The 55,196-nt window shown below is 64.5% G+C and carries 59 protein-coding genes and 2 pseudogenes (1 of these 61 running past the window's edge); 30 read left to right on the forward strand and 31 right to left on the reverse strand.

The genetic code is table 11. The features are described from left to right. Window positions 1–439, forward strand: a 439-nt coding sequence (locus tag B7W94_RS06405; protein ID WP_216353882.1) for an integrase core domain-containing protein, incomplete at its 5' end; no start/stop codon positions are given. Window positions 440–523: 84 nt separating this feature from the next. Next, window positions 524–619, forward strand: a complete 96-nt coding sequence (locus tag B7W94_RS06410; RefSeq protein ID WP_370651862.1) for a hypothetical protein — start codon at window positions 524–526, stop codon at window positions 617–619. A gap of 1,037 nt (window positions 620–1,656) precedes the next feature. On the opposite strand, the gene B7W94_RS06415 is transcribed toward B7W94_RS06410, so the two are convergent. The 9 genes and pseudogenes from B7W94_RS06415 to B7W94_RS06450 form a co-directional block, all read right to left on the reverse strand. Then, window positions 1,657–2,571, reverse strand: a complete 915-nt coding sequence (locus tag B7W94_RS06415) for an alpha/beta fold hydrolase (protein WP_005054941.1) — start codon at window positions 2,569–2,571, stop codon at window positions 1,657–1,659. A gap of 16 nt (window positions 2,572–2,587) precedes the next feature. Continuing rightward, complete coding sequence (locus B7W94_RS06420) at window positions 2,588–3,310, reverse strand: alpha/beta fold hydrolase (RefSeq protein ID WP_005054944.1); 723 nt, start codon at window positions 3,308–3,310, stop codon at window positions 2,588–2,590. Window positions 3,311–3,471: 161 nt separating this feature from the next. Then, on the reverse strand, window positions 3,472–4,017 hold the full coding sequence (locus B7W94_RS06425) for an IclR family transcriptional regulator (protein WP_223159176.1): 546 nt from the start codon (window positions 4,015–4,017) through the stop codon (window positions 3,472–3,474). A gap of 42 nt (window positions 4,018–4,059) precedes the next feature. Further along, a pseudogene (locus B7W94_RS18460) lies at window positions 4,060–4,212 on the reverse strand (helix-turn-helix domain-containing protein); the annotation flags it as partial. 112 nt (window positions 4,213–4,324) lie between these two features. Then, on the reverse strand, window positions 4,325–5,536 hold the full coding sequence (locus B7W94_RS06430) for an NAD(P)/FAD-dependent oxidoreductase (RefSeq protein ID WP_005054949.1): 1,212 nt from the start codon (window positions 5,534–5,536) through the stop codon (window positions 4,325–4,327). Further along, window positions 5,533–5,730, reverse strand: a complete 198-nt coding sequence (locus B7W94_RS06435; RefSeq protein WP_005054951.1) for a ferredoxin — start codon at window positions 5,728–5,730, stop codon at window positions 5,533–5,535. Before B7W94_RS06435 ends, B7W94_RS06430 begins: the two co-directional genes overlap by 4 nt. A 3-nt stretch (window positions 5,731–5,733) precedes the next feature. Further along, a complete protein-coding gene (locus B7W94_RS06440) occupies window positions 5,734–6,060 on the reverse strand; it encodes a hypothetical protein (RefSeq protein ID WP_005054953.1) in 327 nt (108 codons plus the stop codon). Continuing rightward, on the reverse strand, window positions 6,057–6,563 hold the full coding sequence (locus B7W94_RS06445) for a 3-phenylpropionate/cinnamic acid dioxygenase subunit beta (RefSeq protein WP_231868223.1): 507 nt from the start codon (window positions 6,561–6,563) through the stop codon (window positions 6,057–6,059). The genes B7W94_RS06440 and B7W94_RS06445 overlap by 4 nt, the downstream gene beginning before the upstream one ends. Before the next feature lie 77 nt (window positions 6,564–6,640). Continuing rightward, window positions 6,641–7,894, reverse strand: a complete 1,254-nt coding sequence (locus B7W94_RS06450) for an aromatic ring-hydroxylating dioxygenase subunit alpha (RefSeq protein WP_005054956.1) — start codon at window positions 7,892–7,894, stop codon at window positions 6,641–6,643. Window positions 7,895–8,018: 124 nt separating this feature from the next. Here B7W94_RS06450 and B7W94_RS06455 point away from each other — a divergent pair. Continuing rightward, window positions 8,019–9,415 (forward strand): IS3 family transposase gene (locus B7W94_RS06455; protein WP_370428832.1). Its coding sequence is split into 2 segments (ribosomal slippage): window positions 8,019–8,355 and window positions 8,355–9,415, totalling 1,398 coding nucleotides; the frame shifts between segments, so codons are not numbered across the junction. Here the strand turns inward: B7W94_RS06455 and B7W94_RS06460 are convergent. The 7 genes from B7W94_RS06460 to B7W94_RS06490 form a co-directional block, all read right to left on the reverse strand. Beyond that, entirely contained in the window at window positions 9,399–9,986 is a 588-nt protein-coding gene (locus tag B7W94_RS06460) for a DUF1788 domain-containing protein (protein WP_085605381.1), read from the reverse strand. The two genes, B7W94_RS06455 and B7W94_RS06460, sit on opposite strands and share 17 nt — an antisense overlap. After that, window positions 9,986–10,588 (reverse strand): DUF1819 family protein, encoded by a 603-nt coding sequence (locus B7W94_RS06465; RefSeq protein ID WP_085605383.1) that lies wholly within the window; start codon window positions 10,586–10,588, stop codon window positions 9,986–9,988. Before B7W94_RS06465 ends, B7W94_RS06460 begins: the two co-directional genes overlap by 1 nt. 85 nt (window positions 10,589–10,673) lie before the next feature. Beyond that, window positions 10,674–10,871, reverse strand: a complete 198-nt coding sequence (locus B7W94_RS06470) for a helix-turn-helix domain-containing protein (RefSeq protein ID WP_085605385.1) — start codon at window positions 10,869–10,871, stop codon at window positions 10,674–10,676. A gap of 112 nt (window positions 10,872–10,983) precedes the next feature. Further along, window positions 10,984–12,120, reverse strand: a complete 1,137-nt coding sequence (locus B7W94_RS06475; protein WP_085605387.1) for an alpha/beta hydrolase — start codon at window positions 12,118–12,120, stop codon at window positions 10,984–10,986. After that, complete coding sequence (locus B7W94_RS06480) at window positions 12,117–13,019, reverse strand: DUF6545 domain-containing protein (RefSeq protein ID WP_253247397.1); 903 nt, start codon at window positions 13,017–13,019, stop codon at window positions 12,117–12,119. Before B7W94_RS06480 ends, B7W94_RS06475 begins: the two co-directional genes overlap by 4 nt. Before the next feature lie 113 nt (window positions 13,020–13,132). Beyond that, on the reverse strand, window positions 13,133–13,597 hold the full coding sequence (locus B7W94_RS06485; RefSeq protein ID WP_085605391.1) for a hypothetical protein: 465 nt from the start codon (window positions 13,595–13,597) through the stop codon (window positions 13,133–13,135). 61 nt (window positions 13,598–13,658) lie between these two features. Then, window positions 13,659–14,090: a hypothetical protein gene (locus B7W94_RS06490; protein WP_085605393.1), complete on the reverse strand. Its 432-nt coding sequence runs from the start codon at window positions 14,088–14,090 to the stop codon at window positions 13,659–13,661. A gap of 387 nt (window positions 14,091–14,477) precedes the next feature. Here B7W94_RS06490 and B7W94_RS06495 point away from each other — a divergent pair, with 387 nt between their 5' ends. From B7W94_RS06495 to B7W94_RS06530, 9 genes and pseudogenes are all read left to right on the forward strand, one after another. Further along, window positions 14,478–15,560 (forward strand): ArdC-like ssDNA-binding domain-containing protein, encoded by a 1,083-nt coding sequence (locus tag B7W94_RS06495; protein WP_085605395.1) that lies wholly within the window; start codon window positions 14,478–14,480, stop codon window positions 15,558–15,560. Between the two features lie 38 nt (window positions 15,561–15,598). Then, a complete protein-coding gene (locus B7W94_RS06500; protein ID WP_139833279.1) occupies window positions 15,599–16,483 on the forward strand; it encodes a bifunctional DNA primase/polymerase in 885 nt (294 codons plus the stop codon). Beyond that, window positions 16,480–17,085: a DUF2637 domain-containing protein gene (locus B7W94_RS06505; protein WP_085605399.1), complete on the forward strand. Its 606-nt coding sequence runs from the start codon at window positions 16,480–16,482 to the stop codon at window positions 17,083–17,085. Before B7W94_RS06500 ends, B7W94_RS06505 begins: the two co-directional genes overlap by 4 nt. Beyond that, window positions 17,082–17,453 (forward strand): hypothetical protein, encoded by a 372-nt coding sequence (locus B7W94_RS17915; RefSeq protein WP_139833274.1) that lies wholly within the window; start codon window positions 17,082–17,084, stop codon window positions 17,451–17,453. Before B7W94_RS06505 ends, B7W94_RS17915 begins: the two co-directional genes overlap by 4 nt. Window positions 17,454–17,549: 96 nt before the next feature. After that, a complete protein-coding gene (locus B7W94_RS06510; RefSeq protein ID WP_085605401.1) occupies window positions 17,550–18,404 on the forward strand; it encodes a hypothetical protein in 855 nt (284 codons plus the stop codon). After that, entirely contained in the window at window positions 18,401–19,417 is a 1,017-nt protein-coding gene (locus tag B7W94_RS06515) for a ParB N-terminal domain-containing protein (RefSeq protein WP_085605402.1), read from the forward strand. Before B7W94_RS06510 ends, B7W94_RS06515 begins: the two co-directional genes overlap by 4 nt. Before the next feature lie 30 nt (window positions 19,418–19,447). Next, window positions 19,448–20,128 carry a hypothetical protein gene (locus tag B7W94_RS06520; RefSeq protein WP_085605404.1) on the forward strand — a complete coding sequence of 227 codons (681 nt, stop codon included), beginning with the start codon at window positions 19,448–19,450 and terminating at the stop codon, window positions 20,126–20,128. Window positions 20,129–20,140: 12 nt separating this feature from the next. Beyond that, window positions 20,141–21,307 (forward strand): annotated as a pseudogene (locus B7W94_RS06525) (M23 family metallopeptidase); the annotation flags it as partial. A 23-nt stretch (window positions 21,308–21,330) separates the two neighbouring features. Beyond that, complete coding sequence (locus tag B7W94_RS06530; RefSeq protein WP_085605408.1) at window positions 21,331–21,597, forward strand: DUF6112 family protein; 267 nt, start codon at window positions 21,331–21,333, stop codon at window positions 21,595–21,597. 92 nt (window positions 21,598–21,689) lie between these two features. On the opposite strand, the gene merA is transcribed toward B7W94_RS06530, so the two are convergent. Next, complete coding sequence (gene merA, locus B7W94_RS06535) at window positions 21,690–23,066, reverse strand: mercury(II) reductase (RefSeq protein ID WP_085605410.1); 1,377 nt, start codon at window positions 23,064–23,066, stop codon at window positions 21,690–21,692. Window positions 23,067–23,167: 101 nt separating this feature from the next. Here merA and B7W94_RS06540 point away from each other — a divergent pair, with 101 nt between their 5' ends. The 4 genes from B7W94_RS06540 (at window position 23,168) to B7W94_RS06555 (ending at window position 26,939) form a co-directional block, all read left to right on the forward strand. After that, window positions 23,168–23,557 carry a heavy metal-responsive transcriptional regulator gene (locus B7W94_RS06540; protein ID WP_085605464.1) on the forward strand — a complete coding sequence of 130 codons (390 nt, stop codon included), beginning with the start codon at window positions 23,168–23,170 and terminating at the stop codon, window positions 23,555–23,557. A gap of 222 nt (window positions 23,558–23,779) precedes the next feature. After that, entirely contained in the window at window positions 23,780–24,052 is a 273-nt protein-coding gene (locus tag B7W94_RS06545) for a DUF6112 family protein (protein ID WP_223160667.1), read from the forward strand. Between the two features lie 34 nt (window positions 24,053–24,086). Beyond that, window positions 24,087–25,466, forward strand: coding sequence for a conjugal transfer protein TrbL (locus B7W94_RS06550; protein WP_085605412.1), 1,380 nt, complete (start codon window positions 24,087–24,089; stop codon window positions 25,464–25,466). Window positions 25,467–25,472: 6 nt separating this feature from the next. Continuing rightward, entirely contained in the window at window positions 25,473–26,939 is a 1,467-nt protein-coding gene (locus B7W94_RS06555; protein ID WP_085605414.1) for an SCO6880 family protein, read from the forward strand. Window positions 26,940–26,948: 9 nt separating this feature from the next. Here B7W94_RS06555 and B7W94_RS06560 read toward each other — a convergent pair whose 3' ends face one another. Continuing rightward, the gene (locus B7W94_RS06560) at window positions 26,949–27,806 is read right to left on the reverse strand and encodes a DUF4062 domain-containing protein (RefSeq protein WP_085605416.1); all 858 of its coding nucleotides are present in this window, start codon (window positions 27,804–27,806) and stop codon (window positions 26,949–26,951) included. A 90-nt stretch (window positions 27,807–27,896) separates the two neighbouring features. Here B7W94_RS06560 and B7W94_RS06565 point away from each other — a divergent pair, with 90 nt between their 5' ends. Both B7W94_RS06565 and B7W94_RS06570 read left to right on the forward strand, forming a co-directional pair. Next, a complete protein-coding gene (locus B7W94_RS06565; protein WP_085605418.1) occupies window positions 27,897–28,670 on the forward strand; it encodes a hypothetical protein in 774 nt (257 codons plus the stop codon). After that, window positions 28,667–30,166, forward strand: coding sequence for an ATP-binding protein (locus B7W94_RS06570; RefSeq protein WP_085605420.1), 1,500 nt, complete (start codon window positions 28,667–28,669; stop codon window positions 30,164–30,166). Before B7W94_RS06565 ends, B7W94_RS06570 begins: the two co-directional genes overlap by 4 nt. Here the strand turns inward: B7W94_RS06570 and B7W94_RS06575 are convergent. The 3 genes from B7W94_RS06575 to B7W94_RS06580 are packed head-to-tail and all read right to left on the reverse strand — an operon-like array spanning window position 30,163 to window position 32,114. Further along, the gene (locus B7W94_RS06575) at window positions 30,163–30,939 is read right to left on the reverse strand and encodes a hypothetical protein (RefSeq protein ID WP_139833276.1); all 777 of its coding nucleotides are present in this window, start codon (window positions 30,937–30,939) and stop codon (window positions 30,163–30,165) included. The genes B7W94_RS06570 and B7W94_RS06575 overlap by 4 nt on opposite strands. 21 nt (window positions 30,940–30,960) lie before the next feature. Then, window positions 30,961–31,440 (reverse strand): hypothetical protein, encoded by a 480-nt coding sequence (locus B7W94_RS17920; RefSeq protein WP_139833277.1) that lies wholly within the window; start codon window positions 31,438–31,440, stop codon window positions 30,961–30,963. Next, window positions 31,437–32,114: a hypothetical protein gene (locus B7W94_RS06580; RefSeq protein ID WP_085605424.1), complete on the reverse strand. Its 678-nt coding sequence runs from the start codon at window positions 32,112–32,114 to the stop codon at window positions 31,437–31,439. Before B7W94_RS06580 ends, B7W94_RS17920 begins: the two co-directional genes overlap by 4 nt. Before the next feature lie 385 nt (window positions 32,115–32,499). On the opposite strand from B7W94_RS06580, the gene B7W94_RS17925 reads away from it, so the two are divergent. The 4 genes from B7W94_RS17925 to B7W94_RS06595 all read left to right on the forward strand — a co-directional run bounded on the left by B7W94_RS17925 (window position 32,500) and on the right by B7W94_RS06595 (window position 35,840). Further along, window positions 32,500–32,943, forward strand: coding sequence for a hypothetical protein (locus B7W94_RS17925; RefSeq protein WP_139833278.1), 444 nt, complete (start codon window positions 32,500–32,502; stop codon window positions 32,941–32,943). Then, the gene (locus B7W94_RS06585) at window positions 32,940–34,718 is read left to right on the forward strand and encodes a type IV secretory system conjugative DNA transfer family protein (RefSeq protein ID WP_085605426.1); all 1,779 of its coding nucleotides are present in this window, start codon (window positions 32,940–32,942) and stop codon (window positions 34,716–34,718) included. The genes B7W94_RS17925 and B7W94_RS06585 overlap by 4 nt, the downstream gene beginning before the upstream one ends. A gap of 79 nt (window positions 34,719–34,797) precedes the next feature. Continuing rightward, window positions 34,798–35,256, forward strand: coding sequence for a single-stranded DNA-binding protein (locus tag B7W94_RS06590; protein ID WP_085605428.1), 459 nt, complete (start codon window positions 34,798–34,800; stop codon window positions 35,254–35,256). A gap of 17 nt (window positions 35,257–35,273) precedes the next feature. Further along, complete coding sequence (locus B7W94_RS06595) at window positions 35,274–35,840, forward strand: hypothetical protein (protein WP_085605430.1); 567 nt, start codon at window positions 35,274–35,276, stop codon at window positions 35,838–35,840. A 38-nt stretch (window positions 35,841–35,878) separates the two neighbouring features. On the opposite strand, the gene B7W94_RS06600 is transcribed toward B7W94_RS06595, so the two are convergent. The 3 genes from B7W94_RS06600 to B7W94_RS18375 form a co-directional block, all read right to left on the reverse strand. After that, complete coding sequence (locus tag B7W94_RS06600; protein WP_085605432.1) at window positions 35,879–37,147, reverse strand: MFS transporter; 1,269 nt, start codon at window positions 37,145–37,147, stop codon at window positions 35,879–35,881. Next, window positions 37,144–38,799 (reverse strand): ABC-F family ATP-binding cassette domain-containing protein, encoded by a 1,656-nt coding sequence (locus B7W94_RS06605; RefSeq protein ID WP_085605434.1) that lies wholly within the window; start codon window positions 38,797–38,799, stop codon window positions 37,144–37,146. The genes B7W94_RS06600 and B7W94_RS06605 overlap by 4 nt, the downstream gene beginning before the upstream one ends. Before the next feature lie 281 nt (window positions 38,800–39,080). Continuing rightward, window positions 39,081–39,305: a hypothetical protein gene (locus B7W94_RS18375; protein ID WP_239464251.1), complete on the reverse strand. Its 225-nt coding sequence runs from the start codon at window positions 39,303–39,305 to the stop codon at window positions 39,081–39,083. A gap of 312 nt (window positions 39,306–39,617) precedes the next feature. Here B7W94_RS18375 and B7W94_RS06615 point away from each other — a divergent pair, with 312 nt between their 5' ends. Beyond that, on the forward strand, window positions 39,618–40,598 hold the full coding sequence (locus B7W94_RS06615; protein ID WP_085605438.1) for a DNA-processing protein DprA: 981 nt from the start codon (window positions 39,618–39,620) through the stop codon (window positions 40,596–40,598). A 3-nt stretch (window positions 40,599–40,601) separates the two neighbouring features. Here B7W94_RS06615 and B7W94_RS18465 read toward each other — a convergent pair whose 3' ends face one another. From B7W94_RS18465 to nrdH, 6 genes are all read right to left on the reverse strand, one after another. After that, window positions 40,602–40,811 carry an excisionase family DNA-binding protein gene (locus tag B7W94_RS18465; RefSeq protein WP_085605440.1) on the reverse strand — a complete coding sequence of 70 codons (210 nt, stop codon included), beginning with the start codon at window positions 40,809–40,811 and terminating at the stop codon, window positions 40,602–40,604. 55 nt (window positions 40,812–40,866) lie between these two features. Beyond that, window positions 40,867–41,970, reverse strand: a complete 1,104-nt coding sequence (locus tag B7W94_RS06625) for a tyrosine-type recombinase/integrase (RefSeq protein WP_253247398.1) — start codon at window positions 41,968–41,970, stop codon at window positions 40,867–40,869. Window positions 41,971–42,501: 531 nt separating this feature from the next. Then, a complete protein-coding gene (nrdF, locus tag B7W94_RS06630; protein ID WP_085605444.1) occupies window positions 42,502–43,482 on the reverse strand; it encodes a class 1b ribonucleoside-diphosphate reductase subunit beta in 981 nt (326 codons plus the stop codon). Between the two features lie 39 nt (window positions 43,483–43,521). Next, window positions 43,522–45,666, reverse strand: a complete 2,145-nt coding sequence (gene nrdE, locus B7W94_RS06635; protein WP_029989124.1) for a class 1b ribonucleoside-diphosphate reductase subunit alpha — start codon at window positions 45,664–45,666, stop codon at window positions 43,522–43,524. Further along, window positions 45,663–46,097, reverse strand: coding sequence for a class Ib ribonucleoside-diphosphate reductase assembly flavoprotein NrdI (nrdI, locus tag B7W94_RS06640; protein ID WP_071329095.1), 435 nt, complete (start codon window positions 46,095–46,097; stop codon window positions 45,663–45,665). The genes nrdE and nrdI overlap by 4 nt, the downstream gene beginning before the upstream one ends. A 56-nt stretch (window positions 46,098–46,153) precedes the next feature. Beyond that, window positions 46,154–46,387 carry a glutaredoxin-like protein NrdH gene (nrdH, locus tag B7W94_RS06645; protein ID WP_017202656.1) on the reverse strand — a complete coding sequence of 78 codons (234 nt, stop codon included), beginning with the start codon at window positions 46,385–46,387 and terminating at the stop codon, window positions 46,154–46,156. Window positions 46,388–46,809: 422 nt separating this feature from the next. Between nrdH and B7W94_RS06650 the strand changes: the two genes are divergently transcribed. From B7W94_RS06650 to B7W94_RS06670, 5 genes are read left to right on the forward strand one after another with little or no spacing between them, the layout of a single operon-like run. Further along, on the forward strand, window positions 46,810–47,973 hold the full coding sequence (locus B7W94_RS06650) for an MFS transporter (RefSeq protein WP_051582162.1): 1,164 nt from the start codon (window positions 46,810–46,812) through the stop codon (window positions 47,971–47,973). Beyond that, complete coding sequence (locus B7W94_RS06655; protein WP_085605445.1) at window positions 47,970–48,887, forward strand: sugar kinase; 918 nt, start codon at window positions 47,970–47,972, stop codon at window positions 48,885–48,887. The genes B7W94_RS06650 and B7W94_RS06655 overlap by 4 nt, the downstream gene beginning before the upstream one ends. A gap of 40 nt (window positions 48,888–48,927) precedes the next feature. Next, window positions 48,928–49,686, forward strand: coding sequence for an alpha/beta fold hydrolase (locus tag B7W94_RS06660; protein ID WP_085605447.1), 759 nt, complete (start codon window positions 48,928–48,930; stop codon window positions 49,684–49,686). Next, the gene (locus B7W94_RS06665; protein ID WP_025102614.1) at window positions 49,683–50,843 is read left to right on the forward strand and encodes an acyl-CoA dehydrogenase family protein; all 1,161 of its coding nucleotides are present in this window, start codon (window positions 49,683–49,685) and stop codon (window positions 50,841–50,843) included. The genes B7W94_RS06660 and B7W94_RS06665 overlap by 4 nt, the downstream gene beginning before the upstream one ends. A 55-nt stretch (window positions 50,844–50,898) precedes the next feature. Further along, complete coding sequence (locus tag B7W94_RS06670; RefSeq protein ID WP_025102615.1) at window positions 50,899–51,366, forward strand: Lrp/AsnC family transcriptional regulator; 468 nt, start codon at window positions 50,899–50,901, stop codon at window positions 51,364–51,366. A gap of 9 nt (window positions 51,367–51,375) precedes the next feature. On the opposite strand, the gene B7W94_RS06675 is transcribed toward B7W94_RS06670, so the two are convergent. Then, window positions 51,376–52,854 (reverse strand): PucR family transcriptional regulator, encoded by a 1,479-nt coding sequence (locus B7W94_RS06675; protein ID WP_253247399.1) that lies wholly within the window; start codon window positions 52,852–52,854, stop codon window positions 51,376–51,378. A gap of 160 nt (window positions 52,855–53,014) precedes the next feature. Here B7W94_RS06675 and B7W94_RS06680 point away from each other — a divergent pair, with 160 nt between their 5' ends. Both B7W94_RS06680 and B7W94_RS06685 read left to right on the forward strand, forming a co-directional pair. After that, window positions 53,015–54,499 carry a CoA-acylating methylmalonate-semialdehyde dehydrogenase gene (locus B7W94_RS06680; protein ID WP_025102617.1) on the forward strand — a complete coding sequence of 495 codons (1,485 nt, stop codon included), beginning with the start codon at window positions 53,015–53,017 and terminating at the stop codon, window positions 54,497–54,499. Window positions 54,500–54,514: 15 nt separating this feature from the next. Then, window positions 54,515–55,196, forward strand: the 5' end (the start) of a protein-coding gene (locus B7W94_RS06685; RefSeq protein WP_085605451.1) for an aspartate aminotransferase family protein. Its footprint extends 707 nt past the window's final position; 682 of the gene's 1,389 nt are visible here — the first part of the coding sequence; its start codon is at window positions 54,515–54,517; its stop codon lies off the right edge, out of view.

Raw genomic sequence — 55,196 nt, forward strand, 5'->3', positions numbered from 1 at the left:
GATCCACGCCGACCGCTGGTCCTCGTTGACCTCCAAACCGGTCGCTCMGMTGCTCGTCGACCTCGGGGTGGCCAGGTCGCACTACCGCCCGCACGTGTCGAACGACAACCCTTACAGCGAGGCGGCGTTCAAGACGCTGAAGTACGCCCCGGTCTTCCCCGAGCGCTTCGGGTCCCTGGCCGACGCCGGCGCGTTCGCCGAGCAGTTCTTCGCCTACTACAACCACGAGCACCGCCACTGCGGGATCGGGCTGCACACCCCCGCCAGCGTCCACTTCGGCACCGCCGGGCAGGTCCGCGCCCAGCGCCAGGCCACCCTGGACGCGGCCTACGCCGCCCGTCCCGAGCGCTTCGGCCACCGCCGACCCCAGGCGCCCAAGCTGCCCGAGGCCGCCTGGATCAACCAGCCCTCACAGGAGGCCCTCATACAGACCGCCTGACGGAATCTGTCTCACCCGCCTTGACACTTTCCGGAAGACCACGGCCTGCTCACTCGCACCGTCTACCCCGAGGTTCCCGCTCGCGTGGAGTACGAACTTACTGACCTCGGACACAGCGCAGCCGCCCCGTTGAAGCATCTGCGCGACTGGGTTGAACACAACGTCGGAACCGACCAGTAGCGACCCCCTCGGCGCTACATCGAGCCAGGAGTCCCGGCCTCCGCGTAATACCGCGTCAACACAGACGAGGCGTCGCGGTCGCCGTCACCGGACACGACAGAGTTCAGCAGGTACCGGTACCCGTCACCGGTCGTCATCACCCTAATTGATAACGTCACACCTAGAAGGTGCGAAGTAACCGACGCGCGAGCACAGGAGCGCTTCTGTCATTTCGAAGGCGAGACTTCGCGCGATTGGGATTCGCCGGGCCATCCTTCTTCTCTTTCGTCGAACGTCACCGCAACACCGTGTCGCTGGGGTTCGTGAAATCTTCTTCCGGAAGCGAAACCCAGGTACTGCGCCATGAGGAACTCGCCGCAGCGATGCACAGGCGTTCGACAGTTCGGTCGCACGAACCGATCGTTTGTTAACGGACGGCACTGTACGTCGATCGAAAGTCGCGCCGACACCCCCTGCGAATTCGCGTCGCGGGATAGTTTGCCAGGATCCGGCGATCAGCGTGGTGCGCATCAAGGAGGTGCGCAGCGGCCTCAGCACGAGGAGCCTGCCCGCGAGGCCGACCACCCCGCCCCTAGGAACGGTAGGAGTGCGACGTCGGGGCGAGCTGGGGGCCACCCCCCGAGACCGAAAGTAGCACCGCAGCGACGATAAGCGCCACGCCAACCAGGGTGGTCGTCAGCTCCCCGACCAACGAACCGATCCATCCGCGTTCCTGGAGGTCTCGGAACATCCTTATGCTCAGCCCGAACGTTCCGTTCGAGCTGCGAACCGATCGTCTCGATGCGTCGTGGCAGACGCCTCAGCTGTCCACCGATGACCTGGAGTTGCACGCGGCCGTCGGCGAACATCTCCCTTGAGTCCATCGCCAGACGTATGAAATGAGGAGTTCGAGCAAGGGCCCGATCGACCAAGTCGTAGTCGGCAACGAGCTGGCACAGCGTTCCCTCGAGTGACACGAAGGAAACGACTGGCGTTCTCCTCCGCTGTTGGGGACGTCGGGTCGGCTGAAATAATGGCCGGGACGATACGGTGGCGAGTCAGAGCGCCGTGATCCACCGCGCGATCTCGTCAGCGATCTCGTCGCTATTGTCTTCGACCATCAGCGAGTGGCCGTTCCCAGCGAGAAGAGGCAGTTCGGACGACCAGAAGGTGACGGCGGCGCCCTGATCGGTGAGCCAGGCCACGATGTCCTGATCCAGCTGCGAGGGGTGGTCGGTATCGGCTCCACCCGTGAAGACGAGAATCGGCTTGTTCGTGAACGCGTCGGTCGGCCCGATCCTCATTTGGCTCCCACCGATGTTCTGACGCTGATAAAGCATCCGGGCCGGGATCGGCCGAAGGGTGCGGCGGAACACCTCGATGCACTCGCGGGGGAACCGCCGGCTGGGTCCGATGGCCTTGTCGTTCACGAAGGCGCTTGTGGGTTCCCAGAAACCCATCTTCGGGATGGTCCAGTCGATGGCCGCTCCACGGATGGAGACCTCCTGGTCGGACTCCCTCACGATCTCGGGCACCGCCTGTATATTTCCAGGCGGGCCCGGAGCGACGGCTACGAGCCCGTCGATGAGATCGCCATGCGTCTCTAGGAGGCGGAAGCCAATCGGACCTGCCATCGAGTGCACGACCAGCACGACGTTCCGGCCGAGACCAGAGAGGAACACGCCCATCCCTCGGCACACGCTCTCATAGTCCAGCCGCGCAGACGCCGCACGATCATCGACGTGTTGGGCCGCCTCATAGGACAACCCCAGCCAGTCCACCACCAGCACACCGTAGCCATGCGATACGAATCGTGCCGCCCAGCCCTGTCGGCCGTCGGGCGTCTCGAGATAGTACTCGTTCGAGGCACCACCCCCGTGCACGAGGACGATCCACCGAGCAGGCGCACCCGACGGCGCCAGTTCGGTGTACGAGATCGGCGCGACGTCGTCTGGGCGTGAAATCGAATCCATAGCTTCCCCAGGCCTGTTAGGCAATGACGGCGTCGAGGGCCCGTGCGAGCCTCTCCGGATGCGTGAGCATCACCAAATGGCTTCCGTCGATCTCGATCGTGCGCGGACTATCAAGCCGCCCGGCCGCGGCCTGGTAGATCTCAGCGGGAACGGCCTGGTCCTGAGCGAGGAACACATAACTTGACGGGATGCTGCTCGCCCAGAACCGGTCGAGGCGGATCGGCTCATCGGACCAGCCTGCCGGCGCTGGGACGAGCCTCGGCTCGAGCGCGGCGAGCTGCTGCTGCTCGAACGGGGACATGTCCTGCATAGACGCGGCCCAGAGCTCAGGCGGCATGACGATGGTGTTGTCGTCGGACTGACTCGCAAGCGCCTTCGTCGCTGCGACCAACGGATCGGGGAGCACGTCGTTAATGGTCTCGCCGTCGCGCAGCACCCAGGCGTCGACGAAGACGACCCGGCCGATGCGCTCGGGCATCGCCTCAGCGACGAGTTGGATGAGCGGACCTCCGCCGCTATGACCGACGAGCACGATGTCGAGCTGGGTGAGCTCTCTTACCTGATCGATCAGATCGCGCGCCATCATGCTCATCGTGACGCCGGAGCGGTCCACGTCACCGTCTTCGAGACCGCGCAGCGTCGGCGCGATCACCTCGTGCCCCATTCTGCGCAATTCGTCGGCGACGCCGTCCCACACCCAGCCGCCTACCCATCCGCCGTGCACCAGTACGATCTGCATTGATCATCCTCTTCGCATATTTATCTGCTGAGCAGAACTTGTTCCTAACTAGAAGACACAATAGCTTGCGCGGCGCCAACAGTCCAGCATGGCTCGAGCTCTCTTCAGAACGCGCCGAACGACCCCTGCACCAGGTCGCAGGGGAAAGAGACGACGAGCCTTCAGGAGGTCAGGTCGGCCAGACGTACGGCTGCCTCATCGAGGAGTGCGACGAGGGTCTTCACCTTGCGGGGAGGCAAGCGGAACACCGGGGCAGATGCGTTGATCGCCAACCGCAGCCCGCTCGCCGAGGGAACGGCCACGGCCACCGAGGCCACGCCCTCCTCGCTCTCCTCCCGGTTCGTTGCATAGCCCTGCTTCGCGACAAGATCCAGTTGTGCGAGGAGCTCGGTCTTGGTACGGATCGACTGCGGAGTCACCTGTGAGAGTTGCTCGTCGGGGTAGAGACGGTCCAATTGTTCTCGCGGGAGCTGCGCCAGGAGAACCTTTCCCGTGGAGGTGCAATGGGCCGGCATCTCCTTGCCCAACCGTGAAGCGACTCGCACCGCCGTCGTCGGTTCCGAGACTGCGAGAAAGCGAGTGGAGTTGCCGTCGAGCGTGCCGAGGTGAACCGTCTCGCCGGCTTGGTGGCTGAGTTCCTCGAGGATCGGTTGCACGATCTGCGGGATGTCCATCTTTCTCAGCACCGAGAAGGCGATCGTGGTCAACGACGGCCCTGGCCCGTATGTCTTCGTTCGCGGGTCTTGCCGCACGAATCCTCGCCATTGAAGCATCGCGAGGATGCGATGCGCCGTTGAGGTCGCGACACCCAGGTGCTTGCTGGCGTCCGTCAGTCGAAGTTCGTTCTTCTCACCGAGCAGGAGCAGGAGTTTCAGGGCATTGTCGACCGACTCGATCGGTATTGCGGAGCCGCATCGACTCCGTCGGCTGCTCTATTTCTCTGCACAACAGAAACTGTATCGTTCCTGCCGGCCCTCAGGGCCGCCATCAAGGGCAAGGCGATCCCGTCCAGGTCTATCCGGACGCCGATTCGAGCAGCCGGCCCAGTCGTACACGAACGTCGGAAAGCGACGATCCCGCTGCGATGGACCGGCGGACTTCGACGAGAGCGCGGGGCCAATTCAGTACCACTGCCCCGTCGAATGACAGACCATTCTGAGAGTACAGAGACGCGATCCGGTCGGGTGTTCGAGGGTCCGTCACCATCTCGGGGTTGACTGCCGTCGTGCGACCGACGATGTGCAGCTTCCAGTTGAACTGGTCACTCCAGACATACTCGACAGGCAGATATGAGCGTCGGTCGTCGGGATGAGCGATGTTGTGCGCGACACAGCGCGCCTGGTCGACCGCATTCGTCCAGTGCTCAAGACGGGTGAGATCGCCGCGAACCGGATGCCGCCACCGCGCAACATCGCCGATCGCATGGATTTCCGGGGCGCCGAGTGCCGTGAGGAATTCGTCGCAGACGAGACCGTCGTCGATCTCGAGCCCTGAGTCCTCGAGCCATTCGACGTTCGGCACTGCCCCGATGCCGATGACGACGACATCACCGTGGAGCTCGGAACCGTCATCCAGGAGCACGCGGAAGTCTCCCTTCGCACCGTCGATCTGCGCGACCGTCCGTCCGAGAACCGCATGTACGCCATGCCGGGAGTGCTTCTGCGAGAAGAGGGCGCCAATCTCGTCACCGAGCCGGCGTGACATCAGGTCGCGTGTCGCCGAGACCAGGGTGACATCGACTCCGAGCCCAAGAGCGGTCGCGGCGACCTCGGCGCCGATGAAGCCCGCTCCGATGACGATGATCCTGCGATCGGGAACTAGCTCGGCGCGCAGCCGGTCTGCGTCGTCGAGTGTCCGCAGCACATGGATTCCCTCGCCTTCACCCCACGGCGACGGCCGCGCGCGGACGCCGGTCGCCACCACGAGGTCATCGAAGCCGACCCGCCGTCCATTCGCCAGCCGGAGCTCCGACAACGCACGGTCCAGACCTACCGCCGGCACACCGAGACGAAGGTCGATGTTAAGCTCGAGCGCCTCCGCCGCCGTGAGGAGCGTGACCTCGGCTGCACCTGCACCGACGAGGTATCCCTTCGACAGCGGCGGCTTGTCGTAGGGCAGCACGGGCTCGGAGCCGATGAGCACAACGTCTCCGCGATACCCCTCTGCCCGAAGCGCCTGCGCGGCCCGTACCCCCGCGATCGACGCACCGACAATCGCTGTCGTCATTCGTCTTCCACCCGGAGCGCGGAAACCGGGCAGCTGTTCGCCGCCTCGGTGACCCGTTTCCGGTCGGCCTCGTCGACCTCTGTTCTGAGCAGGATCACGACGCCGTCGTCATCGAGATCGAAATAGTCTCCCGCGGCCATGATGCAGTTGGCGTAGCCCTGACAGAGCCCGAGATCCGCTTTCACGACAGGCATGTGTCACTCCTCTCCTGCTTCTTCAGGCGTTATCTCAGGGAACATCGGTGCGAACGGTTGGGCGATCATGGCGGAGAACGTCGCCGTAGTCTGCCAGGTCAGCGCCTCGAGCTCGAGCGGATCGAGAGCGACCCACTGCCCGGATCGCGGCGACTCGATCAGGAGCCGGGAGCCGTTGCGTGTCTCCACGCGAGATACCCGGATCTCCGAGAACTCATTGGCGATCGAGATCGGAGCCCCTACCCGCTGGTCTTCGAGCCGCTGACGTTCGTCTGCTGCTGCGATGGCCGCGATGCGGTCGTCCTCTTCGCCTTCCCATTCGAGTTTCATAGGAAGATCGCCAGATTCTGTGTGCGCAAGACCGACTCGTCGACCGTGATGGTTCGGCGTGCGAGCTGCAACCCGCCGCCGACACGTCGCAGAACGTCTTCGCGGCCGGCCGAGATCACCGCGGGCTCGTGCACGTCGCCGCGACTGCGGAAAAGAAGCACCGCAGAATCGACGACGACCTCGCCCGGGACGTCGCTCTCGAAGGTGCGCACGTTCGTGACGAAGTGACGGAGCCGGGAGGGCGGATCCTCTGTCCAGGCGTGTTCCGTGAGGAAGCGGGCGACCCGCCGGCTCAGGGAGTACTTGTTCTCGTCCCAATGCGCCATGCCCGGAGACGTCGAGTACCCGGCGCCGAGCGCGGTAGTGACCTGCACGGGCATGATGTAGTGCACATCGTCGGCGATGAGGTCGAGCCAGTCCTCGTACCGCTGCTCGTCGAGGATGTATGCCTCTTCGACGAGCCACCTGTGCGTCTCCAGATGCAGGCCGTCCGAGAACGACAACGAACTCCCCACCCGCGTGGCTTTGGTCGTATGTGCTCCGAGCGGCGACTCTTTCAGTCGAACCCAGCGCGCCTCGGTCATGACAGCCCCTCCGGCATCCCCACCGACGAGATGATCAGCGCGGTCGGCTCCGTCTCGAGGTAGTCCGCCCAGCGCTCGAGCAGATGCCGCTGGTTGTACTCTCCGTAACCGACGTGGGCCACGCCCGGGCCAGAGAACGCGTCCGGTCCGAGCGGCTCCACGACGAATCTGCCGTCTTTCAGCACGCCCATCCGGCTGTTCAGCAGCAAGCGCCGCGCCATATTCCCTTTCGCGGTGTTCGTAAGGGACACCCAGTTCTCCACATCGTCCTGCTCGAACATCCCCGTGCTGCCGAAGCACATCAGGTACGCCTTGTACGACAGAGCCTTGAACTCCTCCGGTGCCGCTGCGTCGACGGCGAACCAGGAAAGCACCTCGGTCTCGTTCTCGCTGATCGGCTGCCAGGTACGGATCGAGATGAACGGGAGCACGTCGTCGCCGTCTTCCACCTTCGGCCAGTTGTGCACGAAGCTCATGTTCGGGAAGATCGAGGCCGCCGAGATCATGAAGCCGTTCTCGCCGATCACATTGAGCTGGTCCTGGGACCAGACCTCCTTCATCCGGTCGATCATCTCGTCGGGGTAGCCCACGTAGCGCAGCCGCTCCTCGAGCGTTCCCTCCGGAAGCTTGTAGGTCGTGCCTCCGCCGTTGCCCGCCCAGTACGTGTTGCCGTCTTTACGCTTCTCCGCCTTCGGTTCGCGGAAGAGGCCGATCTCGACCACCGAGGTGTGGGTCTGTGGCGTGTGGTACATGTCGCCGGCGAAGTTCTCTGCGCCGATCTTCCAGTTCGCCTTCACCCGCCAGCGCTGCGGGCCGCGGAGCTCGATGCCCGAGGAGCTCTGCTTCGTGTAGTAGTCGAGATAGAAAGCGAAATCGCCGAGGTAGTCGATCAGCGGTGGCGCATCCGGATCCATGCTGATGAAGATCAACCCGTTGTAGCTGTCGAGGCTCGGCGCCGGAAGCAGGCGGGCTCCCTTGCGATTGAAGCCAGCCTCGCCACCGTACGCCTCTTCGTGGAACGGCAGCCCCACGATTCGTCCGTCGTTGCGGTACGACCAGCCGTGATACGGGCAGCGGAAGTGCGAGGCGTTGCCCATTTCCGCCCGGCACACCTGCATTCCTCGGTGCAGGCACATGTTGAACATCGCCTTGACGGAGCCACTCTCGTCGCGCACCACGATGAACGAGTCGTCGAGCACTCGCCGCACCACGTAGTCGCCGGGCTGAGGGATCTCTGATTCGTGACCCACGAAGATCCACGCGCGACTGAACAAGCGCTCCCGCTCGAGCCCTGTGCGTCAGGATGGGGTGAGACACCAGCACTGCTGACCTTCGCACTGCACGGGGCGAGAACGGACCAATACTGAGATGACGATGACGGTTGCTGACGTCGGCACCGATGATGGGGCTATGGCTCCTCGTGCTGACCGGCCCAAGAGGCGGACGTTCACCGCCGAGTTCAAAGCGGCGATCCTGGCCGAGTACGACGCCGCGGACCGCTCTGGGCGTGGGGAGATCCTGCGCCGGGAGGGCCTGTACACCTCCCACATCATCGAGTGGCGCAAGGCCGCGGCCGCCGGCTCGCTGTCCGGGCTGGGCAGCAAGCCGCGGGACCGGCGCGAGCGGGAGCTGCAGGCGCTACGGGCCCGGGCGGAGAAGGCCGAGGCCGAGCTGGCCAAGACCAGGGCGGCGCTGGACCTGATGGGAAAAGCACACGCGCTCTTGGAGACGCTCTCCGAGAGCGCGGACAAGCCGCCGCGGTCGCCGCGGTGATCAACCCGGCCGTCGACGGGCTGGCCGAGCACGTCGGCACCGCGGCTGCGTGCGCGCTGCTGGGTCGCTCCCGCGCCAGTCACTACCGGGCCAAGAACCCGCCACCGCCACGTCCACGGACACCGCGGCCGGCACCGGCGAACAAGCTGTCCGCCGCCGAGCGGGCCCACGTGCTGGCCGTGTTGACCAGCCAGCGGTTCGCGGACAAGTCGGTCGCCCAGGTCTGGGCCACGCTGCTGGACGAGGGCACCTACCTGTGCTCGATGTCCACGATGCACCGGATCCTGCGCGAGCACGACATGGCCGGGGAACGGCGCCGGCAGGCGAGCCACCCGCCCCGGACCCGGCCCGAGCTCGTCGCGACGGCGCCGGGGCAGGTGTGGAGTTGGGACATCACAAAGCTCAAGGGGCCGGAGCGGGGCGTGTACTACGACCTGTACGTCGTGCTCGACATCTTCTCCAGGTTCGTCGTGGGCTGGACCATCGCGGCCCGCGAGGACGCCGAGATCGCCAAGAACCTGCTCGAGCACGCCATGGGCATCCATGGCGTGCCGGAGGCGATCCACGCCGACCGCGGGACCTCGATGACCTCCAAACCGGTCGCTCAGCTGCTCGTCGACCTCGGGGTGGCCAGGTCGCACTCCCGCCCGCACGTGTCGAACGACAACCCTTACAGCGAGGCGGCGTTCAAGACGCTGAAGTACGCCCCGGTCTTCCCCGAGCGCTTCGGGTCCCTGGCCGACGCCGGCGCGTTCGCCGAGCAGTTCTTCGCCTACTACAACCACGAGCACCGCCACTGCGGGATCGGGCTGCACACCCCCGCCAGCGTCCACTTCGGCACCGCCGGGCAGGTCCGCGCCCAGCGCCAGGCCACCCTGGACGCGGCCTACGCCGCCCGTCCCGAGCGCTTCGGCCACCGCCGACCCCAGGCGCCCAAGCTGCCCGAGGCCGCCTGGATCAACCAGCCCTCACAGGAGGCCCTCATACAGACCGCCTGACGGAATCTGTCTCACCCGCCTTGACACTTTCCGCTGAGCCCTGAGTGGCTGACACCTCGTATCGGCCAGGGAAAAACATCAGCATCGGCTTGTCAGATACGACGGTCTGCAGGTTGTTGAGCACGGTGTGCGAGCGCACGAACGGGAACACCTCGCCGATTCCGGTAAGGAAGAGGATCTGGAATGACTCGGCCGCCATCAGCTCCTTGATCGCAGGGGCGAGATGCATCTGCGGGTCAAGCATGTTCTGCAGCATCTTGAGGAACTCTGGCTTGTCCATCGACGGCTCAGCAGCAAGAACTCGATCCCAGACGTTGCGCTTCTTGAGCAGATCAACACACAAGTCATAAAGATTGATCTCGAAAACCTTGATCCCCAGCTCGGTGTCGAGCTTGGTCTTGATGCGCTTCTTCGCCTGCGCAACGTCAAGCGCCCACGACGGATCATAGTCGTAGATGAAGTGGGCGACCTCATTGCCGAGGCCCTCCATCTTGAGGAAGCGTTCGCTACTGAGCACCTTGAACAGGTGGTCCTCTTGCTGAGCCAGCGTGGGCTTGGATTGCAGGGGCATCAGACCGTCCTCGTCGGGAAGAAGCGGATGTCGCTCGGCGTGCGCTCGGTGAGGCACTCGGACACGCGGGCAGAGAGAAGCGCAGGCTCGATGGCGCCCTGTGTGGTCAATAGCCCGGCCTCGACCATCATCTTGAACAGCACCTGCCGGAGCTTCTTGTAGGACTGGTCCGTGACTTCTTCCAGCTCGTCATGCCACATGGCCTTGGTTCGATAGAAGGAGTCATAGTCTTCGTAAGACACGGTGCCTGCCAAGGTGAGGAAACGCTCACGGAGCACTTCCTCCGCAAACTCCCCGATGAGTTCGTAGCGACGACACGCGGCGGCCCACATCAAGTGGCCGCGCTCGGAGGCAGTGACGTCAGCGAGGATCTCAAGCTCACGGTCCGAGAGCACCGACAGACGGCTGACGGTTTCGCGCACGCGCCGGACACCCGTGCTGTGGGTTCTCGTCTGCAGGAGGTTCTCCTCCACTGCACCGTCTCGGACCTTCGCCCAGTCACGGAGTTCGCCGTATACGGGTGCCAAGACGGCGGCCTCCCGCGCGAGGAGGCCGCCAGTAGTAAACGACAGCGCGTAACGATCACCTGTGCTGTGTGGCATTGGGCCTCCTTTCAAGAATGGGCAGTAGATCAAGGTATAAGTGACCACCGACATTGATGCCGGTGGCGGCGTTTCGGGCGGGTAGTCAGGACGGTTTGGGCTCCCCTGGTGCGGCTGCACCGCCACGGCGGACCCAGTCATCGACCTCGCTCGCTTGGAACTTCCAGAGGCGCCCGATTTTGTGGGCAGGCATGCTCTTCTCAGCGATCCACGCGTAGACGGTGTCCTTGGTGACACCGAGATGGGAGGCGATGTCGTCGGCAGACAGCCACGGCTCGGTCACGTTGGTCCTCCCTCTCAGCCCAAATGGGCGGTCACTCCGATGATATCGGAGTGCTACCGAGCTGAGTAGGGTTTGTCCGAGTGTAATCCTGTGTGCGTCACCAAGACAGTGTTTAACTGGTGAGACGGCCGGAGAGCCATGCTGAGGTGGTCGCCCTCCACTTTTCGGCGTCCGAGTTCCACGCCAGCGTGTGACCCGCTTCGAAGATCTCCAGCTGCACGAGGTCTGGACGTTTCTTCGCGAGCGCACGTGATGAGCTGATGGGAGCTGAATCATCGCGAGTGCCGTGAAGGATCAGCGTAGGCGCGGCAAGATCCTCGACGCGCGCCACCCAATCGAATTCACGGATCGGGACTCGGCTCGACAGCCCCAGCGGGCGCGCGAGCGGACCAACGGTGAGCCACGGCACGGCAAACAGCCCGGCACCGCGCGGGAACCCGGCGCGCTGGCAGTTGGCTTTGATGACCTCGACCCAGTTGAGCACCGGTGAATCAAGCACGAGCCCTGCTACCAGTGGCGCATAGTCCGACCGATGCGCGATCCGCAGTGCGATCGCAGCGCCCATAGACCAACCAAACAGCACGATCCGTTCGGCTCCACGGCGAACCGCGTATCCGATCGCGGCCTCGACGTCTTCGGTTTCGGAGGCGCCGAGCGTGGATCGACCGGACCCCAAGGTGGGCCCTTCACCATCGTTGCGATAGCTCACTACGAGTGATGTGAGTCCCAATTCCGTGGCGACCTGTACCCCACGGAGCGTGCCCGCTCGGGGGCTGCCCAGACCGTGGATATGAATCGCCCAGGTCGATATGTCGCCGTTGAGCCGCCAGGCGGGCGCGTGGCCGACGGCGGTGCTGATGACGATGTCACTGGCATCGAGCCCGGCATCGGTGGGCGAAGCGAAGTAGATGCCGCTCCACGAGACTCGATCGCCTTCTCGCGGTGTGAGCCCTGGTGTCACTCCCACGAGGGCGCGCGCGACTTGGTACTGACCGCGATACTCGACTTCGTTGCCGAGTTGCGCCCATCCGCCGCGTTCAAACCAGAGATTGTAGGTGCCGGGCGCTTCGGTATCGCAAGTGCGGTCGAGCAGAAGAAGTTGGCGATCACCATTGACCTCAACGCTGCGCAAGGTCAGCTTGAAACGGCGTGGCCCGACTGGTGCTGTTAGCTTCCGCGCGATCGTCCATCCCAGGGCTGCACCAGCGGCAACGACCATAGCGCCGCCGATCGCGAGCCGCCGCTTCATGCGTGCTCCCTGCTGCTGTCGCCGCGATCCGCACGCAAACCTGTGCGCGCCACGCCCGGGTCGAGCCCCAGAAGTTGCGCCTCAGCCCGTTCCAGGAGAGCTTCTTCAGCAGGCGCCACCTCGAATGTCACGCGTGGATCGATCATGGCGTCACGAATCTCAACCACTTCGCGATGCAATCGTCCTTCAGGGTCGTCAAGACTGGCGCCGAGGGCATCGGTGCCGCTGAGCCCCGGTCGAACGCTCGTAGCCCGCTGCCAGAGCGGTTCCAGCTCCCCCGTGATCTGCGCTATCTGCGCGCGCCGTGTGCGTTCACGCAACGACCTGACAACTGGTTGCCCCGCGAACCCGGCGCACAAGAACAGGAAAGTTAGCAGCGAGAGCGGCCCGTATGCTTCGCCGAACGTGCGCATCAGTTCCAGGTGACCCGCGACGTGTGCGACATCCATTACGAGGACCACGACGGCCAAGCCTACGCCGCACGCCGAGCCAAGGAGCAGGAGGAGTGCGGGGATGCGCTGGATCCCGGTGCCGACGCGAAGTTGGCGTGCCGCCAACGCGAGCATGGCAGCGAGAACGATGCCGCAGTAGGTGAAGCCGATCATTGAGTAGGCGGCCGTCACCGGTTGGTCGCCGAGGTCAAGCATGAATGTCGCGGTCGACGCACCTCGGTCGATGAAGAAGAACAACACCGTCGTCGTGACCAGGGCAAGGATCAGCGCGGGGCGCCCGACGGCGGCTCGCACCAGCCGGGGACGATACTCACCAGCCTTCATCGCCGCGCGGCCCAGGAAGAAGAGCCCAATCATCAGGAGAACATCCGAAAGCAGAGTCGCGATGTTTGTTCCGCCGAAGACGGGATCGACAGCGAGGTAGATCGCGTCGACGTTGAGGGTCATTGCGGTGGCGATCGTGACCGATGCGTAAGTAATGCTGCGATCAGGGCGCCCGCGTCGCAGGACCAGCAGGCTCGCTACGAGTAGCCACATCAGGATCGCAACGAGCGTTTGTATCATCCGAAGACCTCGAAGTAGCGAGACTCCGCAAAAGCGGACCCTCGGATCCCTGCCGCAAGCCGGTCCGCGAGAGACTCCGCCGCAATCTCGGTGTCGGAATCAAGATCCTGCCGCCTGAGCAGACGTGCGCGAGTGTGCGGAGGAATGTCAGGCAGGAGCACGTCCGCCTCTGTGCACTCGTCGCCGTCGCAGTGACCCAAGATCATGTGTGACAGCTCGTGTAGAACAAACTGCTGGCGATGTAGGGCGGAGTCCGTGCGCGCATGGATGATGATGTCGTCTTCGTCGGTCGTGAACCAGACCGCGCAGAGTCCGTCATGATCGCCGATCTCGGTAAGCTCGACGATACGCAGGCGGCGCCCCCTGCGTTGCTGCACAACACCGTAGAGATCGTCGAAGGTGAAGACACTGCCGAGGGCAAGATCCGAGACGGCCGTCTGAACGACCTGTTCGATATTCACGTTGCGCTCACCTCCTTCGAGGGCACTTCGCGGCATCGACTCGGCTACGTGAGCGACGCCGTCATTGCTTGTCTGTGTGCGTCATTTCCTCATCCAAGAACTTGCTGATGGCTTGGAGTGCCTTCGGTGAGATATCTCCAAGTGTGCGCGCCGCGTACGACTTGACCTTCGCCGCACGCATGGAGCGCACGAGATCGAGCTGTGCACTGACCTTTTCGGGAACTACGGCGTCGTTCGCGCCGATCAAGAAGTCGGTGTCGACGTCAAAGAACGCTGCGAGCCCCGCAAAGACGGCGGGGTCTTGAACGTACCGGTGCCCGTTGACCATGTACGTCCAACGAGACCTCGACAGGTTGGTCCCTCGATCACGGAGATACGACGCGATCTGCGAGTAGGTCGGCTCGGAGCCGGTCTCGGCGATTGCAACATCGAGCAACAGCCGCAGGCGCTTCGCAAGATCCGCAGCCGCAGTCGCGCTCTCGTCGTCGGTCATGCGCGCTGACCTCCTTCGCTCGCGGTGAGAAGCATCTTCGGCAGGGTAATCCCGGCACGTTACGCATGCTCAATATAGCTGTTGAGCATGAACAAATCAAGGGTTGCGCATGCTCAACGGTCGGTGTTAGAAACGAATCCCCACACGTTTTGAGCATGCTCAACGCCCGGGACCCTCTGGACCCTTCGATCACTCCTAGGGAGGTGAACCATGCCCAGATTCTGGCTATCTACGCCTTGTCGTCCGCACTCGCGCCGGAACGAGTCGTTAGGTCGTGCGGCTGGAACATGCAATCACATCCGCAGAGTTCGTGGACTCGCTCGCCCACCTGACCGGTGTATCGCCACGCACTCCTGCGACGTGGCGCGCCGGAGAGGAGAGCACCCGATGGTGTCGACAGATGAACGCCGTGCCACCCGCGAAGCGAAGCTCGATGAGCTGCATGAGAAGCTCACCGAAGCGGTCGACAAGCTGGTGTCCGGTGAGGATTGGGCGGCTGCGCTCCGGTTCGCAGCCAGGTTTCGCAGCCGTTCGTTCAACAACACCCTGCTGATCTGGATGCAGCACGCCGCCGCATTCGAGGCAGGTCTCGTGTCCGAGCCGATGCCGTCATACGTGGCCGGGTACAAGCAATGGCAGCAGTTGGGCCGTCAGGTCGAGAAGGGGCAGCCTGGATATCAGATCCTCGCTCCGGTGACCGGTCGATTCGCCTCGCCGACGCCTGGTGATCCGACGTCGTGGCGACGACTCAACCGATTCGAGAAGCCACGACCGAGCGAGGAAGTCCGCTCGAAGATGATTGGCGTTCGTCCCGCCTACGTGTGGGACGCGGCGCAGACTTCCGGCGGCTCCCTTCCAGCTCCACCTGCACCGACATTGCTGAAGGGCGAAGCACCGGAAGGCCTCTGGGCGGGACTCGCCGAGCGAATCGAGGCGGCAGGATTTCAGCTCCTCAATGTAGAGCACGAAGGCCTGATCCACGGCGCGAACGGTGTCACTGACTACACCGAGAAGACGGTCAAAGTCCGAGAGAACATGGATCCCGCGGCGCGCGTGAAGACTCTTGCTCACGAACTCGCCCATGTGCTGATGCACGGTCCTGATCAAGATGCCGCACGGCAGCACCGGGGCGTCGGCGAAGTGGAGGCCGAGTCCGTCGCGCTGATGATTGGCGCCGCGCACGGCATGGACACCCGTGACTACACGATCCCCTATGTCACTTCGTGGGCCGCAAACGTCGACGGTAAAGAACCCGCGGAGATCGTTCGCGCGACCGGAAAACGAGTGCGCGCCACCGCTATGAAAATCCTCGACCAGCTGGACACGCAGATGATCGGCGATGGCACTCCCCCTGGGCTCGATCGCACCAACGGGCGCACCAACTCCGCCGCCGCGACGCGCACGAACACTGCGCCAGCCATCGCGAGCAGCTCGAAACACGCGGCAACGACCGACTCGCGGGGTCTGTGATGAGCGTGGCAGATTCATTCGCGCAGCTGCTCGATCGAATGGGTCGCGGGGACCCACTCGGTCGAAGCGCACTCGCGTTGGCAGCGAGCGGCATCCCGGTCTTCCCATGTGTCTCTGGCGGGAAGCGCCCAGCTGTCGCGGGAGGATTTCACGCGGCGAGTGCCGAAGCGGACCTGGTGCGGCGTTGGTGGACTGCAATGCCCACCGCAAACATCGGGATGCCGACGGGTGCCGCCTCGGGACTCGTTGTCGTCGATGTCGACGTTCATGGCACTGTCGACGGATACGAGGCGCTGGAGCGTGCGCGACGCGAAGGATTGGTAGATGGCTGTGTCGCAGCGGTGGAAACACCATCGGGCGGCCTGCACTTGTACTTCCCTGCGAGGGGCAACACGGATCAGAGGTCATGGCAGTCGGCGCGAGCGGGAATCGACTTTCGTGGCGATGGCGGCTACATCATCCTGCCGCCCTCGGTGCGGACCATTGACGGTGAAGCACGGCGCTACAAGACGTTGCGGCTCGCTCACGGAAGCGGTCATCCGCTCGACGCACAGCGCCTTCGTGATTTCTTGGATCCTCCACGGCCGTCCGCGAACCCACGCGATGCAGCCACAGAGATGGCGCCCGCTGATCTCACGCGATTGGCGAGTTGGGTATCCCGCCTCCAAGAGGGCGAGCGGAACCATGGCGTCTTCTGGGCAGCCTGCAAAATGGCGGAGAAAGACGTCCCCACAGGAGCGGCGCTCGACGCTCTCACGGCCGCGGGTGCGACTGCTGGGCTCAGCGAGCGTGAAGTGACGACGACCGTCCGCTCGGCCTATCGATCCGTGCATGGCCCGTCGCCTCAACGCTTACCCGCGGACGGCCCCATGACGCCGCCCCACCGACCGCGACCAGTCACGGATTCTCGGGCCTTGGCATGAGGAGCATTCGGGCGCGCCGATCGGCGATCATCACGGCCGTCGCGGGCACGGTCTTCATCGCTGCGGGAGCGTTCTGGCTGTCGTTTACCTCCCTGGCGGATCTCGCTGCCCGCTCGGGCATCGGTGCGGGGCAAGCATGGGCGTGGCCGCTCATTGTCGACGGCGTCATCGTCGTTTCGACCGTTGCAGTTGTTGCGCTCGCCGGGTCACGCACCGCCTGGTATCCATGGGCGCTGCTTGCGGGAGCCGCAGCCGTTTCAGTGACGGCAAACTCGATCCACGCGGTGGTCGCCGCCGATGCCGACGTTCCAAGCGTGCTCGCCGCGGCTGTCGCTGCCGTTCCGCCAGTCGTATTACTGGCGATCACGCACTTGACGGTGCTGCTCATGCGCACGCCGGAGGCCGCCGAAGAGCACACCGATGACGCGCTCCTCTCGCCCCAATCACAGGCGACCGCTTTGCGTGAAGAAGGGTGGTCAAACAAGCGCATTGCCCGCGAGCTGGAGGTGCATCCTTCGACCGTCGGGCGCTGGTTCGCGAGCGTACCTACTGAACATGAGCGGGCGCGTTCCGCACCCGACGAATCTGAGGACAAGAGATGAACGAGAACGCGGCCGACGTCGGCAACCACCCCATCGATGCGCAAACCACCGACGTCACGACGAGGCACGAAGCGGTCGAGTTGGCGAGGCTCCGCAATCAGCGCAGGGGCTCGATGCGTGATCCTGCGACATACCGAGGTCGCGGTGTCGAATGGGTACGCCCGACCGACCTTGTGGCTCGCAGCAGCGCACGCGTGGCCGGTGCGGGGATCAACTTCCAGTCCGAGCTGCATCGGCGCACGCGCGCAGCGGCACAGGACGGCACCCGACGCATCGCCGAACGTGCACGTCGCCTCCCTCCGCTGTCAGCGTTTGGGCGCGGTGCCACTCGAACGGATGCGGGCCGCAGCTCGATCGGCGCCGCCTGATCGTGAAGATCGGACATTGTCATGGGTACCTCATCTGCATCAAACCTCCCCAGCGGGGAGCGGGTGCGCACCTGCGTAGCAGGAGGTGCTCTTGTCATGACCACTCACTATTCTCCGTCGCACCCTCGCGAGGACTTCACCACGAGCGAAGGGTTGCGCACCCTGCTGCACCGGTTGCGCCAGTCGGGAGCCCGCGCCTGGAAACACGACCGCGTTGCCGCGGAACTCGCCGCGTTCGCTGCCGAGAAGTATGGGGCGCTCGCTCGCAAACACGGGCTCGACCCGTGGGAGGCCGCGTCCGCAGCCTTCGACGTGATGCGAACTCGTTCGGCGCGCGAGGCTGACGACCCCTGGGCCGTCGTCACTCGCGGCGTGCAGATCACGTGCATTGCCGAAGAGCGCGGGCAGGGGCTGCTGTGCGCGACGCACCAGGCTCGCCGCCCGCACGTCTCCGCGTTCCATGACCCTGAACGATTCGCCGACCGGGAGAATCCGCTCGCCGACTACCATCCCGCGTTCCATGTGGTCGACAACTACCTCGAAACTGATGGCGCAGACGTCAATAAACGTGACGACGTAGGAACCGCCACACAGGCGATCGAGGTCTCAATCGGGTTGTTCGCGACGTTGGGTTGGCCGGAGAGCACGACCCGCGCCGCGATCGAGCACGTGTGTGGCGCGATCGCACGGGCAGGGTCTCGGCAGAGCGCTTACGAAGTGCTGCGTCGGGACAAGCATGCTCGTGCGCTCCTCGATCTGCCCGGCGATGCGTGGTCGGCCCTGCTGCATGCATTGCTCGGACATCCCAACCCCGCGTATCGCGCGACGAGCACCGGCCGCGGCATCCTCCTTCGCATCCTTGTTGGCGAGACTCTTCCTGACCTGCTGCTCGATGACGACCTCGTGTCGATCATCGTGACGTCCGCACCCAGACACGGGAGCGGACGATGAGCACGCACGACGGGCACATTGAGCTGGAGCGAGCTGTCGACTCAATCCACGTTGGCCATCGTCACCGCAGGGATCTCGGGGAACTCGACCTCCTCGCCGCGTCGATCGAACGGGACGGGCTGCTGCAACCAATCACTGTGACGCCGGAGGGCAATCTCGTGTGTGGTGCCCGTCGGCTGGCCGCGATCAAGCGACTGGGGTGGATGCACGTCAAAGTCTGGGTGCGCTCGGGCATCTCGGGCGAGCTTGCACACCTGCTTGCTGAGCAAGACGACAACGCGCTGCACAAGTCGCTCACCCAACTGGAAAACGCCGCCCTATACCGCGAGATCAAAACGTTGATGGCTGAGGATGCCGCCCGTCGCCAAGAAGCATCACGATTTAGCACCGAGAATCAGCCGGGAAATGACGGTGCCGCAAAATTTGCGGCACCGTCAGATTCTGTCGGAGACGCGCGCGAGCAGGCCGCCGCCATGATCCCGGAGGGCGCCTCTCACACGACCCTGGAGAAGATCAACTACCTGCAGCAGATAGCGGACGACGAGAGTCAGCCCGACTCCGTGCGAGAAGGCATCGCGGCCGAGCTGGAACTCATCGGCTCAGGCGCTCCCGTGCACCCGAGCTTCCAGCGTGCTCGACAACTCGTGACCGCAGCCCAACCCGATGGTGACGTTGTGGATGTGGCAAAGCTGGCTGAGGAAGCACTTGCGCGCATCAAGAACGCTCCGAAGCCCAAACGACGACCTTCGCCAATCGCACTGACCTCGCGCGTCGACGGCGACGAGCCGTGGCCGATTCGCGCATTCGTCGTCACGTGGACGGAACTCGACGGCTGGTGGCGACACTTCGACGTCGATGAACTGGCTCGCCAACTGAGTGACGCCGAGGTCGAGATGTTCCTGCACGTTGTCGAAGCCACCGTTCAGGTCGCTGAGCAACTCCGTGCCACGCGGGACATCGATCGGGCGGACACCGAGTCGACGACCCAGGTGGGGAACCTTCGCGCCCTCTGAACCGAGACTGATGCGGCGCACCTGTCCCGTATGAAGCTTCCTACCGCTCCCCGCGCACGCCGCACTCTGATCGCCCTCATCGCGGCTCTGTCTCTGGCGATCCTTGTCGCTGGCATCGGCATCTACGGACTCGTCATCGGATCCGGCCAACCTGCTGACTCGAACGATCCTCCATCGTCAAGTGCTGCCCCGAACACAGAACCGTCTCGCGAGCCGACGTCACAGTCTCGCATCCCGACGATCCCACAGACCACCGACGCCGAGGCGTTCGCGCGCAGCGTCGCCGCGGCACTGTTCACCTGGGACACCGGCAGTGGGTTCCTGCCACTCGACTACGCGGCCGTCATCCTCGACGTCGCCGACCCGACCGGCTTCGAACAGTCGGGACTCGCCGCCGACATCGCCACCTACCTGCCCACGCAGAGCGCGTGGGCGCAGCTGCGACCGTACGCAACGACGCAGCGTTTGGAGATCACCTCAACGTTCCTGCCGGACGCCTGGGCTGACGCGCTCACACAGGCTCGCCCAGGGCAGCTCCCCGACGGCGCCGCCGCTTACACGATCGAGGGCATCCGCAATCGATCCGGCGTGTGGAACGGCGACCCGGTCACCGCAGAGCAGCCGGTCGCGTTCACGATTTTCATCGCATGCCCGCCCGATGACCCTTGCTACGTCCTACGGCTCTCGCAATTGAACAATCCGCTGCGTTAGGACGACTGACTCATGATGAAGAAGCTCGCGATCGCACTGGTCGCCTTGATGTTGCTCGCACCAACCCTTGGGCTCGTCACCATCGGACTGGTGGTGAATCCTGCTGTCATCGCGTGCCTTGCCTCGTCGGGACTCACCGTCGGAAATGTGCCGGATTCTCTCGTGGTCACGACCGCGAACGGCGAGACGTTCACCCTGAACAAGCAGCAGCTCACACACGCAGCGACGATCATCACAGTCGGATCGAGCATCGACGGCGTCACGAGGGATGCCATCCAGATTGCGCTGATGGCGGCGCTGACTGAGTCGACGCTTCGACAGCTTGCGAACACCGGCGCCTACCCCGAGTCCGGCAGCTACCCGAACGATGGGAATGGCTCCGATCACGACTCACTCGGCCTGTTCCAGATGCGATCGCAATCGGGCTGGGGCTCGGTCGCAGAGCTGATGGATCCCGAGTACCAAGCCAAAGCATTCTTCGGCGGCCCGACCGGCCCCAACTATCCCTCGCCCCGTGGTCTCCTCGACATCCCCGGCTGGCAGAGCATGGGTAAGGGGGAAGTCGCGCAAGCCGTCGAAGTGTCGGCGTACCCCGACCGGTACAACAACTACGAGCCCGTCGCCGAGACGATCCTCACGACGCTCACGCGTGGCACACCGGCAGCCACGACGACACCATCGGCCCCTGCGTCGCCTGTCGTCGACGTGGTGGAGGCCTCGCGCGTCGTGTTCCCGTTACCTGAACGAACCTGGGTGCACACCAGTGATTTCGGTCCACGAACCGATCCCCTCACAGGCGAGAGCGCCTTCCACAGCGGCACAGACTTCGCAGCGCCGGATGGGACGCCGATCCTCGCCGCGACTGACGGCGTCGTGACGGTCGCCGAGTTCTCCGGAGGCTACGGCGGCCTCATCGTGATCGAGCACCGCCTCGGCGGTGTGACGGTCGCGACCGCCTATGCGCACATGTGGCAGCACGGGATCCACGTCACCGTCGGCGAGCGCGTTATCGCGGGGCAACACATCGGCGATGTGGGGTCATCCGGGCGTTCCACGGGCCCACATCTGCACTTCGAGGTTCGACCAGGTGGAACGAACGGCGAAGCAGTGGATGCCGCGAAGTGGCTCAATGATCACGACGCTGCAGATCTCCCCGAAGCTACGGCAGGAGCCGGATGTTCCGCTCTCGGAGTTGGTCTCTGATGAACGTGTTTCCTGACTTCGGCAGCCTCAGCGGCATCGGTGATCTCAGAGTTGTGATCGGCGCGATGCTCACCATCATCCTGATCGTCGCGGTGCTCATGATCATCATCAGCGCGATCACCTGGGCCATCGCCACGTCGACGGGCAACCCTGGAGTCGCCGCGAAGGCGCGCGCCGGGGTCTTCGTCGCACTCGGCGCCGCGATCCTCGCCGGAGGCGGCGTCACGTGGGTCAACTGGCTCATCAACGTGGGCGGGCAGCTGTAGCCAATCATGGCTTTGCGCACCTGAGCCGAGCCAGGATCAGGCTGAAGTGACTCTCCGCCATTCGGTTCGCCCAAAGTCGCCTGGCCGTGAGATCAGGCGCAGCATGAGGTGGGGAGTTCGTTCCGGAAGAGGTTCGCCGTGAGGCGGATGCCTTCCGCCATGGTCAGATAAGGCGCCCAGGTGTCGGCGAGTTGCGTGACGGTGAATCCCGCCTTGATCGCGTAGGTCGCGGCGAGCATCATCTCGCCAGCAGCGTCGGCGAGTGCGTGGACGCCGAGAACTTTGCCGGAGTCAGAATCGGCGACAATCTTGATGCCGCCGCGGGTGTCATGATTGGCGATCGCTCGGGGCACATCGGACAGTCGCAAGTAGCGGCAAGCGCACCGGTATCCGGCGGCGATGGCGTCTGCTTCGGTGATCCCGGCGGAAGCGAGCTGAGGCGAGGTGAACAGGACGGAGGGGATCCCGGTGTAGTCAACCTGCTCAGAGCTACCGAGGGCGTTCCGCGCAGCGATCTTTCCGGCCATCGCGGCGACGTACACGTACTGGGGTGCATCGGTGACATCACCGGCGGCGAACACGGCCGGGTTGGTTGTCCGCTGAAGTTCGTCAACGACGACGAAGCCGCGCTCGTCGGTAGCAATGCCCGCTGCGGCAAGGTCGAGTTTTTCGGTGCGCGGTGTGCGGCCGGTGGCTACGAGTACCCGTTCACCCACAGCCACTGTCCCCCGGCCCGTCGTCACGTGCACCAAGCCGTCGATACGTGCGATGCTGGCGGCTCGGTCGCCAATGACGGTAATTCCGTCAGCCAGGAAGGCCTTGCGGAGTTCTGAGGAGAGTTCCGGTTCGGCGTGTGGGGCGAGCCGTCCGATGACGGTGACGTCCACCCCGAGCCGGGCGAAGAGTTGGGCTTGTTCCAGACCGACGAAACCTCCGCCGATCACGACAAGCGAATCGGGTAGCTCGGTCAATTCCATCGCTGTAGTTGACGTAAGGTATTCGATCTGTTCGATACCGGGGATAGCCGGGATGAGTGGTTCTGCACCGGTAGCTATGAGATACGACTTGGCACGCACCGGTCGGTCATCTACGAGCAGTGCGGATGGACTGGCGAACGCGGCGCTGCCGGGAAGGATCTCGAACCCGTACGCAGAGGCGATATCTGCGTACTTGGTTTGGCGGAGCATGCCGACCAGCTCGTCTTTTTGTTGCATCAGCGCAGCAAGGTCAACATCGCCAGCGGACGTGGAGACGCTGGGAAACGGATTGGTGATCGCGGCGTGGCGTGTGTGGGCGGCCGCGAGGAGTGTTTTCGAAGGCACACAGCCCACGTTCACGCAGGTACCGCCAAGCGTGCCGGACTCGATAGCGACGACGCTCGCACCCTCCAATCGAGCGTGGATCGCTGCGGACATTGCTGCGCCGCCAGTCCCGATCACCGCAAGGTCGAACTCTGTGTGTTGCGTCATGGCGCTTCCCCCTATCGAACCGGGCCGTACGTTCGACCACTCCTGAAAGAATGCACCTTCAAGTATGGTTGAAGGTCAAGCTGTCTACGGGAGGGGTCATCATGCGAATCGGAGAACTCGCCGAAAAGGCAAGGACTACGACGTCGACCCTCCGGTACTACGAAGAGCGCGGGCTACTCCCGCAGCCAGAGCGCACCACTACCGGGTACCGCAGCTATGGGGACGAGTCAGTTCAGAGGCTTGAATTCATTGACCGGGCACGTGCGGCAGGGCTCACCCTGGCACAAACCGCCGAGATTCTGAATGTTCGCGACTCGGGCCAGTCACCCTGCGATCACGTGCAAGGCCTCCTTGACCGTCAGCTCGTAGACATCGACGCGCAGATCGAAAAGTTGCAGGCCTTGCGCTCCAACATCGTCGAGCTTCGCGCACACGCCACGGCAACCGCATCCGAACCCTGCACGCCAGAGTCCATTTGCCGCTACCTCTGAAGGACGTTCGAAACATCGTCGCTGACAGCATGCGGTTGAGGTTGTACGACCGAGTGCCCGAGTTCGTGGCTCGGCGAGTGGACTTGGCGGATCGTGCTATGCCCCGCAGGAGATGACCTGCGCACCTGGCTCTCGACCCTGTTCCGTCACCGCCGCGGGCGGTGCTCACGCCAAGGAGCCACCGTGTTCGAACTCATCACGACCCTCACCGCAGTTCTGCCGATGAATATCGACGTAACTCCGAACGATTCCGGGTTGCCCGGGATCGGTCAGTTGCGCGTGATCGTCGGCGCCGTCATGACAATCGGGCTGATCCTGTCCGTGCTCGCACTGATCGTGTCAGCGATCGTGTGGGGATTCGGGGCGAACTCATCCAACCCACACCTCGCCTCTCGCGGCAAGCTCGGCGTACTCGTCTCCTGTGGCGCCGCGATCATCTGCGGTGCTTCCGTGACGCTGATCAACTTCTTCTGGAACGTCGGGCAGCAGGTGTGAGCTTCACGAAGCCATCAACTTCGAGAGCAATCCAATGAGTGTCTGCGATATCCCCGTCATCTCCAGTGTGTGCGATGCCGTCGGTGAAGGCGCCGCAACGTTGGTGTCTGCCCCATTCGACTGGCTGGCCGCGACGATGGGGCAAGCCGCCGGATGGCTCATCGAAGCCATGTGGACCGTCTTCGATAGCACCACCCTCGTCGACGTCCAGTCGCAGGGCTACCTCGACGTCTACAACCTGCTGTTCGGTATCGGTGTCTTCATCGTGCTGCTCTTCTTCTGCTTCCAACTCATCCTGGGACTGATCCGACGCGAACCTGCTGCGCTCTCACGCGCAGCACTCGGGGCGGCGAAGGCCGTGCTCGGTTCGTTTGTCGTCATCACGCTGACGGCAACGGCATTGGAAATCGTCGACCAACTTTCCATCGGCATCGTCCAAGCAGCGGGAGAGACCACCGAGACGATGGGCGACAAGATCGCGCTAGTCACCGCAGGCCTTACCACAATCAACATTGCTGCGCCCGGCGTCGGAGCGATCATCACGATATTCCTCGCCGGGCTCATGATCTGCGCGGTCGCGATTGTCTGGTTCTCGCTCCTCATTCGCAAGGCTCTGCTGCTCGTGGCGATCGTCCTTGCGCCAATCGCGTTTGCCGGTGCCGCATGGGATGTGACTCGCGGTTGGATCGGCAAATGGGTGGCGTTCGTCGTTGCGCTGATCGTGTCAAAGCTCGTGCTTGTTGTCGTGTTCCTCATCGCCATCACCCAGGTCTCCACGCCGATTGAGGCTGACCTTGCCGCCGTGACTGAACCGATCGCAGGCATTGTGCTGCTGTTCATCGCGGCGTTCGCGCCGTACATGGTCTATCGATTCATCTCGTTCTTGGGTTTCGATCTCTATCAGACGATGGGAAGCGAGCAGGAAGCAAAGAACGCAGTCAACCGGCCTGTGCCTGTTCCGTCAAAGCCGCAGGGGGATGGCGTCAAGAAGGTTCTGGATGGCGGTTCGGGTACCGGCGCATCACCGGCGTCGAGCAGTGCCCGAGGCTCAGCGCCCGCGGTGGGCGCGAGCAGTGGCGGCACGACGGCGAGCGCAAAAGCCGGAACCGGCGCGAGCGCGGGCGCAGGTACTGGGGCTGGAGCCGGTGCTGGGGCCGCTGCAGTTGCCGGGCCTGCCGCAGCAGCGATCATCGGAGCCGAAGTCGTCAAGGGCGCTGCCACAGCGGGTCCGAAGGCGGGACAGGCGATTGAGCGCACGGCCGAAACAGCAGCGACCGGTGCGGGCCAGGTCGGAGCTGCACCCTCCACCACGCCCGCTGCCGCCAAGGCCCCTTCGGTGCCTCAGCCATCAGCACCACGATCAGACCCCGCACCGCCGAGTACCCCTCGGCCTCGGCCGGGCATCAAGGAGTGATTGACCATGTCGAAGAATCACGACGCTCATCGCGCCGGAGACCTCGTGCCCGTCAAGTTCTCACGACTAACTCGACGCGGCGTCCTCCTTGGCCTGTCTCTCGCACAACTCGTTGTTCTTGGCCTCGGTGTCGGCACGCTGGTCTGGGCGTTCTACGCTGGCGGCGGCATCCTCATCACACTCACGTCACCCGTGTGGCTCGCATCGGCTGTAGTCGTCTGGGTCCGAGTTGCGGGCCGTGCAATCGTCGAGTGGATCCCGGTGTTCGTCTGGTGGGTGTGGAAGACCACCGCAGGACAGCTTCTCTACCGGCGACGGGTCGTCAAACCTCGCCCAGCGGGCACACTCGCGCTTCCCGGCGACATGGCTCGGCTTCGCGAATACGACGATCCGGTCACGGGAGCAGGAATGGTTCACGACCCGACCGCTGAGACTCTCACTGCGATTGTTTCTGTCTCGCATCCGGCTTTCGTGCTGCTCGACCCCGGTGAGCAGGAACGCCGGGTCAGTTCGTGGGGGCGTGTGCTCGCGACGGTCTGCCGGTCAGGTCGCATCTCAATGCTCCAAGTGCTTGAGCGCACGCTGCCTGACTCAGGGAGTGGGCTTGCCGAGTGGTGGGCTTCGCACGGCATTGCCGACGCGTCCTGGGCCTCAACCACATATGCCGAGCTGATCGACCGCGCGGGTCCCGCCGGGGAACGCCACGCGACCACGTTGTCGCTGTCGCTCGACATGCGAGCTGCCTCACGTCAGGTCCGCACCGCGGGTGGCGGAATTCGCGGAGCAGCAGCCGTGCTCCGTCAGGAGATGTCGACGCTCATCGCCGCGCTGCGCTCCGCTGATCTCTCACCGTCGTCTTGGTTGTCATCCGGTGAGATCGCGGTGATCCTGCGGTCAGCTTATGACCCTGCTGTTGCAGCAACCTTGGAACGCCACGGTGAGCTTGGGCAGTCGCTCGCAACTGCTGGGCCCGTGGCCGTCAACGAGTCTTGGTCGCGGTTGCGCACCGACTCGGCCTTCCACGCTGTGCTGTGGATCTCCGAATGGCCGCGGTCGATGGTGTACCCAGGGTTCCTCGCACCGCTACTGCTTTCCACGGGCATCCAACGCTCGTTCTCGCTGCTCTGCACACCGATGCGGTCAGATCAGGCTGCGCGCGACATTCGAAAGAAGAAGACCGAGTACATCTCTGACGCGGCCCAACGGCAGCGGATCGGTCAAATAGAAGACGCGTCGCAGACAGCAGAGTTTCACGATGTGCTGCAGCAGGAAGCCGACCTCACGGCCGGGCACGGGGTGCTCCGCTACACGGGTCTCGTCTCTGTCTCGGCGCGCACAGCCGACGACCTCGATGCCGCGGTTGCCGCCATTGAGCAGGCGGCGATCCAGGCCTCCTGCGAGACACGTCTCCTTGTCGGTCAGCAGGCCCAGGCGTTCACCGCGGCGGCGTTGCCGCTCTGTCGAGTTGTGTAACTAAGCCCGCTAACCAACGTGAAACTCGCGTTCCCGGGACTCACCGTTCTCTGTCCATCGAACTCGCAGAACATCAGGATCGCCTCCCCCCATATGGTGCATCACGTTCAAGCGACGAGTCTGGCCCGCATGGATCACTGTGGGTGAGCTGTCGTTGACAAGAAGCATGCTCGTGTTCTCACCAACGGTTTCGAAAGTGACATCGAGCGCGTCCTCCTCCCCGGAGTTTGTGATCTCAATCCAATGCCTCGTTGAGTACTGGGGCTTTCCTTGCTTGCTAACACCCTTCATCTCACGTTCCTGATGCGGCTGGGCGGATAGCTGGACACCACGCTTCGCAGCCTTCAGGGTCGGAACTCCCAAATCAAGCTGAGCGATGTCAAACTCCACCGCTTTCCAGACTTCATGCCCCAGTTGAGCGGTGGTTCCGAACTCGCCGAGCAGTCCGCGCTGACTAATCTCGGCGCGGAATTCACGGAGCCCATCAAGCTGGTTCGTGTCTACGTCATTCGGGAGTGAGGCCGTCGAAAAGTAGAGGTGTACTGGCTTTCCGCTCGCAACGGCCCTCTCGATTTCCTCAACCGTTCCGGAAACCGCATCCGAGGTTGGGGAGCCCAGTCTGCTGCCGAACAGCGCGAAGACAATGTCAGATTCATCAACGCCTTGGGAGTTTATGAACGACTGAGGGTGGCCACCCAGGACTGGCACCGAAGACGTCTCCCATCTCCACGGCAGAAGCACAATCTGCTTTGTGCTCGAATTTGCGTTGTTCCACTCATTTATCGCAGCCTCCACAGCATCGCGAGCATCGGGAATATCTGAGGGAGAAGCGATCATTACGCGAAGAACAGTTGCAGCGAAAGACATGAGATCAGGCTATCCGGCACCTCCGACATCTCACGGGTAGCCCAGGCTCACCTCCTCGGTATCCGCAGCAGAGAGCCCCTGGAGGCCGTCATGCCAACTTTCTACGATCCCGGCGCCGATGCCGGTGAAGCATCCGAGGCGTTACGCGGGCTCGCGCATGCCTCACGAAACTTCGAGAACCCGCAGGATCTCTACGGTGTCCTCGGCGACCTGCTCTCGGGAGTCCGCTCGCTGAAGCAAGTGCTCGATCAGCTCGCTACCGCTCACATCAATAATCGGTCGCGCGCTTTTGACGATCACGGTAGTCATACCGCTGGATCAGCGGACGCGCTCGCTGCCGCCGATGAATTGCATCAGGCAGCAACGTTCATCGATCAAGCTGAGGAACGACTGAACGCCGCAGCGTCAGCCGCAAGCCGAGTCGCCTGGCATGATGCACCCGCCAGAGGTACCACCCTGACCGCTCGGTGGATCAACGTCGTCTTCTTGCAAGGCCAAGAGGCCGACGAAGTACTCGACATGATCGACGCAGATGGCGCCTCTGTCGGACTCAATTACCTGAAGAGCTGGGACTACGGGGACGAGACCACGGAAGCTGCGATGGAGAACGGCTACGTCTACGACGAACCCCCAAGCGGTCCATTGGAGCACGAGCTGCGCGCGGGTGATTATCACCTCGCGTACAGCCATAGTTTTGATCATGTCGCCCTGTATCGACACCACACAGTCACTCCCGAAGACGGGCTCCCAGACGAGTCGCGCGGCCTCGGTAGCGTCCCAGGGGCGCGGGGCCCGCAGCGGGCATCCTGGTTCGAGCCAGCCAACATCACGGCGCTCAAGCAGGAGCGAGGGCTCGGGATATGAATCGGGACGAGGCCGAGCGGCTCCATAGTGCAGTACTCGTAGCTCCAGCTTCCGAGAGGCACCGAGTGCGCAGACAGCGGCGCAGAGCAGCAGCGAAGCTTCAGATTGAGCAGCAACGTGCTGAACGGCAAGAAGCCCACGCGAAGTACCTCGCCGAGGTGGCAGAGCGTCGAGGAACTACGTATCTTCCTGCTGCTGGTGAGCCCGGACCGGCTCAGCTGCGTTCTCCTGGAAGATTTCGCCTGCCCCGACATCAGGACACCTCGGCCACCCTCGCGGGCGCGTACCCGTTCCTCGCCGAGGGTGGACTCGGATCCGATGGCGTGTTCGTCGGACAGGACCTATATTCAGGCGGCTCGTTCGTCTACGACCCGTGGGTGCTGTATGCCCGTGGCATCATCACCGCCCCGAATCTCGTGCTCGCGGGCATCGTGGGGTCAGGCAAATCCAGTCTGGCAAAGAGCCTCTACACACGATCCCTCCCGTTCGGACGTCGCGTGTATGTGCCAGGTGACCCGAAAGGCGAGCACACGGCTATCGCCGAGGCTGTCGGCGGACGAGCAATCGTGCTCGGTCACGGGCTCACTACACGACTCAATCCGCTCGACGAGGGCTATCGTCCCTCCGGTATGAGCGATGAGAGCTGGGCATCCACTGTGGCGTCCCGGCGCCGTGACCTGATCGGCGCCCTCGCAGAGACAGTTCTCAATCGGCCCCTTACGCCGCTGGAACACACAGCAATCGATACGGCACTGAACGAGGTCGTGCGCAGCAATAACGTACCGATTCTTCCGATGGTCGTCGAGCGTATCCTCGCGCCTGACTCAGGTGCAGACCCCGACGGCAGGCTTGCCGAAGACGGACGACTCGTGGGGCATGCACTCCGACGGCTCGTTGCCGGGGACCTCGCCGGGCTATTCGATGGTCCGTCAACGGTAACGTTCGATCCGACGTTGCCGATGATCTCGCTAGACCTGTCTCGGGTGACGGAGAACTCGACTTTGATCTCGGTGCTCATGACGTGTTCTTCTGCGTGGATGGAGTCTGCACTGCTCGATCCCAACGGCGGCCAACGGTGGTGTATCTACGACGAGGCATGGCGGCTCATGTCCCATCCCGCGCTGCTGCGGCGGATGGATGCGCACTGGCGCCTCGCTCGTCACTACGGGATCGCGAACATGCTGATCTTCCACAAATTGACCGACCTCGAGAACGTTGGAGACCAAGGGTCAGCGATGCGTTCTCTCGCAAATAGCCTGCTGGCGAACGCGGAAACCAGAATCATCTACCGGCAGGAATCCGACCAGCTCGGCGTCACTGCTGGCGCGCTCGGGCTGACTGGGACGGAACAGAAGCTGTTACCCGGGCTCGGCGTGGGGCAAGGCCTCTGGCGCATCAAGGATCGCTCGTTCGTATGCCAGCATCAGCTACACCCGGGTGAACTGGAACTCTTCGACACAACTGGGCGAATGACAACAACTCAGACCGTTACCTAGCCCTTGGGCCAAGCAATCTCGGTCGTTACTTCGATTGAGCTGATCGACTCGGCTGCTCGTGTGAACAGGCCGCTCCCGCCAAGCTTCAAATCAAGTTTCGTCGTGAGTTCGAGACCTGCCTTGAAGGTCTGAGTGGACTCGCGGAGTCCGTTGATTTTGACCCGGTGCGTTCGCACTGGGTTGCCCGTCGCAGAAAGGTCGATGAGCCCCGAAACGTCTGGGTCGTTTGACAGGCGCCGTTCCAGCATGAATGCCCTGGCACCTTCGACATCAACGGGCTTGCCACCAAGGGCTGTCTCGGCCTCGAAGCGGCCCTCCAGTCGGTTCTTCATCGATCGAGCAAACTCTCCGTCGAACTTTGCGATCTTGACATCCGCTTTGGCCTTGCCCGCAATATCCGACTTTTCCTGTTCGATCTCGACCTTCACGAACTTGATGGATGAAGCCCCCAGGTGCGCAGCAATCGAAGCCAGGTGATAGTACTTTGCTTTGACGAAGGTCTCTATCGCGTCATCGGCGAAGGCATAGGCAGCGATATCGTACGGATTACGGACCAGTAGCTGGTCGGTCGCCATGAGGTCACGAGCATAAAGGTGCTTGCGCAGTGTGGTGACCCGCTCGATCTGGGTGACTGGGTCTGCCGAATACGGAACGATAAGGGAGTCGGGATCATCCAAGAGCTGAGCCCGGCGCTCGTCATTTGCAATCGTGCGATAGGTCTTGTCTGCTACGACAATGGCCACGCGAGGCAGTGGACCGAGTTGTTCAGCCATGATCGCTCCTAGTTCCTGTGTTCATCGCTGGGAAACTGCGGCAGCGATCAGAACTGCGGCCACAATGACCACACCAGCTACGACAACGATGCCCCCGGCGATAACCATCCGACGCCGGGTCACGAACGACTCATGGATTCCAGAAGTAATTTGAAGAGCTGCGCGCACAGGTTCAAAATCGACATCACGGCGGATTGCGTGGACACCGGAAACGATCGTCGCTGCGGCAGCATCAAGATCGGAGTTCGCACGGTTCATCTCCACCACAGCAGTGATTGGTGAACCATCCTGGTCATCGTCGGCATCGTCGAAGACCAACCGCGCGATCCCACGAGAGTATCGGACGTCGATAGCACCTACCCTGACGGGCTTCGCGTTCGCCACCACCTGGGCCTTCGCCCGGAGGTCCGTGAAGCCCGCGTGGCTACTTTCAACGGCTACGCCATCAATCGCTGATTCCAACCCCTGCCGGTCAGCTGCTTGTGCATAGGTCGCAATCATTCGAGATACCTCGTAATCCGTTCTACAAGCCTTTCGGCATCCGCTTTGGACACTTGACTCCCGATGACGATGTCCGCCTTGCCGAGCTTCACCGCGTTCTGTTTGACAACTGGAGCCACTTTCACCAGATTCTCGAACGCGCCGTCGTCGCTGTAGCTGGGATCCTTGTCGGCGAAGACCCCTACAAAGATTACGCGCGGCGTTGCAGCCTTCTTCTCCCGCAGGTCCGTATACCAGTCAACGAGGTGATCAAGATGTTCGCCAACGATCTTCAGCTCAGCCTCATCACCAGCAACGATCAGATCGGACCGAAACAAATACCAGACGAAATCTGATGACTCAAACCCGTTCTTCCAGTCCTTGTAGGCGGGCTCAGTGTGGCCCGGTAAGTCCTTCGGGACCGTGAAAAGGACGTCGCCCTTGCCTTGAACTGGCAGTGTGAAGGTTTCACCCGGAAGCGGATCCGGTGTCCGCGTACGGTGCGCTGGAAGCGTTCCCTTGGACAGGAAGTGCAAGAGCGTCGTCTTTCCGACCTCTTGACGCCCAAGTATCGTAATATTCTTCCCCTTGGCCTGCTCGCCGAATCGCTTTACCACCTGTGGAATCCCGAAGCCGAGGGCTGCAGCAAGCGCAACGACTCCGAAACCAATGGGCACGAGCAGGGGTATCGGCATCTTTCACCTCGCTCTTTCGATGGCTACCTCGGCGTCGAGGACCGGTTCGTCCAAGCACACTGCTCTCAAGTCTAATCCGAGGCCCAAGATTGAACTCCGAGCCACCTTGCATTCGAGCCTTCGCGATCACCTTGCGTCCGGGCATCGACCCGGTGTCTCACAGGAACGCGAGGGAGACGCCCCGACTCGAAGAGGCTCGCCTCACGACGATTTGAGTTCGGCCACCAGAGAGTTTTCTGCCGCTTTGTCCGTGGCCTGCTGACTTGGGCGCACGGGCCAGGCCGCGCACCTCATGGGTATGCGTCCCTACAACCCATCTGCCCCTGCGCCCGAACCATCTGTCAACCTCCCCATCGCCAGAGTCCGCGTCGATGAACGAGGCGCAATGACCGTCACGCTCGACGGTCGAGAGTTCCCACCTTCGACGTCAGCAACAGAATGGAGTCGGAAACGGTTCGGTGAGCTGCTCGACGCGCTCTCCGAGCACCGCACTCGTACGGTCCGTGTCGAGGTGCACGAGTATGACGGCGCGGTGTTCACCGACATTGTTCACGCCACTCGTAGCGGACAAGTTGCAGATGCGCCGCCACCCAGTTCCTTGCGGCGAGCGCGCCACAGAACAGCGCATCAACTGATCGAGTTGCATGGCACCGGGTTCATCCCTGGCGAGGATGTCACAGTTGCTCTCACGTTGTCGAGCGCGGAAGGTTCCGCCGACGGCACGGCTCGTGCGGTTATCGATCTCAGTCAGATTTCGGACCAGAACGCAGAGATCCTTCTCATCGGCCGCATCTCGGGAGCCATTGTCGTCGAGCAGTTGCCGTCATGACCCGCACCCAAACCCACAGCCGAGGTCCTGGGGATGAGTTGACCAACGCGCTCATGATCGGCCTCTTCGCGCTATTCGGTATCGCAGCCGTGCTGCGCGGCGCCGGATCAATCGCGGCGTTCCTGACCAGTGTGGAGCAACCAACGGTCGGCTTCGCAGGTGGTGTCAACGTACTCTTTGACCCTGTCCATCCTGCAGCGGCCCTTGGGGCACCACGCCTCCACACAGTGCTCTACTGGGCCGTCGCGGCGTTCCTGCTCGGCTTGCTCGCCACCGCGGTTGTTGGTGCCTGGGTCTGGCTTCGGCGCCACTCGCGCGCAGTCTCTGCCGACCCCCGCAAGCTCGAAGGGACCGCGAGCGGGCACGATGTCGCTTCCAGCGCTTCTTCGAAGACACTTCTTCGTCGCGCAGCCACACTCCGGCCATCGCTTGTGCGTCCACAGCCTGCTGACGTGGGTTTCTTGCTTGGACGCTCGCACGGCAAACAGATCTGGGCCAGTGTCGAAGACTCGATTCTGCTGATCGGTCCACCGCGCTCAGGAAAGGGTCTGCATGTCGTGATTCCGGCCATCCTCGATGCGCCAGGGGCAGTCGTCACGACGTCAACAAGGCCCGACAATCTCACGGTCACGCTGAAGGCACGAGAGCGCCTCGGCCCGGTCGCTGTGTTCGACCCACAGCACCTGGCCGAAGGGATTCCTGCCGGTCTGAGATGGTCACCCATCAGAGGCTGCGAGGATCCGCTCACCGCAATGATCCGAGCGACCGGTCTCGCGGCAGCCACAGAACTTTCCTCCGGCGGTGTCGAGGGAGGTGGCTTCTGGGAAGGCAAGACTCGGGTTGCATTACAGGCACTCCTCCATGCTGCAGCCCTGGATCACAGGACACCTGCGGAACTCTTCCGGTGGACACTCGACCCTGCAGCCGCGGCCGAGGCCGTCGCGATCCTGACCGGCTCACCTCTCGCCGCAACAGGGTGGGCGGAATCCTTGGAAGCGATGCTCGATTCCGACCCGCGCACTCGGGACAGCATCTGGCAAGGAGTGTCGCTCGCTCTGGCAGCACTTGCCGATCCGCGAGTATTGGATTCCGTGAGTCCGTCGGAGGGCGAGCACTTCGATCCGGAGCAGTTCATCCGCCACCGCGGCACACTGTACCTCCTCGCGACGGGAGCCGGTGCCGGTAACAGTGCGGCGTTGGTCGCTGCCTTCGTCGAAGATCTCGTAGAGACTGCGCGCCGCATGGCCGCACGCTCCCCCGGTGCACGGCTTGATCCGCCGTTACTGCTCGCTCTCGATGAGATCGGAAACCTCGCGCCACTCCCGTCGCTTCCCACGCTCATGGCCGAGGGCGGTGGTACTGGCATCACGACAATGCCCGTGCTGCAGTCCCTCGCGCAGGCGCGAGACAAGTGGTCAGAGAACCAGGCAGCAGCGATCTGGGATGCGAGCATCGCAAAGATCGTTCTCGGTGGCGCGTCCAACTCCCGTGATCTTCAAGACCTTTCGACACTCATCGGAGAGCGTGATGAGTTCACGAACTCTGTCACGCTCGGTGACTATGGCTCGCGTTCCAGTCAACGCTCCATCCGGAGAGTGCCGATCCTGCCGCCCGATCGGATTCGGACACTCCCGTTCGGAACCGGCGTGATCCTCTTGCGCTCCGCACCACCCATCATCACGGATCTGCATCCCTGGCCCCAGCGAAAGGACGGGGACGTGCTCCAACGTGATCGCGCTGTCGTCGAGGCACTCCTACGGAGACCTTCACACTGACGATTCTGGGGACAGAAGTGCACCTGCCTGCCACAGCGACCGAGCAAGGTTGCTCGTCTCATCAATCAGGAAGAGCATCATGTCGATCCATACACAAGAATCCGTCTCAGGCTTCATCACGTCAGATCCGCAGCTGACAGTCACATCCAACGGGAATCCGCGGCTCTACCTCCGCTTTGGGCAAGAACACTTCCGCCGAGAAGAAGACGGCACCTTCACCCAGCTGGAGTCGAGTTATCACCACCTGGTGATGTTCGGGCGCTCGGCTGAACGTGCCGCGGAACGGTTCGCCAAGGGCGACAACTTCATCGCTGAGGGATACCAGCGCCCGGTGAGCTACGAGCGCGACGGTCAGAACGTGGAGAGCGAAGAGTTCGTTGCGAAGCGCATCGGCCATGACGCGGCCCGCACAAAGTACGAAGTCGACCGTTCACATCGGCAAGCCGCGAGTCGTACCAGCGCGACCCCCGAGCGGGGTCAGGCGTTCGCTCCGCGAAAGCCAAGCGCCGTGTCCAATGCAGCCATGCTCGGCCGTTGAACCGGATGGGTGAAGTTATGAACGAGCATGATCACTCCGACAGGCCTGCTCGGAACATAAGTGCAGACCAGTTTGAACCTGACCTGGTAGCGGAGCCACCGCACCCGATCAATTGGAACCTCCTCACTTCGCATGACCTTGAGCAAGAACTCCTCGAACTCAACCGTTGGGTAAATTGGCTTCGCACCGAGTACGGCCTACCGGCATCGGTGATTCCGCCACTCTGGCACCGCCATCCCGAATTGCTCTGGGAGCTTTCTGCACTACATCTACATTGGCTGTGCGCGTACGATCCAAACCAAGACGGATCAGCACCCTTTGGTTGGCATCGCGATTTTCTGGATGCACGCCAACGTCTCCGTGACTGGGTCGCAACAAGCGGAACGCGCCTCGACCGAGATCGTCCGACCCGGCACACCATCTGGCCCGGAGAGGAACCCCCGGCCGACAGCGTCGAGCAATCGATCACGGATCGAGATGCCGACTTCGTGCAATTCGTGCTTGAGCAGGTCGAAGCTCGCAGGGCTGCCGAGGATGCGTTCTACGCGAGTCTCGATGAGCGAACGGGTGAGATACCTAGCTGAGCGAGAGGTCAACCCCAGACGCAGTTTGCCCGGCTGAGTCACCCCTCAGCCACATCCAATGGATGCTTCTCCTCCGTGTGACGCATGCGCCCGGCCAGCAATGCGATCAACGCGAGAGCTGGCGGAATGACTCCCGCAATCACAAAGATGATGGGGATGGGAACCAGTAGTGAGAGCGGCCCCGCGATGGCGATTGAGACCGGCATGAACGCGATCGAAACGAAGAAGTCGAGGCTGGCGACTCGGCCGATCATGTCGAGCGGCACCAACCGTTGCAGCAATGTTCCCCACACGACAACGCCAGCCCCGGTGAGTGCACCGACGACAAAGAGCGCGGAGAGCATGAGGATCAAATTGTCGGCAACGCCAATGACCACAAGAGGTAGTGTTCCTCCACCCCAGCACAGGATCATAAACGTCAAGTACCGACGTGGAAGCTTCAATGACGACACGACCAGCGAACCGACAGCCCCACCTATCCCATATGCGGCCAGAAGGAACCCGAAGGTAGCTTCAGCATCCTCGAATCGGTCGCGGGTGAGGAACGGGAGGAGAACTTCGATCGGGCCTTGGACAATGAGCGCAAGCGACGACCCGAAGATCAGCGTCCAGAGCAACCAGCGTGTGCGAGCCACGTAGGCAACCCCCGCATGAAGATCACCCCAGACGCTCGGGCGATCCTCGGGAGGAGTGGGCTCAGTGTGTTCGTCACGACGGCTAAGAAACAAGGTGATGACGAAAGCAATCGCGTACGAAGCCGCGACGATGACCGCTCCGATAGCGGGGAAGAACATACCGACGATGACTCCACCGAGGGCCGGGCCGAGCCCTTGCCCCATCGATGGACGGAGCGCCCCTTCGAGCCCATTCGCGGCCAGGAGCTGCTCCGGCGGAAGAACCACAGGTAGGTAAGCGCTGTACGCAGGGTAGAAAAAGGCGCTCCCGGCACCCATTGCGAACGAGGCTGCGGCGACGTGCCAAAGTTCGATATTCCCGGTGAGCGACAAGACCGCCACGGCGGTCATGATCGCGGCCGTTGAGCCCTGCACTGTGATGAGAATCCGGCGTTTGGAGAACCGGTCTGCGACAACCCCACCGAGAACGGAGAACGCGAACAGGCCAAGACTCATTCCGGTTGCGACCGCCGACAAGGCAAGTGGGCTGTCATCGAGTGCGAGCACTTGAAAGATCATGACGATCGTCCACATACCGGTCCCGAATACCTCGATGCCGACGGCGGCAAACAGGAGACGGTAATCACGTGATGCCAATGGGCGGAGTGCGCGTAGCTTGAAGGTGTTGCTCATACCAGCGCCTCGCCTTCAGCCATCGCCATCAGATGGTCATGAGGCCATTGGGCGACATCGCGCAGGAGTTGCCGGTCGTGGGTCGACAGTACGACGGCCGCTTGGGTAGCCCCGAGTGCCTCGGTGAGTTCGTCAACGAGCGCGATGGAGAGGTGGTTGGTGGGTTCGTCTAGCAGTAGCACGTGCGGGCGTGCCGCGAGTACGAGCGCCAGATCGAGGCGTCGTTGTTGACCCATCGACAGTTCACCCACTCGTTTGCCTGCCTCGCGCGATCGCAGCAGTCCAAGTTGACCGAGACCGACCGTCTCAGATGACTGCAGCGTTCCTTGACCGACGAGTTCGTCGAGGTGACGGCCGTATATCTCGTTCGCCCGGCGATCCGGCGGCAGCATCGTCTCCTGACGAAGAAAACCCAAACGCGTGCCACGGGATGTCCGCACTGTTCCCGTGTCTGGCAGTAGTTCGCCCGCCGCGATACTCAGGAGCGTCGACTTTCCGGCCCCGTTCGAGCCGGTGATCACGAGCCTGCCGCGGTGCGAGAGTTCGAACGACACCGGCTGCGCTAACCTCCCGGCAAAGCTCACGTTGTCGACGTTTAGCAGCACCGCCCCTTTTCGTGTGGGCAGGTCGGGGAACTGGAACAGTTGCGGTGGTTCTGGCACCGTCACCGCGTGTGCTTCGAGCGCTTCCTGGCGTCGGTGCACGCTCTGCACCAGCCCGCCCGCGCGCGTCGCGCGGCCGTGCTTCGGTGACCCCTTCTCCGGTCGCCACCCCGACACCAGCCGATTCTGCGCAGCGCTGAGACTCTCCTGCAGCCGCGCTTGCTCCTGCTGCTGACGCTCGTACTCCTGCTCCCAGCGTTCCCGCTCGGCCAGGCGCCCTTCTCGGTATCCCGCATACCCGTTGCCGTAGATGCGGGGGCGATCATCAGGTGTCGGATCGAGGTCAACAACCGTCTCCGCAATGTCAGAGAGCAGCGCGCGATCGTGGCTGACGATCACGACACCACCGTTGCGCGCGCGGAGTTGCGTGGTCAAGAAATCAAGTCCGCTGCGGTCGAGGTGATTGGTGGGCTCGTCCAGCAGTAAGAAATCATCTTCAGCCCCCAGCAGGCAGGCCAACCGCACTCGGTATCGCTGCCCCACAGACAGATCCGAGAGCAACCGCGTCGTGTCGGTTTCGGCGTCGAGTGCTTCGAGCGCGATCTGTACGCGGCGCTCGGCATCCCACGCGTCGAGCGCTTCAGCACCTTCCAATGCCGCGGCATACTGCTCTGCGGCCTCGTCACTCCCATCCGCAAGAGCAGCAGCAGCGGCGTCGAGCGCGGCCAGCGCTGCGAGCGGTTCAGCGATTGCCTCCGCGACGGCCTGCCCAACGGTGCGGTTGTCAGTGGAGTTCATCTCTTGTTCAGCGAGCCCGAGCGTGCCGATGCGCTGGATCGTTCCACTATCAGGTACCAGCGTGCCCGCGAGCGCGTGCAGAAGTGTGGTCTTTCCGCGCCCGTTCTCTCCGACGATCGCCACACGAGACGCGGGAGTGACGACGAGATCGACATGGTTGAGCACCGGGGTTACGCCTCGCATTACGGAGACGTCAGAAGCGGTGAGTTGCGCGCGATGGCGCGCCGGATGACGGTTAGTAGGGGTAAGCATTCAAATCCTTCAGCAAGGCGCACCACGACAAGCCGAACAGCAAGCGGGTACGCGAATGACGGCGACCCTCCATGGGGCCAGAACAAGCGGCCGCCGCAAGCTCGGAGTTACTCAACGAGCACGGTAGGCCTACTCAACCATCACAGGAAGTACAAATGCATACCGTCAATTCTACCCCACACTCACACGGCACCAACGAATCGGGTGCCGACAGCGGCTCCGGAGGCTTGATCGGTCTGATTCGGCCGCACTATCGGCGCCGCTGTCGCGGTCGGTCGGAATCAGTTCAGTGCCAGCTCGGACACTTTCTCGCCGTCACGCCGTTCATCGAGTTCCTTTGCACGCACGCGACACAAGATGATCAGGCTAATGGGTCCAAATGCGATGAATTTCATCGCGTTCCACAGGCTGAGGAGGACGAGGAGATTCAGCCATGCTGGTCCGCCGCCAGCGGCCAAAGATGAGCACCAAAGCGCAAGGCCAAGGTATGGCAGGGTGAGGAGCATGGCAGGAACTCCCCACTTCAGCCCACGCCGACTCCGGACCCACCGGAGCACGATGTTGCTCGGTGCGTAGCGCTGCAGGAGCGAATAGATGAAGCTCGTAATCGCCAAGACTGGACGAATCATGATGGGCCTCTCGTCACACGTCGTTCTCCGTCGAGGAAGCAGTGTGTGATCGAACGCCCAGAAGGGCCGCCCCGGAGGGCCCGCAGAGTTGAGAACCTGCTTCAACCTCCAGGGTACGCCGACATTCCGATCGATGAAAGGGCAGCTCGCGCGTACCTCCTGAGCGATGCACAGCGAAGGAGGCTTTCCATGCCAACGCTCACTGCCCTCGTCAAGGACGAAAGAACAGCTCGCCAGCTATTGGCCGTGACCGGTTCACCGGGTGACATCTCAACCGGTGCGCTTCTCTCCCGAGTTGGCGCGGTTGAGGCAATCGCTCTGATCGAGCGCGACATCGCCGTCCCAGGAATGGATGCGGTCGAATCGGCCGTCTGGCGCGATCGTATGCGTCCCCGAGCGGGTGTGGATTATCTTGCCGCACAGACGCTCAGCAGCGACGACTACCGGGTACTGATCCCGAGCGATCCAGATTGGCCGACTGGCATAGGCGACCTCGGCGATCGTGCCCCGTATGCGCTGTGGGCGCGCGGGCGTACGGATCTGCTCGGCAACACACTCTCACGATTCGTCACCGTCACCGGTGCGAGAGCAGCCACAGCGTATGGCACGCACATCACCGAGGGCCTCGCCGGTGAGCTGGCCCGAAACGGCAAGACGCTGGTCGCTGGCGCGGCTTACGGAATCGAAGGATCAGTACACCGTGCGGCGCTCGCCGAAGGGGGCAACACCATCGCAGTGCTCGCTTCCGGGATCGACCGCCCCTACCCCGCGGGGCACAGCGAACTGGTGGCCTCGGTCGCACGCGCTGGTCTGGTGCTTTCTGAGGCGCCGCCCAGCGTCGCACCAACCCGGCAGCGATTTCTGGATCGTTCTCGTATCCTCGCAGCAATATCCGGAGCCACAGTCGTTGTTGAGGCAGGGTTTCGGTCGGGTGCCCTTCACACTGCTCATGAGGCCAACGCACTCGGCCGAATCGTTGGTGCAGTGCCCGGCCCCATCACGAGCGCTGCCAGCTCCGGCACGAATCATCTGTTGCAAGACGGCGGAGCGGAAGTCATTGTCCGCGCGTCGGACGTTGTGCGTGCCCTGGACAATGAAGACGCTCCCGGTCGGAACTCGGTCCATCCGGGAGCGCCTCGATCAGTATCTCCAGCGAGCCGCGCGTTGTAGCAGCTAACTCACTGTGGGAATCTCCACGACCAGAGCCTTTCGTACTTCATCGAGGTCGACGCGGATGAGCCGACCGACACGGTACCCGTGCACGGTTCCATCAGAGATTCGGCGTCGAAGGGTCTTGACCGAGACCCCCAGGTTCTCTGCTGCTACTGCCAGTGAAACCAGCACAGAATCCTGGGTTACTTGCGGTTGTCGAGCGGTCATCATGCGGCCCTCCTGTGAGCTGACTAGCTTTGCTTCACAGGTGTCCAGCGCTGTCCGGTTACGTCGTCTGGCCCGCGCTCGGTGCCCCGGAGATCGTCGCGCCGACACGCGCACTCATGCGATCCGCCAACTCCCGATCTCGACTCATCGTGGCGTGCTGGTATCGGAGCACGATATGGATGTCAGCGTGGCCGCCGCGTCGCATCAGTTCCGCGAGAGTTGCTCCTTCCTGCGCGAAGAGCGTCAAGCCGGTGTGCCGGAGGTCGTGGAACCGGAAGCGATGTGGCAGGTTTGGAACGCGCTCACGTGCGTCAGCCCAGACGTACCCCCAGCGTGTGTTCGACAGCGGCATGCTGCCGCCGGGGCTCGCTGGGATCACGGGGGCTTTGGCCTCCGCAGCAACATAGTCGTTGAGGTGTTCCTTCAGGCGCTGAATCATGAGTTTCGGGACACTCAACGAACGCTTACCCGCCTCGCTTTTCAGCTCCGTGTAGTCGCCGGTGTTGGCATTGAGCTGGCGACGCACGTGCAGTGTTGCGCTGCCGTCATCATGCCATTCAATATCTCGGCGCTGCACGCCCAGGCACTCGCCCCGTCGGAGTTGGCACCACGCGGCAAGCTGCACCATGATCGCCCACTGGGTCGGCACCGCCTCATACAGGGCTTCGACTTGTACCGGCGCGATGACGTCTTCGCTTTCGTCATGGTCGACGTCGTAACGGACGGACTCTTGACGCGGAATCGATACGTTCGGTGCCGCGGGGATGATGCCATCGCGGGCGGCTTGGCGCAGGATCATCATGAGCACAATCAGCACCGGCCTTGTGATTCCGTTGAACTTCGACTTCGGATTCAGCGGTGCCGGTATCTGGTCGAGGCGATCTGTCATCTCGCGAATACGATCGGCGTCAATCTCTTTCAAAGGAGTATCACCAAACTCCGGGACGAGATACCCCGTCACTTTGCCCGCGTAGGAGCGAACCGTTCCAACGGCGCGCATCTTGCCGCTGCGGTTCGGTTCGGTCCTGATCATCTGCAACCAGCGCTTCGAGTACTCCTCGAAGCCCATGGAACGTGCTTTCTCCTGCTCCGCATCAGCGCGGTTTCGTGCCGCCACAACCGCAGGAGGCTCCCACTGCCCGAGCGAAATCTTCGTATGCACCGCCGCAAGCCATCGGCGGGCGTCCGTCTTGGTGAGAAACGTGAGCGACCTATCGTCTTCAGTTCTCGCCGTATAGGTCTCTCCATCTGGGCCCGGGTACCGAGCCTGCCAACGCCCGGAGGGCAACTTCCGCAGGCTCCCCCACGATTCCCTCTTCGTCGCACTCATGATGCCCTCCCGTGTACTCGGATGGACGCGAATGGACGCTCGTGCCACTCCGTGCCACTTCCTCCGTGTGCCGATGAACATCCGCATGATTCCGCGGATATCACGGGGTTGACGGTGCCTCCTATGGCACGAAGTGGCACGGACTTGGTGCCTTGCCGAACCCAGATTTCGGTGGGTACGCTCCCTCGCTTCCGCAAGGAAGGTGCACGCGTGCCATCCGCGTGCCACTCCGAATGGGTGTTCCTGGTCATTTCTGTCCTCCTCTGTCATCGAACAGAGAGCACGAAAAAGGCCCGAACCCGCGAGATTTCGCGGATCCGGGCCTTTGACCAGGCTTTTCAGCCGAGGCGCTTCAAGAAACTTCTAGAAGTCCCAGTCGTCGTCTTCCGTGGCCTCGGCCTTGCCGATGACGTAGGAGGAGCCCGAGCCGGAGAAGAAGTCGTGGTTCTCGTCCGCGTTCGGGGAGAGCGCCGACAGGATCGCCGGGTTCACGTTGGTGACGCTGGAGGGGAACATCGCCTCGTAGCCCAGGTTCATGAGGGCCTTGTTGGCGTTGTAGTGCAGGAACTTCTTGACGTCCTCGGTCAGCCCGACGCCGTCGTAGAGGTCCTGCGTGTACTGCACCTCGTTGTCGTAGAGCTCGTAGAGCAGGGAGAACGTGTAGTCCTTGAGGTCGTCCTTGCGCGCCTGGTCGGCCGTCTCGAGTCCGCGCTGGAACTTGTAGCCGATGTAGTACCCGTGCACGGCCTCGTCGCGGATGATGAGGCGGATGAGGTCGGCCGTGTTCGTCAGCTTCGCCTTCGACGACCAGTAGATCGGCAGGTAGAAGCCCGAGTAGAACAGGAACGACTCCAGCAGCGTCGAGGCGACCTTGCGCTTGAGCGGGTCGTCTCCCTGGTAGTAGTCCATGATGATCTGCGCCTTCTTCTGAAGGTTCGCATTCTCCGTGGACCAGCGGAACGCCTCGTCGATCTCCTTCGTCGACGCGAGCGTCGAGAAGATCGAGGAGTAGCTCTTCGCGTGCACCGACTCCATGAACGCGATGTTCGTGTAGACGGCCTCCTCGTGAGGCGTGATCGCGTCGGGGATCAGCGACACCGCGCCGACGGTGCCCTGGATCGTGTCGAGGAGCGTGAGCCCGGTGAACACCCGCATGGTGAGGAGTTGCTCGTCGGGGGTGAGCGTGTTCCACGACTGCACGTCGTTCGACAGCGGTACCTTCTCCGGCAGCCAGAAGTTGTTCACCAGACGGTTCCAGACCTCGAGGTCCTTGTCGTCCTGGATGCGGTTCCAGTTGATCGCCTGCACGCTGGAGACCAGCTTGAGCGGGGAGTGCGGAGTCATTCTTGTCCTAGTTCCTGGGTCACTGAGCCTGTCGAAGTGTCAGAGCATGCACGAGACGCACTCGGTCATGTCGGTGCCCTCGAGCGCCAGCTGACGCAGACGGATGTAGTAGATCGTCTTGATGCCCTTGCGCCATGCGTAGATCTGGGCCTTGTTGATGTCACGCGTGGTGGCGGTGTCCTTGAAGAACAGCGTCAGCGACAGACCCTGGTCGACATGCTGCGTGGCCGCGGCGTACGTGTCGATGACCTTCTCGTAGCCGATCTCGTACGCGTCCTGGTAGTACTCCAGGTTGTCGTTCGTCATGAACGCCGCCGGGTAGTAGACGCGACCGAGCTTGCCTTCCTTGCGGATCTCGATCTTCGAGGCGATCGGGTGGATCGAGGAGGTCGAGTTGTTGATGTAGGAGATCGAGCCCGTCGGCGGCACGGCCTGCAGGTTCTGGTTGTAGATGCCGTGCTCCTGGATCGACGCCTTGAGCTGGACCCAGTCCTCCTGCGTCGGGATGTGCTTGCCCGCGAAGAGCTCCTTGACCTTCTCGGTCTCCGGGACCCAGGCGCGGTCGATGTACTTGTCGAAGAACTCGCCGGACGCGTAGGTCGAGTCGGCGAATCCGTCGAACGCCGTGCCGCGCTCGATCGCGAGCTGGTTCGAGGCGCGCAGCGCGTGGAACAGCACGGTGTAGAAGTAGATGTTCGTGAAGTCGACACCCTCCTCCGAGCCGTAGAAGACGTGCTCGCGGGCGAGGTAGCCGTGCAGGTTCATCTGACCCAGGCCGATCGCGTGCGACCGGTCGTTGCCGTCCTCGATCGAGCGGACCGAGCGGATGTGGCTCTGGTCGCTGACCGCGGTGAGCGCGCGGATCGCGGTCTCGACCGTCTGGCCGAGGTCGTCGGCGTCCATCGACAGCGCGATGTTCATCGAGCCGAGGTTGCAGGAGATGTCCTTGCCGATCTCCTTGTACGACAGGTCGTCGTTGTAGGTGGTCGGCGTGTTCACCTGCAGGATCTCGCTGCAGAGGTTCGACATGTTGATGCGCCCCTTGATGGGGTTGGCCTTGTTGACCGTGTCCTCGAACATGACGTACGGGTAGCCGGACTCGAACTGGATCTCGGCGACGGTCTGGAAGAACTCGCGGGCGTTGATCTTGGTCTTCTTGATGCGCGGGTCGTCGACCATCTCGCGGTACTTCTCGGTGACCGAGATGTCGCCGAACGGGACGCCGTAGACCTTCTCCACGTCGTACGGCGAGAACAGGTACATGTCCTCGTCGTTCTTGGCGAGCTCGAACGTGATGTCCGGCACCACGACACCGAGCGACAGCGTCTTGATGCGGATCTTCTCGTCCGCGTTCTCGCGCTTCGTGTCGAGGAAGCGCATGATGTCGGGGTGGTGGGCGTTGAGGTACACCGCACCCGCACCCTGACGCGCGCCGAGCTGGTTGGCGTAGCTGAAGCTGTCTTCGAGGAGCTTCATGACCGGGATGATGCCCGAGGACTGGTTCTCGATCTGCTTGATCGGGGCGCCCGCCTCGCGGATGTTCGACAGCAGCAGGGCCACGCCGCCGCCGCGCTTCGAGAGCTGCAGGGCGGAGTTGATGCCGCGGGCGATCGACTCCATGTTGTCCTCGATGCGCAGCAGGAAGCAGCTGACGAGTTCGCCGCGCTGGGCCTTGCCCGCGTTGAGGAAGGTCGGGGTGGCCGGCTGGAAGCGACCGGAGATGATCTCCTCGACGAGGTTCACGGCGAGCTTCTCGTCGCCGTCGGCCAGGGCGAGCGCGGTCATCACGACGCGGTCCTCGAAGCGCTCGAGGTAGCGCTTGCCGTCGAACGTCTTCAGCGTGTAGCTCGTGTAGTACTTGAAGGCGCCCAGGAACGTCTCGAAGCGGAACTTCTTCGAGTAGGCGAGGTCGTTGAGCTTCTGCACGAAGTCGAACGAGTACTTCTCGATGACGGCGCCCTCGTAGTACTCCTTCTCCACGAGGTAGTCCAAGCGCTCCTTGAGCGAGTGGAAGAACACCGTGTTCTGGTTCACGTGCTGCAGGAAGTACTCCCGCGCGGCGCGCTTGTCGGCGTCGAACTGGATCTTCCCGTTCGCGTCGTACAGGTTCAGCATCGCGTTGAGCGCGTGGTAGTCCAGGCCCTCGTACGCGGGGTTCACCTTGAATGCCACTGTCTCGGTCACTGAAGATTCCACCGTCGTTCCAATCCGTCGCTCACGCGATCCACGTCGTCCTGTGTGCCGAAGATCTCGAGCCGATACAAGTGAGGCACGTGGCACTTGCGGCTGATGATGTCGCCGGCGAGGCAGAACGCGTCGCCGAAGTTGGTGTTGCCCGCGGAGATGACCCCGCGGATGTGGCGCCGGTTGCGCTCGTCGTTGAGGAACCGGATCACCTGCTTGGGCACGGCCCCCTTCTCGACCCCGCGCCCGACGCCCCCGCCGTAGGTGGGGGTGACCAGCACGAAGGGCTCGTCGACGACGAGGTCCTCTTCGTTCCGGTGGAGGGGGATGCGTCGGGCGGGGAGCCCGAGCTTCTCGATGAAGCGCGCGGTGTTACCCGACACGCTCGAGAAGTAGACCAGGAGCGGCGCTGCGGTCGCGACGGCGCTCATAGCTCTCTCCTTGGGTTCCTGAGCCTGTCGAAGGGCCGGGTGGCGAGCCTGTCGGACTACGCCAGGCGGGACGCGAGCTCGTCGATCTTGTCGGGACGGAAGCCCGACCAGTGGTCCTCGTCCGTGACGACGACCGGCGCCTGCATGTAGCCGAGCGCCTTGACCTGCTCCAGGGCCGTCGGGTCCTCCGACAGGTCGTGGATCTCGTACTCGATGCCCTTGGCATCCAGGGCACGGTAGGTCGCGTTGCACTGGACGCAGGAAGGCTTGGTGTACACCGTGATCGACATCTGAACCCCTCAAATCTCTGGTTTCTCCGGCAGACCTCCGCCGGGATCTCAATACTACATATAGGGACGGACATTCGGTGCAACCACAAGGGGTAGTAGTTACATCCGTGTAGTTTTTCCACCGCTCTCTACAGATACAACACAGGTTGTCCACCGTTTCTTCCACAGGCGGACCCCCTCTCCCGGGGTCGTCGACCCGCGGGAAATCGCGGCTGGGAGGAGCCTGTGAGAGATCCATCCACAGGGGGCACCCTACGAGGGGCTTCCGACATCCCCAGGCCTGTGGAATTCGCCCGTCGGCGTGTCCACGGCGTGTCGCGGCGTGTCGGTCGTCGGCCCGTCCCTCCGACGTCGCCGCCGCCCGGTACCGTTGTCGAGTGGCGGGCTATCGGGATCTTCTTCGCACGCCGGGAGTGGGCCGCATGATCGCCGCCCAGCTCACCGCGCGCTTCCCCAACGGGATGATGTCCTTGGCGATCCTGCTGCACGTCGAGCAGCAGACCGGATCGTACGGATCGGCGGGCCTCGTGCTCGCCGCGACCAGCGTCGGCCAGGCGGTCGCCGGCCCCATCACCAGCCGGTGGATGGGCGCCTGGGGCATGCGGCGGGTGCTGACCCTCACCCTGTCCGTCTGCGTGATCGCCGTGCTCGGTCTCGGGCTGCTGCCGCTCTCCGTCCCCGGCTACATGGCTCTCGGCATGATCGCCGGCCTGTCGACCCCGCCCGTGCAGGCGGCCGTCCGCACGATCTACCCCAAGCTCGTGAACGCCGGCCAGCTCACGCCGCTGTTCTCCCTCGACGCGTCCCTGCAGGAGATCATCTGGGTGCTGGCCCCGGTGGTCATCACCCTCGTCTCCACCCAGGTCGGCACCATGGAGGGTCTGCTCCTGGTGGCGATCGTCCTCGTCGCCGGCGGCGCGTGGTTCATCCTCTCCCCCGAGGTCGGCCGCGTGCGCATCCCCCGCAGCCGCAATGCGCTGGGCAAGGTCGTCCTCAAGCCGCCCGTGCTCCTCGCGACGGTCATCGGTTTCCTCCTCATCGGCGCCTGCTCGGCGGTCGAGGTCGGCGTGGTCGCGACGTTCGAGCACGGCAGCCTCGCGGCGGGCCTCATCCTCGCCGTCTTCTCCGCCGGCAGCCTGGCCGGCGGTCTCGCCTTCGGCCACATCCCGATCGGCCCGTGGGCCATGGCGCGCCGCCTGCTCATCGTCACCGTGGGCCTGGCCCTCACGATGGTGATGCTCAACGTCTTCTGGCTGGGCGGCACGCTCATCCTCGCCGGCATCGGCATCGCTCCCGCCCTCGCGGTGCTGTTCGCCATCACCACGGCCAGCGTGAAGTTCAGCGAGACCGCCGAGGCCTTCGGCTGGGCGGGCACCGGCCAGCTCATCGGCGCCGCAGCCGGATCGGCGGTCGCCGGCTTCCTCGTCGACGTCGGCGACTGGCGCGGCGCCTACCTGGCCGCCACCATCTTCGCGGGCGTCGGACTGCTCGTCTCGATCGTGTTCGTGCGCTCCTTCCCCGATCTGCGTCACCGCGACGCGAGCCCCCATCCCGATACCGAGCCCCTGGCGGTCACCCCCTCATGAGCCCCTCCGTCCCGTCCTCCTCCCCCGCGATCGTGTGCGTCGGCGAGTCGATGGCGCTGATCACTCCCACCGGCGCCGACCTCGCGTCCGCCGACACGGCGTCGATCACGCACGCGGGCGCGGAGGCGAACGTCGCGGTCGGCGTGGCGGCCGCGGGCCACCGCGCCGCCTGGGCCTCCCGCCTCGGCGACGATCCCCTCGGCCGACGTCTCACCGCCGAGCTGGAACGGCGTCGCGTCGAGTTGTGGACCGAACTCGACGCCGAGGCACCGACCGGTGTGATGTTCAAGGATCCCGGCGTGGAGTCGTCGGCCGTCTACTACTACCGCCGCGGCTCGGCCGCCTCGCGCATGGCACCGGGGTTCCTGTCCCCCGCGCAGCTCGCCGGCGTGCGCATCGTGCACACCACGGGCATCACCCCGGCGCTGTCCGCGACGTGCCTGGCGATGGTCGACCAGCTCTTCGCCGACGCGCGCACCGCCGGAGCCGTCGTCTCGTTCGACGTCAACGACCGCCGGGCGCTGTGGAGCCCGGAAGAGGCGGCCGCCACCCTGGCTCGTCTGGCCGACGCCGCCGACATCGCCTTCGTCGGCCGCGACGAGGCCGAGCGCATCTGGGGCACCGCCACAGCAGCGGAGATCCGCGCCTACCTCCCGCACTGCCGCCTACTCGTCGTCAAGGACGGCGACGTCGGCGCGACGGCGTTCGCGGGCGACGCGGACCCGGTGTTCGTTCCCGCGCCGGTGGTCGACGTTGTCGAGCCCGTCGGTGCCGGCGACGCCTTCGCGTCCGGGTTCCTCGCCGCGACGCTCGACGGCGCCGACCTCGAGACCCGCCTGGCCGCCGGACACGAGGCCGCCGCGCGGGTACTCCGCATCGCGGCCGACCTGCCGCCTCTGGAGCCCGCGCGCTGACGCCGCCCGCCACGCCCCGGCGCGGTCGTAGGCTGGTGCCATGCCCGCTCCCGTCACCCTCCCCCGCCTGAGCTGGGGCGATGTCGCTGCGCCGCGACGCGCCCTCCTCGTGCACGGTCTGGGATCATCCGGCGCGCTCATGTGGCGGCTCGGCGACGCCCTCGCAGCGGCCGGCTGGCACGCGACGGCGGTGGACCTGCGCGGCCACGGAGACGCCCCGCGCACGCTCGACTACTCCGTCGCAGCGTACGCCGCGGACCTCGCCGCCACGAGCCCTCCCGGTGCGGGCGCCTGGGATGCCGTCGTCGGACACTCGCTCGGCGGCGCCGCCGGGACGGTGGCCGCCGCGGACGACGCGGACTGGACACGACGCCTCGTCCTCATCGATCCCGCGATCCATGTCGTCCAGCAGGACGCGGCCGACGTCCGCCGCAGCCAGGAACGCGCCTTCGCCGACAACCGCCTCGACGCGGTGCGGCAGGAGCACCCGCACTGGCATCCGCAGGACCAGGAGCTCAAGGTCGACGCCGTCCGGCGGGCGAGCGCGTGGGCGGTCGAGCAGACGAGCGCACAGAACCAGCCGTGGGACGTCCGTGCGCACGCGGCCCGTCTGACCGTGCCCACGCACGTGATCGGGGCCGATCCCGCTGTCTCCAGCATCTTCACCGGGGCCCTCGCCGACGAGGTGCTCGCGAGCAACCCCCGCATCTCCCTGTCGGTCGTGGCCGGCGCCGGCCACTCGGTGCATCGCGACCGCCCGGAGGAATCCATCCGACAGCTCCTGGAGGCTCTGGCATGACCGACTTCGACCCGTCGGCGTATCTCCCCGACGACCTGCTCGACCGCATCCGCGAGCGCGCCCCCCTCCACGACAGGGAGAACACCTTCCCCCAGGCCGACCTCGACGAGCTCCGCGCGGCCGGCTACCTGTCGATCCTCGTGCCGCGGGAGCGCGGCGGCGCGGGACTCGGCCTCGAGCAGGCCGCCCTCCTCCAGCAGCGGCTCGCGGGCGCCGCGCCCGCAACCGCCCTGGCGATCAACATGCACCTCGTCTGGACCGGCGTCGCCAAGGTCTTCTCGGACCGCGGGGTCCCCGGTCTCGAGTTCGTGCAGGACGGCGCCGTGGCCGGCGAGGTCTTCGCGTTCGGCATCAGCGAGGGCGGCAACGACCTCGTGCTGTTCGGGAGCGACACGGCCGCGGTGCCGGACGGCGCCGGGGGTTACGCCTTCACCGGCACCAAGATCTTCACCTCGCTCGCCCCGGTGTGGACGAAGCTCGGCCTGCACGGGCTCGACACCACGAGCCCGGACGCGCCGAAGCTCGTGTTCGCCTTCGTCGACCGCACGTCCGCGGTCACCACCGCCGACGACTGGGACACCCTCGGCATGCGCGGCACCCAGAGCCGGACCACGCGCCTCGACGGGGCCGTCGCGGAGGCGGCGCACGTCGTGCGGCGGATCGACCCCGGCCCGAGCCCCGACCCGATCGTCTTCGGCATCTTCGCGGTCTTCGAGATCCTCCTCGCCTCCGTCTACACCGGAATCGCCCGGCGGGCCCTCGAGCTGGCCGTGGCGACGGCCCATCGGCGTCGCTCCAAGAAGAGCGGCGCCGCGTACAGCCAGGATCCGGACATCCGCTGGCGGATCGCCGACATGGCCCTCGCCTACGACGCCCTCCCTCCGCAGATCGCCGTACTCGCCCGCGATGTCGACGAGCGCGCGGACCGCGGCGCGGGCTGGTTCCCCGCGCTCTCGGGCGTCAAGCATCGCGCGGTGACGATGGCCAAGCACGTCGTCGACGAGGCCATGCTGGTGGCCGGCGGCGGCTCGTACTTCAGCGCCAACGAGCTCTCCCGGCTGTATCGCGACGTCCTCGCCGGCGCGTTCCATCCCTCCGACCCGGAGTCGGCGCACGCCACCGCGGCGAGCGCCTGGCTGGGCCCGATCGAGGCCTGAGCGGGCGCACGCACACCCCGTTGTCCACGACCGTCCGCGGTGCCAAGATCACACCATGGCACCGTCGAAGAAGGACCATACCCTCGACGCGATCTCCAAGACCATCGTCGAGATGCTGCAGGAGGACGGGCGGCGCTCGTACTCCGAGATCGGCCGGATCGTCGGCCTGAGCGAGGCCGCCGTCCGGCAGCGCGTGCAGCGGCTCACCGAGTCCGGAGTGATGCAGATCGTCGCGGTGACCGATCCCATGCAGCTCGGCTTCCACCGGCAGGCGATGGTCGGGGTCAAGGTCGCCGGGGACGCCCGAGGCGTGGCCGAGGCGATCGCCGACATCGACGAGGTCGACTACGTCGTGATCACGGTCGGATCGTTCGACGTGCTCGTCGAGGCGGTGTGCGAGGACGACGACCATCTGCTGGCCCTCGTCAACGATCGCATCCGGCCGATCCCGGGCGTGGTGTCGACCGAGACCTTCATCTACGCGAAGCTCCAGAAGCAGCAGTTCGCCTGGGGCACGCGCTGACGGTCGGTCTCAGCGCGGCCGCGTCTCCTCGCGACGGCGGGCGAGGAGGGCGAGGTGCAGGGCGGCGAGGGTCTCCCCGTCGTCCAGATCCGCGCCGAGCAGGTCGCCGATGAGCGCGAGGCGCTGATAGAACACCGAGCGCGAGAGATGGCTCGCGGCCGCCGCCGCGGAGCGGTTGCCGGGGTGCGCGACGAGGGCGGCGAGGACCGCGAGCAGGTCTCCGCGGCGATCCCGGTCGTGACGGACGAGCGGCTCCAGCATCTGCTCGCTGTGCGCCTGGAGCCGCCGGTCGTCGCGCAGAGCGGATACGAGGCGTTCGAGGGGCCGGTCGGCGACGCGGCGGACCGCCGGCACGTCGCCCCCGGACGGCCGTGCGGCGAGGTCGAGCGCGGCGCGGATCGAGGCCAGGAGGCCGCGGACGCCTTCGGCGCTCGGTCCGACGGTCACGGGCGCGCCGTCCGAGAGGTGCGCGAGGACGGCATCGGTCAGCGCGTCGGATCCGGCGGCCAGGAGCAGGACCAGGTCCGCTCCCCGCCGGGCCCCCACCGCGGACAGCCCCGCCGCACGCGCGCGGGCGACGAGCGTCCCCGCGTCCTCGTCCGTGCGGAAGACGAGGCCGGAGACGGTCCCGCCCGAGAGGTCGAGCCCGAGTCCCCGGAGCCGGACCTCGACGTCTTCCTCGCGGGCGAACCGCGCACCGAGAAGATCCTCGACGAGGCTGCGATGGGCGAGCACGGTCCACGCCCCCTCCCCATCGGCGAGGCAGCCGAAGGCGAGGGCCGTCGCTCCCAGCTCCAGGACCGTGGACCGACCGGCGGGGTGCGGCGGACCCTCCGCCGCGATGAGCCAGCCCCAGCGCACACCGCGCGCCTGCACGGGCACCCGATCGCCGCCCCGCTCCGCCTGGCGGAGGGCCTCGCCGACCGCGGCGCGGAGCGCTTCGACCGCCACGACCTCCCCCGCCGGATTCTCGAGGTGGACCGGGGCGTCGAGCGCGCGGGCGACCTCGGACACGATGAGGTCGGCCGGCGCGCCGCGGAGGCTGAGGGTGGTGAAGAGGTCGTGCAGGCGCTGACGCTCGCGGAGCGCCACGGTCTGGGCCTCGATCAGCGCGCGGTGCACGGCCTCGGTCACCGCGACGAACTTGACCTCCACCCCGAGCGCGATCAGGGCGAGGCCCGAGGCGGCACAGGCCTCGACGACCGCGACCGGGACGCGGGGCATCCGCGGGCCGAGTTCGACGACGATGCCGCACACCCCCACCGCCGCCAGCTCCGCCACGAGCACGCGCAGCGCTGCGGGGTTCGTCGGCCAGGCCGCGCCGGTCGTGAGCAGCAGCTCGCCGCCGTCGAGCAGGCGGGCGACGGCGGCGCTGTCCGAGGCGTGGACCCACCGCACCCCGGCGTCGAGCGCCGGGCCCCCGACGAGGACGGTCGGCGCCCCCGCCTGCACCGCGGGAAGCGCGAGCACGTCCCCGACACGCAGCACCGAAGGCGATCGATCCGGACGATCTGTCCGATCCACCGAGAAGTCCTGACGCTCTGCCACTCCGCACGCGCTCCGTTTCCTGTCAGCATGGGCCGAACCCCAGCGTAGCGACCCTCGGTCAGAGTGTGCGAGACGCGATCCCCTCTGCGAAGGAGCACCCGTGGACATCGTCCGTCACGTCATCAACGGCACCGAGACCGCCGAGGCGGCGCGCCGCGGCCCCGTCTTCGACCCGGCGACAGGTGCCGTCACGAAAGAGGTCGCACTGGCCTCGGCCACCGAGGTCGACGCCGCGGTGGCCGCCGCTGCTGCCGCCCTGCCGGCGTGGCGGGAGACGAGCCTCATCAAACGCGCCGACGTCTTCTTCCGGCTCCGTCAGCTCCTCAAGGAACGGACGGACGAGCTCGCCGCCATCGTCACGTCCGAGCACGGGAAGGTCCTGTCCGACGCGGCCGGCGAGGTGTCCCGGGGCATCGAGAACGTCGAGTTCGCCGCGGGGCTCGTGCACCTGCTCAAGGGCGAGCGCAGCGAGCAGGTCGCCCGCGGGGTCGACGTGCACTCCGTGAAGCAGCCGGTCGGCGTGGTCGCGGCCATCACCCCGTTCAACTTCCCGGTCATGGTGCCGCTGTGGATGGTCGCCTCCGCCATCGCGTGCGGCAACACCGTCGTCCTCAAGCCCAGCGAGAAGGATCCGTCCGCGGCGGTCTGGCTCGCACGGCTGTTCCGCGAGGCCGGTCTCCCGGACGGCGTCCTCAACGTCGTGCACGGCGACCGGGAGGCCGTCGACGCGCTCCTCGGCTCCCCGCAGGTGCAGGCGGTGAGCTTCGTCGGGTCGACCCCGATCGCCCGCTCGATCTACGGACGGGCGTCCGCCGCCGGGAAGCGGGTGCAGGCGCTCGGCGGCGCGAAGAACCACATGGTCGTAATGCCCGACGCCGACATCGACGCGGCCGCCGACGCCGCCGTCTCCGCGGCCTACGGCTCCGCGGGCGAACGCTGCATGGCGGTGTCCGTGCTCGTGGCGGTGGGCGACATCGCCGACGACCTCGTCGCCGCGGTCGCCCGCCGCATCGACGGCCTCTCGATCGGCCCCGGCACGGACCCGGCGAGCGAGATGGGGCCCCTCATCACTGCGGAGCACCGTGACCGGGTCGCCTCCTACGTCACGGAAGCTCCCGGCGAGGGCGCCACGGTCGTCGTCGACGGCACCACCAAGCCGTTCGACGGCGACGGCTTCTTCCTCGGGGTGAGCCTGATCGACGACGTCACACCCGGCATGCGCGTCTACGACGACGAGATCTTCGGCCCGGTCCTGTCCGTCGTGCGCGTGGGCTCCTACGCGGAGGCGGTCGCGCTCGTCAACGCGAACGCCTACGGCAACGGGACCGCGATCTTCACGCGCGACGGCGGGACGGCGCGGCAGTACGAGTTCGACATCGAGGTCGGCATGGTCGGCGTCAACGTCCCGATCCCGGTGCCCATCGGCGCATACTCGTTCGGCGGGTGGAAGGACTCGCTCTTCGGCGACGCGCACATCTACGGCCCGGAGTCGGTGCACTTCTACACGCGGTCAAAGGTCGTGACGACGCGGTGGCCCGACCACACCCCGTCGCAGATCGACCTCGGCTTCCCGAGCAACCACTGACGAGGAGCGATCACGATGACGACCTTCACCGACCGCCACGGACTCACCTTCCCGCTCCCCGCCTCGGACGCCGAGGCGCAGGTGCGCGCCGACGACCGCGCCCATGTCTTCCACTCCTGGAGCGCGCAGGCGCTGATCGACCCGCTGCCGGTCGCCACCGGTCGGGGCTCGACGTTCTGGGACTACGAGGGCACCGCCTACCTCGACTTCTCCAGCCAGCTGGTGAACCTCAACCTCGGCCACCAGCACCCGGACCTCGTCGCAGCGATCCAGCAGCAGGCCGGGCGGCTCGCCACCATCCAGCCGTCGATGGCCAACGATGTGCGCGGGGAGCTCGCCCGTCTCATCGCCGAGGTCGCTCCCGACGGGTTCGAGAAGGTGTTCTTCACGAACGGCGGCGCGGAGGCGAACGAGTACGCGGTGCGCATGGCCCGGCAGGCCACGGGCCGCCGGAAGGTGCTCTCGATGTACCGCAGCTACCACGGCTCCACCGCGACCGCGATCTCCCTCACCGGCGACCCCCGCCGCTGGGCGAACGACGTCACGGACACCGGGGCCGTGCGGTTCTTCGGACCGTACCTCTACCGCTCCCCGTTCCACAGCGAGACGACCGAGCAGGAGACGGAGCGCGCCCTCGCGCATCTGGAGCAGACCATCCAGCTCGAGGGACCGCAGACCATCGCCGCGATCATCGTCG

The organism is Microbacterium sp. LEMMJ01, from assembly GCF_002114135.1.
In the GTDB taxonomy this organism is placed as follows: Bacteria; Actinomycetota; Actinomycetes; order Actinomycetales; family Microbacteriaceae; genus Microbacterium.

Bases quoted from the DNA above. Each gene is read 5' to 3' on its own strand.
- B7W94_RS06415 (WP_005054941.1), bottom strand. From the start codon at position 2,571: ATGGATTCGATTTCACGCCCAGACGACGTCGCGCCGATCTCGTACACC.
- B7W94_RS06420 (WP_005054944.1), bottom strand. From the start codon at position 3,310: ATGCAGATCGTACTGGTGCACGGCGGATGGGTAGGCGGCTGGGTGTGG.
- B7W94_RS06430 (WP_005054949.1), bottom strand. From the start codon at position 5,536: ATGACGACAGCGATTGTCGGTGCGTCGATCGCGGGGGTACGGGCCGCG.
- B7W94_RS06435 (WP_005054951.1), bottom strand. From the start codon at position 5,730: ATGCCTGTCGTGAAAGCGGATCTCGGGCTCTGTCAGGGCTACGCCAAC.
- B7W94_RS06440 (WP_005054953.1), bottom strand. From the start codon at position 6,060: ATGAAACTCGAATGGGAAGGCGAAGAGGACGACCGCATCGCGGCCATC.
- B7W94_RS06460 (WP_085605381.1), bottom strand. From the start codon at position 9,986: ATGCCCCTGCAATCCAAGCCCACGCTGGCTCAGCAAGAGGACCACCTG.
- B7W94_RS06465 (WP_085605383.1), bottom strand. From the start codon at position 10,588: ATGCCACACAGCACAGGTGATCGTTACGCGCTGTCGTTTACTACTGGC.
- B7W94_RS06475 (WP_085605387.1), bottom strand. From the start codon at position 12,120: ATGAAGCGGCGGCTCGCGATCGGCGGCGCTATGGTCGTTGCCGCTGGT.
- B7W94_RS06480 (WP_253247397.1), bottom strand. From the start codon at position 13,019: ATGACCCTCAACGTCGACGCGATCTACCTCGCTGTCGATCCCGTCTTC.
- B7W94_RS06490 (WP_085605393.1), bottom strand. From the start codon at position 14,090: ATGACCGACGACGAGAGCGCGACTGCGGCTGCGGATCTTGCGAAGCGC.
- B7W94_RS06495 (WP_085605395.1), top strand. From the start codon at position 14,478: ATGGTGTCGACAGATGAACGCCGTGCCACCCGCGAAGCGAAGCTCGAT.
- B7W94_RS06500 (WP_139833279.1), top strand. From the start codon at position 15,599: ATGGGTCGCGGGGACCCACTCGGTCGAAGCGCACTCGCGTTGGCAGCG.
- B7W94_RS06505 (WP_085605399.1), top strand. From the start codon at position 16,480: ATGAGGAGCATTCGGGCGCGCCGATCGGCGATCATCACGGCCGTCGCG.
- B7W94_RS17915 (WP_139833274.1), top strand. From the start codon at position 17,082: ATGAACGAGAACGCGGCCGACGTCGGCAACCACCCCATCGATGCGCAA.
- B7W94_RS06510 (WP_085605401.1), top strand. From the start codon at position 17,550: ATGACCACTCACTATTCTCCGTCGCACCCTCGCGAGGACTTCACCACG.
- B7W94_RS06515 (WP_085605402.1), top strand. From the start codon at position 18,401: ATGAGCACGCACGACGGGCACATTGAGCTGGAGCGAGCTGTCGACTCA.
- B7W94_RS06520 (WP_085605404.1), top strand. From the start codon at position 19,448: ATGAAGCTTCCTACCGCTCCCCGCGCACGCCGCACTCTGATCGCCCTC.
- B7W94_RS06530 (WP_085605408.1), top strand. From the start codon at position 21,331: ATGAACGTGTTTCCTGACTTCGGCAGCCTCAGCGGCATCGGTGATCTC.
- merA (WP_085605410.1), bottom strand. From the start codon at position 23,066: ATGACGCAACACACAGAGTTCGACCTTGCGGTGATCGGGACTGGCGGC.
- B7W94_RS06540 (WP_085605464.1), top strand. From the start codon at position 23,168: ATGCGAATCGGAGAACTCGCCGAAAAGGCAAGGACTACGACGTCGACC.
- B7W94_RS06545 (WP_223160667.1), top strand. From the start codon at position 23,780: ATGAATATCGACGTAACTCCGAACGATTCCGGGTTGCCCGGGATCGGT.
- B7W94_RS06550 (WP_085605412.1), top strand. From the start codon at position 24,087: ATGAGTGTCTGCGATATCCCCGTCATCTCCAGTGTGTGCGATGCCGTC.
- B7W94_RS06555 (WP_085605414.1), top strand. From the start codon at position 25,473: ATGTCGAAGAATCACGACGCTCATCGCGCCGGAGACCTCGTGCCCGTC.
- B7W94_RS06560 (WP_085605416.1), bottom strand. From the start codon at position 27,806: ATGTCTTTCGCTGCAACTGTTCTTCGCGTAATGATCGCTTCTCCCTCA.
- B7W94_RS06565 (WP_085605418.1), top strand. From the start codon at position 27,897: ATGCCAACTTTCTACGATCCCGGCGCCGATGCCGGTGAAGCATCCGAG.
- B7W94_RS06570 (WP_085605420.1), top strand. From the start codon at position 28,667: ATGAATCGGGACGAGGCCGAGCGGCTCCATAGTGCAGTACTCGTAGCT.
- B7W94_RS06575 (WP_139833276.1), bottom strand. From the start codon at position 30,939: ATGGCTGAACAACTCGGTCCACTGCCTCGCGTGGCCATTGTCGTAGCA.
- B7W94_RS17920 (WP_139833277.1), bottom strand. From the start codon at position 31,440: ATGATTGCGACCTATGCACAAGCAGCTGACCGGCAGGGGTTGGAATCA.
- B7W94_RS06580 (WP_085605424.1), bottom strand. From the start codon at position 32,114: ATGCCGATACCCCTGCTCGTGCCCATTGGTTTCGGAGTCGTTGCGCTT.
- B7W94_RS17925 (WP_139833278.1), top strand. From the start codon at position 32,500: ATGACCGTCACGCTCGACGGTCGAGAGTTCCCACCTTCGACGTCAGCA.
- B7W94_RS06585 (WP_085605426.1), top strand. From the start codon at position 32,940: ATGACCCGCACCCAAACCCACAGCCGAGGTCCTGGGGATGAGTTGACC.
- B7W94_RS06590 (WP_085605428.1), top strand. From the start codon at position 34,798: ATGTCGATCCATACACAAGAATCCGTCTCAGGCTTCATCACGTCAGAT.
- B7W94_RS06595 (WP_085605430.1), top strand. From the start codon at position 35,274: ATGAACGAGCATGATCACTCCGACAGGCCTGCTCGGAACATAAGTGCA.
- B7W94_RS06600 (WP_085605432.1), bottom strand. From the start codon at position 37,147: ATGAGCAACACCTTCAAGCTACGCGCACTCCGCCCATTGGCATCACGT.
- B7W94_RS06605 (WP_085605434.1), bottom strand. From the start codon at position 38,799: ATGCTTACCCCTACTAACCGTCATCCGGCGCGCCATCGCGCGCAACTC.
- B7W94_RS18375 (WP_239464251.1), bottom strand. From the start codon at position 39,305: ATGCTCCTCACCCTGCCATACCTTGGCCTTGCGCTTTGGTGCTCATCT.
- B7W94_RS06615 (WP_085605438.1), top strand. From the start codon at position 39,618: ATGCCAACGCTCACTGCCCTCGTCAAGGACGAAAGAACAGCTCGCCAG.
- B7W94_RS18465 (WP_085605440.1), bottom strand. From the start codon at position 40,811: ATGATGACCGCTCGACAACCGCAAGTAACCCAGGATTCTGTGCTGGTT.
- nrdF (WP_085605444.1), bottom strand. From the start codon at position 43,482: ATGACTCCGCACTCCCCGCTCAAGCTGGTCTCCAGCGTGCAGGCGATC.
- nrdI (WP_071329095.1), bottom strand. From the start codon at position 46,097: ATGAGCGCCGTCGCGACCGCAGCGCCGCTCCTGGTCTACTTCTCGAGC.
- nrdH (WP_017202656.1), bottom strand. From the start codon at position 46,387: ATGTCGATCACGGTGTACACCAAGCCTTCCTGCGTCCAGTGCAACGCG.
- B7W94_RS06650 (WP_051582162.1), top strand. From the start codon at position 46,810: ATGATCGCCGCCCAGCTCACCGCGCGCTTCCCCAACGGGATGATGTCC.
- B7W94_RS06655 (WP_085605445.1), top strand. From the start codon at position 47,970: ATGAGCCCCTCCGTCCCGTCCTCCTCCCCCGCGATCGTGTGCGTCGGC.
- B7W94_RS06660 (WP_085605447.1), top strand. From the start codon at position 48,928: ATGCCCGCTCCCGTCACCCTCCCCCGCCTGAGCTGGGGCGATGTCGCT.
- B7W94_RS06665 (WP_025102614.1), top strand. From the start codon at position 49,683: ATGACCGACTTCGACCCGTCGGCGTATCTCCCCGACGACCTGCTCGAC.
- B7W94_RS06670 (WP_025102615.1), top strand. From the start codon at position 50,899: ATGGCACCGTCGAAGAAGGACCATACCCTCGACGCGATCTCCAAGACC.